General features: G+C 53.9%; 48 protein-coding genes (1 of these 48 only partly in view). 28 read left to right on the top strand and 20 right to left on the bottom strand.

The window, feature by feature from the left end; all coding sequences use genetic code 11:
- Positions 1 to 323 precede the first annotated feature (323 nt).
- The 13 genes from QMG16_RS19165 to QMG16_RS19105 all read left to right on the top strand — a co-directional run bounded on the left by QMG16_RS19165 (position 324) and on the right by QMG16_RS19105 (position 12,198).
- Positions 324 to 635, top strand: coding sequence for a hypothetical protein (locus tag QMG16_RS19165; RefSeq protein ID WP_281796892.1), 312 nt, complete (start codon positions 324 to 326; stop codon positions 633 to 635).
- Positions 610 to 891, top strand: a complete 282-nt coding sequence (locus QMG16_RS19160) for a DUF4351 domain-containing protein (RefSeq protein ID WP_281796890.1) — start codon at positions 610 to 612, stop codon at positions 889 to 891. Before QMG16_RS19165 ends, QMG16_RS19160 begins: the two co-directional genes overlap by 26 nt.
- A 444-nt stretch (positions 892 to 1,335) precedes the next feature.
- Positions 1,336 to 1,554, top strand: a complete 219-nt coding sequence (locus QMG16_RS19155; RefSeq protein WP_281796887.1) for a hypothetical protein — start codon at positions 1,336 to 1,338, stop codon at positions 1,552 to 1,554.
- Entirely contained in the window at positions 1,551 to 1,943 is a 393-nt protein-coding gene (locus QMG16_RS19150) for a type II toxin-antitoxin system VapC family toxin (protein ID WP_281796884.1), read from the top strand. Before QMG16_RS19155 ends, QMG16_RS19150 begins: the two co-directional genes overlap by 4 nt.
- Before the next feature lie 108 nt (positions 1,944 to 2,051).
- Positions 2,052 to 2,339, top strand: a complete 288-nt coding sequence (locus QMG16_RS19145; RefSeq protein ID WP_281796883.1) for a type II toxin-antitoxin system TacA family antitoxin — start codon at positions 2,052 to 2,054, stop codon at positions 2,337 to 2,339.
- Positions 2,340 to 2,451: 112 nt separating this feature from the next.
- Positions 2,452 to 2,751: a GNAT family N-acetyltransferase gene (locus tag QMG16_RS19140; RefSeq protein WP_281796881.1), complete on the top strand. Its 300-nt coding sequence runs from the start codon at positions 2,452 to 2,454 to the stop codon at positions 2,749 to 2,751.
- Between the two features lie 212 nt (positions 2,752 to 2,963).
- Positions 2,964 to 5,135 carry a bi-domain-containing oxidoreductase gene (locus QMG16_RS19135; protein ID WP_281796878.1) on the top strand — a complete coding sequence of 724 codons (2,172 nt, stop codon included), beginning with the start codon at positions 2,964 to 2,966 and terminating at the stop codon, positions 5,133 to 5,135.
- 270 nt (positions 5,136 to 5,405) lie between these two features.
- Positions 5,406 to 5,654, top strand: a complete 249-nt coding sequence (locus QMG16_RS19130) for a hypothetical protein (protein ID WP_281796875.1) — start codon at positions 5,406 to 5,408, stop codon at positions 5,652 to 5,654.
- Positions 5,654 to 5,914 (top strand): type II toxin-antitoxin system RelE family toxin, encoded by a 261-nt coding sequence (locus tag QMG16_RS19125; RefSeq protein WP_281796872.1) that lies wholly within the window; start codon positions 5,654 to 5,656, stop codon positions 5,912 to 5,914. Before QMG16_RS19130 ends, QMG16_RS19125 begins: the two co-directional genes overlap by 1 nt.
- The gene (locus tag QMG16_RS19120; protein WP_281796870.1) at positions 5,915 to 7,558 is read left to right on the top strand and encodes a heparinase II/III family protein; all 1,644 of its coding nucleotides are present in this window, start codon (positions 5,915 to 5,917) and stop codon (positions 7,556 to 7,558) included.
- Positions 7,559 to 7,914: 356 nt separating this feature from the next.
- Positions 7,915 to 9,156, top strand: a complete 1,242-nt coding sequence (locus QMG16_RS19115) for a glycosyltransferase family 4 protein (protein ID WP_281796869.1) — start codon at positions 7,915 to 7,917, stop codon at positions 9,154 to 9,156.
- 190 nt (positions 9,157 to 9,346) lie between these two features.
- On the top strand, positions 9,347 to 10,495 hold the full coding sequence (gene wecB, locus QMG16_RS19110) for a non-hydrolyzing UDP-N-acetylglucosamine 2-epimerase (protein WP_281796867.1): 1,149 nt from the start codon (positions 9,347 to 9,349) through the stop codon (positions 10,493 to 10,495).
- 401 nt (positions 10,496 to 10,896) lie between these two features.
- On the top strand, positions 10,897 to 12,198 hold the full coding sequence (locus tag QMG16_RS19105; RefSeq protein ID WP_281796865.1) for an IS4 family transposase: 1,302 nt from the start codon (positions 10,897 to 10,899) through the stop codon (positions 12,196 to 12,198).
- An 89-nt stretch (positions 12,199 to 12,287) separates the two neighbouring features.
- Here the strand turns inward: QMG16_RS19105 and QMG16_RS19100 are convergent, their stop codons facing one another.
- Positions 12,288 to 12,644 carry a type II toxin-antitoxin system PemK/MazF family toxin gene (locus tag QMG16_RS19100; protein WP_281796863.1) on the bottom strand — a complete coding sequence of 119 codons (357 nt, stop codon included), beginning with the start codon at positions 12,642 to 12,644 and terminating at the stop codon, positions 12,288 to 12,290.
- On the bottom strand, positions 12,631 to 12,873 hold the full coding sequence (locus QMG16_RS19095) for a hypothetical protein (protein WP_281796861.1): 243 nt from the start codon (positions 12,871 to 12,873) through the stop codon (positions 12,631 to 12,633). Before QMG16_RS19095 ends, QMG16_RS19100 begins: the two co-directional genes overlap by 14 nt.
- A 474-nt stretch (positions 12,874 to 13,347) precedes the next feature.
- Between QMG16_RS19095 and QMG16_RS19090 the strand changes: the two genes are divergently transcribed.
- Both QMG16_RS19090 and QMG16_RS19085 read left to right on the top strand, forming a co-directional pair.
- Entirely contained in the window at positions 13,348 to 14,940 is a 1,593-nt protein-coding gene (locus QMG16_RS19090) for a glycosyltransferase family 4 protein (RefSeq protein WP_281796859.1), read from the top strand.
- Positions 14,941 to 14,948: 8 nt separating this feature from the next.
- Positions 14,949 to 16,613 carry an O-antigen ligase family protein gene (locus QMG16_RS19085; RefSeq protein ID WP_281796856.1) on the top strand — a complete coding sequence of 555 codons (1,665 nt, stop codon included), beginning with the start codon at positions 14,949 to 14,951 and terminating at the stop codon, positions 16,611 to 16,613.
- On the opposite strand, the gene QMG16_RS19080 is transcribed toward QMG16_RS19085, so the two are convergent.
- The 4 genes from QMG16_RS19080 to QMG16_RS19065 form a co-directional block, all read right to left on the bottom strand.
- A complete protein-coding gene (locus QMG16_RS19080; RefSeq protein WP_281796854.1) occupies positions 16,588 to 16,986 on the bottom strand; it encodes a hypothetical protein in 399 nt (132 codons plus the stop codon). The two genes, QMG16_RS19085 and QMG16_RS19080, sit on opposite strands and share 26 nt — an antisense overlap.
- 95 nt (positions 16,987 to 17,081) lie before the next feature.
- Positions 17,082 to 18,935, bottom strand: coding sequence for a DnaJ domain-containing protein (locus QMG16_RS19075; protein WP_281796852.1), 1,854 nt, complete (start codon positions 18,933 to 18,935; stop codon positions 17,082 to 17,084).
- A 64-nt stretch (positions 18,936 to 18,999) separates the two neighbouring features.
- Complete coding sequence (locus QMG16_RS19070) at positions 19,000 to 20,193, bottom strand: tetratricopeptide repeat protein (protein WP_281796849.1); 1,194 nt, start codon at positions 20,191 to 20,193, stop codon at positions 19,000 to 19,002.
- A gap of 242 nt (positions 20,194 to 20,435) precedes the next feature.
- Positions 20,436 to 22,808 (bottom strand): GumC family protein, encoded by a 2,373-nt coding sequence (locus QMG16_RS19065; RefSeq protein ID WP_281796846.1) that lies wholly within the window; start codon positions 22,806 to 22,808, stop codon positions 20,436 to 20,438.
- Positions 22,809 to 23,416: 608 nt separating this feature from the next.
- On the opposite strand from QMG16_RS19065, the gene QMG16_RS19060 reads away from it, so the two are divergent.
- Positions 23,417 to 24,151, top strand: a complete 735-nt coding sequence (locus QMG16_RS19060; RefSeq protein ID WP_281796843.1) for a hypothetical protein — start codon at positions 23,417 to 23,419, stop codon at positions 24,149 to 24,151.
- Positions 24,152 to 24,422: 271 nt separating this feature from the next.
- Positions 24,423 to 25,472, top strand: a complete 1,050-nt coding sequence (locus QMG16_RS19055) for a polysaccharide biosynthesis/export family protein (protein WP_281796842.1) — start codon at positions 24,423 to 24,425, stop codon at positions 25,470 to 25,472.
- A 133-nt stretch (positions 25,473 to 25,605) separates the two neighbouring features.
- On the opposite strand, the gene QMG16_RS19050 is transcribed toward QMG16_RS19055, so the two are convergent.
- The 5 genes from QMG16_RS19050 to QMG16_RS19030 form a co-directional block, all read right to left on the bottom strand.
- Positions 25,606 to 26,847, bottom strand: coding sequence for a M24 family metallopeptidase (locus tag QMG16_RS19050; RefSeq protein WP_281796841.1), 1,242 nt, complete (start codon positions 26,845 to 26,847; stop codon positions 25,606 to 25,608).
- A 209-nt stretch (positions 26,848 to 27,056) separates the two neighbouring features.
- A complete protein-coding gene (locus QMG16_RS19045; protein WP_281796839.1) occupies positions 27,057 to 28,613 on the bottom strand; it encodes a DHA2 family efflux MFS transporter permease subunit in 1,557 nt (518 codons plus the stop codon).
- Positions 28,614 to 28,718: 105 nt separating this feature from the next.
- On the bottom strand, positions 28,719 to 30,011 hold the full coding sequence (locus QMG16_RS19040) for an HlyD family secretion protein (protein WP_281796838.1): 1,293 nt from the start codon (positions 30,009 to 30,011) through the stop codon (positions 28,719 to 28,721).
- 90 nt (positions 30,012 to 30,101) lie between these two features.
- Entirely contained in the window at positions 30,102 to 31,589 is a 1,488-nt protein-coding gene (locus QMG16_RS19035; protein WP_281796836.1) for a TolC family protein, read from the bottom strand.
- Positions 31,590 to 31,797: 208 nt separating this feature from the next.
- Positions 31,798 to 32,472 (bottom strand): HAD family hydrolase, encoded by a 675-nt coding sequence (locus tag QMG16_RS19030; protein WP_281797120.1) that lies wholly within the window; start codon positions 32,470 to 32,472, stop codon positions 31,798 to 31,800.
- Between the two features lie 332 nt (positions 32,473 to 32,804).
- Between QMG16_RS19030 and QMG16_RS19025 the strand changes: the two genes are divergently transcribed.
- Both QMG16_RS19025 and QMG16_RS19020 read left to right on the top strand, forming a co-directional pair.
- Positions 32,805 to 34,793, top strand: a complete 1,989-nt coding sequence (locus tag QMG16_RS19025) for an ABC-F family ATP-binding cassette domain-containing protein (protein WP_281796834.1) — start codon at positions 32,805 to 32,807, stop codon at positions 34,791 to 34,793.
- Between the two features lie 17 nt (positions 34,794 to 34,810).
- Positions 34,811 to 35,704 (top strand): selenium metabolism-associated LysR family transcriptional regulator, encoded by an 894-nt coding sequence (locus QMG16_RS19020; protein ID WP_281796831.1) that lies wholly within the window; start codon positions 34,811 to 34,813, stop codon positions 35,702 to 35,704.
- A gap of 74 nt (positions 35,705 to 35,778) precedes the next feature.
- On the opposite strand, the gene rsmA is transcribed toward QMG16_RS19020, so the two are convergent.
- Positions 35,779 to 36,648 (bottom strand): 16S rRNA (adenine(1518)-N(6)/adenine(1519)-N(6))-dimethyltransferase RsmA, encoded by an 870-nt coding sequence (rsmA, locus tag QMG16_RS19015; protein WP_281796829.1) that lies wholly within the window; start codon positions 36,646 to 36,648, stop codon positions 35,779 to 35,781.
- 684 nt (positions 36,649 to 37,332) lie between these two features.
- A complete protein-coding gene (gene tsaD / locus QMG16_RS19010; protein ID WP_281796827.1) occupies positions 37,333 to 38,355 on the bottom strand; it encodes a tRNA (adenosine(37)-N6)-threonylcarbamoyltransferase complex transferase subunit TsaD in 1,023 nt (340 codons plus the stop codon).
- A gap of 471 nt (positions 38,356 to 38,826) precedes the next feature.
- Here tsaD and QMG16_RS19005 point away from each other — a divergent pair, with 471 nt between their 5' ends.
- Complete coding sequence (locus QMG16_RS19005) at positions 38,827 to 39,009, top strand: hypothetical protein (RefSeq protein ID WP_281796824.1); 183 nt, start codon at positions 38,827 to 38,829, stop codon at positions 39,007 to 39,009.
- Positions 39,010 to 39,020: 11 nt separating this feature from the next.
- The gene (locus tag QMG16_RS19000; protein ID WP_281796821.1) at positions 39,021 to 39,224 is read left to right on the top strand and encodes a DUF6485 family protein; all 204 of its coding nucleotides are present in this window, start codon (positions 39,021 to 39,023) and stop codon (positions 39,222 to 39,224) included.
- Positions 39,225 to 39,408: 184 nt separating this feature from the next.
- Here the strand turns inward: QMG16_RS19000 and QMG16_RS18995 are convergent, their stop codons facing one another.
- The 4 genes from QMG16_RS18995 to QMG16_RS18980 all read right to left on the bottom strand — a co-directional run bounded on the left by QMG16_RS18995 (position 39,409) and on the right by QMG16_RS18980 (position 43,605).
- Positions 39,409 to 39,966, bottom strand: a complete 558-nt coding sequence (locus QMG16_RS18995) for a nucleotidyl transferase family protein (RefSeq protein ID WP_281796819.1) — start codon at positions 39,964 to 39,966, stop codon at positions 39,409 to 39,411.
- A gap of 34 nt (positions 39,967 to 40,000) precedes the next feature.
- A complete protein-coding gene (locus tag QMG16_RS18990) occupies positions 40,001 to 40,657 on the bottom strand; it encodes a CDP-alcohol phosphatidyltransferase family protein (RefSeq protein WP_281796817.1) in 657 nt (218 codons plus the stop codon).
- Between the two features lie 528 nt (positions 40,658 to 41,185).
- Positions 41,186 to 42,505, bottom strand: a complete 1,320-nt coding sequence (locus tag QMG16_RS18985; protein ID WP_281796815.1) for a (Fe-S)-binding protein — start codon at positions 42,503 to 42,505, stop codon at positions 41,186 to 41,188.
- 290 nt (positions 42,506 to 42,795) lie between these two features.
- The gene (locus QMG16_RS18980; RefSeq protein WP_281796814.1) at positions 42,796 to 43,605 is read right to left on the bottom strand and encodes a sugar phosphate isomerase/epimerase family protein; all 810 of its coding nucleotides are present in this window, start codon (positions 43,603 to 43,605) and stop codon (positions 42,796 to 42,798) included.
- A 317-nt stretch (positions 43,606 to 43,922) separates the two neighbouring features.
- Between QMG16_RS18980 and hisS the strand changes: the two genes are divergently transcribed.
- The 5 genes from hisS (at position 43,923) to hisD (ending at position 51,327) form a co-directional block, all read left to right on the top strand.
- Positions 43,923 to 45,188 carry a histidine--tRNA ligase gene (gene hisS / locus QMG16_RS18975; RefSeq protein WP_281796813.1) on the top strand — a complete coding sequence of 422 codons (1,266 nt, stop codon included), beginning with the start codon at positions 43,923 to 43,925 and terminating at the stop codon, positions 45,186 to 45,188.
- 112 nt (positions 45,189 to 45,300) lie between these two features.
- Entirely contained in the window at positions 45,301 to 47,091 is a 1,791-nt protein-coding gene (aspS, locus tag QMG16_RS18970; RefSeq protein WP_373878759.1) for an aspartate--tRNA ligase, read from the top strand.
- Between the two features lie 3 nt (positions 47,092 to 47,094).
- Positions 47,095 to 48,924, top strand: coding sequence for a triose-phosphate isomerase (locus QMG16_RS18965; protein WP_281796809.1), 1,830 nt, complete (start codon positions 47,095 to 47,097; stop codon positions 48,922 to 48,924).
- Between the two features lie 323 nt (positions 48,925 to 49,247).
- On the top strand, positions 49,248 to 50,021 hold the full coding sequence (locus tag QMG16_RS18960) for a septal ring lytic transglycosylase RlpA family protein (RefSeq protein WP_281796807.1): 774 nt from the start codon (positions 49,248 to 49,250) through the stop codon (positions 50,019 to 50,021).
- A 4-nt stretch (positions 50,022 to 50,025) separates the two neighbouring features.
- Positions 50,026 to 51,327, top strand: a complete 1,302-nt coding sequence (gene hisD, locus QMG16_RS18955) for a histidinol dehydrogenase (RefSeq protein WP_373878758.1) — start codon at positions 50,026 to 50,028, stop codon at positions 51,325 to 51,327.
- A 98-nt stretch (positions 51,328 to 51,425) separates the two neighbouring features.
- Here hisD and cutA read toward each other — a convergent pair whose 3' ends face one another.
- On the bottom strand, positions 51,426 to 51,746 hold the full coding sequence (gene cutA / locus QMG16_RS18950) for a divalent-cation tolerance protein CutA (protein ID WP_281796800.1): 321 nt from the start codon (positions 51,744 to 51,746) through the stop codon (positions 51,426 to 51,428).
- 123 nt (positions 51,747 to 51,869) lie between these two features.
- Here cutA and QMG16_RS18945 point away from each other — a divergent pair, with 123 nt between their 5' ends.
- Entirely contained in the window at positions 51,870 to 52,499 is a 630-nt protein-coding gene (locus tag QMG16_RS18945; protein ID WP_281796798.1) for a hypothetical protein, read from the top strand.
- Between the two features lie 72 nt (positions 52,500 to 52,571).
- Complete coding sequence (locus QMG16_RS18940; RefSeq protein ID WP_281796796.1) at positions 52,572 to 54,224, top strand: acyl-CoA dehydrogenase family protein; 1,653 nt, start codon at positions 52,572 to 52,574, stop codon at positions 54,222 to 54,224.
- 185 nt (positions 54,225 to 54,409) lie between these two features.
- Here the strand turns inward: QMG16_RS18940 and QMG16_RS18935 are convergent, their stop codons facing one another.
- The gene (locus QMG16_RS18935; protein WP_281796795.1) at positions 54,410 to 55,573 is read right to left on the bottom strand and encodes a protein-tyrosine phosphatase family protein; all 1,164 of its coding nucleotides are present in this window, start codon (positions 55,571 to 55,573) and stop codon (positions 54,410 to 54,412) included.
- A 76-nt stretch (positions 55,574 to 55,649) separates the two neighbouring features.
- On the bottom strand, positions 55,650 to 57,671 hold the 3' portion of the coding sequence (locus QMG16_RS18930) for a PEP/pyruvate-binding domain-containing protein (protein ID WP_281796793.1). Its footprint extends 540 nt past the window's final position; the window shows 2,022 of its 2,562 coding nt (coding positions 541–2,562); its start codon lies off the right edge, out of view — the gene reads right to left on this strand; it ends in the stop codon at positions 55,650 to 55,652.

Raw genomic sequence — 57,671 nt, 5'->3', positions numbered from 1 at the left:
GGCCACACCGCTGCTCCAGCATCAGATTTTGAAGTACGGCCGACTGATCCATGAAGTGGACACTCGCGAACACATTCGGCAGGAAGTTTTGGCACACAGTCACTATTTGGATGGCGCTTTTCTTTACAAGAAACTTGGAAAAGGTAAGAAAAATGCGGCGGACATAGTTTTTCATTTGCCGGACCATTCGCCGGAACCGAAGGACGCAATGCAAAAAGCGTCCGCACGCAGAAAGCAAGAGCCGTCGTGCCCGAAATAATCCCGTTGGGCACGATGCGGATTACGATCATCACAATCCCATCGTGAAGATTCTGCTGCCGAAGATGGATTATAAACCGGAGGAGCGGGCGGAAGTGATTCAGCAGGCGTACCTGGGACTTTTCAGGTTGGCGGCGCCGATGCTGTTTGACAAGTATGTGGACTTCATCGATGTCTACGCGAAAATCCGGGACGAGGAGCGTGAAGCCATCTACTGCTCCGTCAAAGTTGTTATGCCGGGCAAGACAACACCCCCCTGCCCCCCTCAAGGGGGGAATCAACGGGGGGGAACCCTGCGGAACAAAGTTGACAGAGTACGACCGCCTGATGACGGAGAGAGAGGAGACCGCCATGTTGGCTCAATACATAAAGGATAAGGGGTTTCAGGAAGGAAAATTGGAAGGGAGGCGAGAAGGAAAACTGGAAGGAAGACTGGAAGGAAGGCACGAGGGAAAACTGGAAGGGAAGCTGGAGGGAAAATGTGGCCTCCTGGAGAAGATACTGACCCGTCGTTTTGGTCCTCTGCCGGACTGGGCGAAAGATCGCCTGGCGTCTGCGTCGTCGGAACAGTTGGACCAGTGGGCCGAACGGGTGCTCGAAGCAAAGTCACTTCAAGAGGTGTGGGTAGAATAAAGGAGGTCCGGCCGTATGCCGCGTAGTGCCCGGGAGGCTCTCGGGCAAAAGAATATTCCACGATCCTGTCGATCCGCAGATTGGCGCAGATTAAAAACCCTGGGATATTGGGATATTGTCAAAATGACGCCCGGATGCTACCTCTTTAAAGAAAAGAAGTAGACGACGGCACGGATCAGATTAGCGGGCAAGAATATCTGACCGCATGCCCTCCGCAGTCCACGAAAAGATCGTCGAGGTCGCCTGAACTAAGAGCCTATCCGCCCCCCCTGTGGACTTTACAACACCCCCCTTGGTCCCCCCCCTCGAGGGGGGAATTGAAGGGGGGTGTCCGCTGCCGAGGAAGGTTTTCGGATAGGCTCTAAGCGGACCCTTATCGTTTCCTCGGTGTATCTCATTGTTTTATCAATGAGATAATGGTCAGCAGGAAGAAACGAGGCAAAAATGCAGCAAGCCTATAGAACAGAAGCAGAAGTCGCAAAGGATGGCACTCTCACAGTCAAGGGACTCCCCTTTCAGGCTGGAGATAAAGTGGAGGTCATCGTTCGCAGGCACAAACACAAAGAACCAGGGAATATGCGCCGTCCGCTGACTGGAAAGCCGATTCAATATATAGATCCATTTGGCAGTGTTGCGGAAGAAGACTGGGAAGCCTTGAAATGATTGTCCTCGACACCCATATCTGGGTTTGGTGGGTGCATGGAGATTCCCAGCTCACTCGTCGGCAGGTCAAGGTAATCGATGCCGCAGAGGCGGACCTTATCGGTGTGAGTGCCATCTCAGTTTGGGAAGTCGCCAAACTTGTCGAGTACAATCGCTTAAAGCTTCCTTGCCCATTGGGGGACTGGTTTGACGAGGCTTTGAACTATCCCGGTATCCGCCTGGTGGAGCTCTCACCGGAAATCGCCATCGAATCCACTCGACTCCCAGGCGAATTCCATCGCGATCCTGCAGATCAACTCATCGTGGCGACGGCAAGAATATACGATTGCCGGCTCGTAACTTCCGACAGCAAGATTTTGAAATATCCCTACGTCAAAGCAATAGGCTGACGGGCAAAAAAATTCCATCCGCAGATTACGCAGATTTTCGCAGATTGGGAGACGTTGAAGCATCGCAAAAATGACGCCAAGGATGCTATCCTTTTAAAAAGGAGGTAGATGATGGCGCAGATCAAATCAGAGGAAAGGATACCGGCCCGGATGCCCTCCGAGATTTATGAAAAGATTGTGGAGGCGGCCCGGTTGACCGGTGCCACACTGAATCAATTCCTGGTTCAGGCGGCGCTGGAAAAAGCCGATAACGTGCTGGAGCGGGAGAGGGTCATTCATCTGTCCCGAAAGGCGGCTGATATGGTTTTTCATTTGCTGGACCATCCGCCGGAACCTAATGAGGTAATGAAAAAAGCTGCCGCACGCAGAAAGCAAGAGCTGCCGTGCCCGAAATAGTCCCTTTAGGACCTGGCCATGATCGCGTCGCATTTGACTGCGGGAGTGCCGAATTGAATGCGTTTTTCAAAGCGACAGCCAGGCAGCACGCAGCCAAGGGCATATCCCGTACATGGGTCCTTGCAGATCCGAACGCCCCGGAATCGTTATCGGTTTTTTCACCTTGGCGTTATGCGAAATACATGCACAGCATCTTCCCACCAAATATGCCAGGAAATACCCGAAACATCCTCTTGCCGCTGTTCGGCTCGCCCGACTCGCTGTGTCGACAAAGCATCGAAGGCAAGGATACGGCGAAATGCTTCTCATGGAAGCGATCCATCGCACCGTTCTGATTTCTGAGCAGGGAGGTGGCATCGGTCTTTTTGTCGATGCAAAAGATAGTTCGGCTAGATCTTTTTATGAGCACTAGGGGTTTCTTGCGCTACCCGGAAATCCCTTGCGTTTATTCCTGCCGATACAAACCCTTCGCGTCATCACCGCTGATACCGCCGAATTCCCTTTGAACTGCTGACCCGGTACTTCGAAAAGGTCTATCGTTCGGTTTGCCGATGTTCGATTTTGCCTGTCACTAAAACATCCCTCATCCTATCTTTAAAGAAAGAACGAGATTTATCCAATCCCATGAAACAGGTCCTCCAGAATCTCAAAGACGGAAAAACCGAGTTGGCCGAAGTGCCCTGCCCCGGACCCAGGGCGGGGCATTTGTTCATTCGGACCCATGCATCCCTGGTTTCCGCGGGCACGGAGCGCATGCTCCTGGAATTCGGGAAGGCCGGATGGATCGACAAGGCGCGGCAGCAGCCGGACAAGGTCAAACAAGTCCTGGAGAAGGTCCGGACCGATGGGCTCGCCCCGACGCTCGAAGCCGTGCGAAGCAAGCTGGATCAACCCATTGCCCTGGGCTATTGCAATGTGGGTGAAGTCATCGGGTCGGGAAGGGAGAATCCGGGGGGGCTGTTCGAGCCGGGAGCGAGGGTCGTCAGCAACGGCGCGCATGCGGAAATGGTGTGCGTTCCCGGAAACCTCTGCGCAAGGGTGCCCGATGGGGTGAGCGACGAGGAGGCGGCGTTCACTGTGGTGGGAGCCATCGCGCTCCAGGGGGTGAGACTGGCCCGGCCCACGCTGGGGGAATGCTTCGTGGTCACGGGGCTCGGGTTGATCGGGCTCATGGCCGTGCAGCTCTTGAAGGCCCATGGGTGCCGGGTGCTCGGAATCGATCTCGATCCGCGGAAGCTCGAACTGGCGAGGAGCTTCGGGGCGGAGACGGTGGACCTCTCCGGGGGGGAAGACCCGGTGCTGAGCAGCAAAGGGTTTTCACGCGGGCGGGGCGTGGATGGGGTACTCATCACGGCAAGTACAAAAAGCAGCGAGCCCGTGCACCAGGCAGCGCTCATGTGCCGGAAGCGGGGGCGGATCGTCCTGGTGGGGGTGACGGGGCTCGAGCTGTCGCGGGATGATTTTTACAAGAAGGAGCTTTCCTTCCAGGTATCGTGCTCGTATGGGCCGGGGCGGTATGATCCCCAGTACGAGGAGAAGGGGTGCGATTACCCGGTGGGGTATGTGAGATGGACGGAACAGCGGAACTTCGAGGCTGTGCTCGACATGATGGCGGAGGGGAGGCTCGGTGTCCGTCCGCTGATTACGCATCGATTTCCCATAGAAGAGGCGGTACGGGCTTATGAGCTTCTGGGAGGGAAAGAGCCTTACCTGGGGATCATTTTAGAATACCATCCGCAGATGACGCAGATTGGCGCAGATGAAACCTATAGAACCGGAAGAGTTGTAGCTCTTGAAGCTGAAAAGCAAAAAGAAATAGATCGAGACAGCAGAGCGGTTGTTGGTTTTATCGGGGCGGGAAATTACGCGGGGCGGGTGCTCATTCCCGCGTTCAAAGCGGCGGGAGCGGCGCTCCATTCCGTGGCCAGCAGCGGCGGGGTGAGCGCCGTCCATTTTGGGAAGAAGTTTGGGTTTCAGCAGGCTACCACCGAGGCGGAGACGATACTCTCTCATGAGGAGATCGACACGGTTGTGATCGCTACGCGGCACAACACCCATGCCCGGTTCGTGTGCGAGGCGCTGAGGGCGGGGAAGCATGTTTTCGTCGAAAAGCCCCTGTGCCTCACCCTCGATGAACTGGCCGAAATTCAGGATACGGTTGCGTCTCTCCCCGCTTCTCCCGCACCGCCCAAAGTAATGGTCGGGTTCAACCGGCGGTTTGCTCCCCAGGTTCGGAAGATGAAGGAGCTGCTGAGCGGCGTGCAGGGGCCGAAGTCGTTCATTATGACGGTGAATGCCGGGCAGATTCCCGGCGACCACTGGACCCAGGACCCTGCGGTGGGGGGCGGGCGGATCATCGGGGAGGCGTGCCACTTCATCGATCTGCTCAGGTTCCTGGCGGGATCGGCCATCACCCGCTATGATGCCGCCTACGTCGGCGAAGACCGCCTGAGAGACAAGGCGACCCTCACCCTGGGCTTTGCGGACGGCTCCCTGGGCACGGTCCACTATTTCGCCGACGGGCACAAGTCGTTTCCCAAGGAGCGGCTGGAAGTCTTTTGCGGGGGGCGGGTGCTGCAGCTCGACAATTTCAGGAAGCTGCGCGGGTTCGGCTGGAAGGGATTCCGGAAGATGAACCTCTGGCGGCAGGACAAGGGGCAGGCGGCCTGCGCGGCGGCCTTTGTGGAGGCGGTCAAGGAAGGCAAACCCGGCCCCATACCGCTTGAAGAACTGGTGGAAGTGAGCCGGGTGACGATCCACCTGGCATCCGCAGATGACGCAGATTATTTTATATGAAAAAAGGCTCATGGTTCATAGCTCATGGCTCATAATAATATCGCTTTTCAAGAGCGTTTCCCGCTTTCCTTATTGCCTTGCATATCTTTGCCTTTTTTCATTTTTCGTTGTGATCGTTCCAGTCATGGAAGTTAATTTGCACTGTCTCCAAATTAGAATTTTCTGATCAATCTGCGCTACGGGCTGAAGAAGTCCCTCTTGCCAACAGGATTTGTGTGCGCAATACTTTTATGTGTGCATAAATCAAAAAAAGTTTCCGGAGGGAAGTTCATGGCAAAGAAGAAAGTTAAGTTGTTGGTTCCTTTTGAATCTCTGGTGCAGTCTATTGCAGAGCTGAGTATCGAAGATAAACGTCGCCTCTGGGCGTTCTTGGAAGACGAGCTGGCTCGCATGGAAGAAGAAACATGGGAACAGGATCCGGCTGTTAGAGCTGAGATAGAGGAAGCCCGTGCTGCTTATGCAGCGGGAGATTACATGACCATTAATGAATATATAGCCGGCAAATGTGAAAAGGGTTGATGGAATATCAGGTCCTTATTCCCAAACCGGTGCAAAAGCAACTGGATAAACTACCCGAAGATGCCCGGGACCGCGTCTTAAAGCGTATCATGGGGTTGAAGAAGGACTCTCGCCCTCACGGCTGCGTGAAACTGAAGGGACATGAAAATGAGTATCGTATTCGAGTGGGTGACTATCGCATCAGGTATGAAGTAAACGACCAGAAGTGTATCGTTTTGTTACTGCATCTCAAGCACAGGAAAGATGCATACAAGGGCTGAATGAAGATCCTGCAGTATTGGCACACCATTCGCTACCTCAAGCCGGTTCAGATCTATGGGCGCGTTGGGTACCGCATGCGCCGCCCGGCCATCGAAGAGGGAAACCTGCCTCGGTGCCGGGAAAGAACCGGTCCCTGGATCGAAGGGGCGCAAAAAACGCCGGGCATGCCGGGGCCTGGGCGTTTTTGTTTTTTGAACGAGGAAAAAACGCTCAGGGGGCCCGGGGATTGGAACCACCCCGGGTGGGACAAGCTCTGGCTCTATAACCTCCATTACTTCGACGATTTGAACGGACGGGACGCGGAGGAGCGCAAGGCGTGGCACGAGGAGTATATCCGCCGATGGATCGGGGAAAACCCGCCGGGTAAGGGAAACGGCTGGGAGCCCTATCCCACGTCGCTTCGCATCGTGAACTGGATCAAGTGGATATTGAAAGGCAACGCCCCTGTGCCCGGGATGCTCCAGAGCCTGGGGCTCCAGGCGCGCCGGCTCCGCAGGCGGTTGGAATACCACCTCCTGGGAAATCATCTGCTGGCGAACTTGAAGGCGCTGGTCTTCGCCGGGTGTTTCTTCGAAGGGGCCGAGGCGGACGAATGGCTGGCCAAAGGGCTCGGGGAGATGCAGCGGGAGCTGCGGGAACAGGTGCTTCCCGACGGCGGGCATTTCGAGCGCTCGCCCATGTACCACGCCATCATCCTGGAAGACCTGCTCGATTGCATCGGTGTCTGCGGTACATACCCGGAGGCTGTAATCCACGGATTTTCCACGGTCGTCGAGGCGCTGCGCAAAGCATGCGTGCGCATGCTGCGGTGGCTGGCCCTCATGACTCACCCCGACGGCGGGATCGTCCTTTTCAATGACGCCGCCTTCGGTATCGCTCCCGTAACAGAGGAGCTTGTGAGCTACGCGTCGCGACTGGGCATCCGGCCGGACGCCTCCCCTGCCCTCCCCCTGGTTCATCTCGGCGAAACGGGGTATATCCGGGTGGAGCGGGGTCCTTTCACGGGCTTCCTCGACGTGGCGCCCATCGGGCCGGACTACCTCCCCGGGCACGCCCATGCGGATACGCTGAACTTCGAATTGTCGGTCCGGGGACAGCGGGTCATCGTCGATTCGGGAACCTCCTGCTACGGCACTGGGATTGAAAGGCAGAGGCAGCGCTCCACGGCAGCCCACAACACGGTGGAAATCGATGGGGAAAATTCCTCGGAGGTGTGGGGGGGATTTCGTGTGGCACGGCGGGCTTATCCGCGGGATTTGGAGATGCGGGAAGACGGCGAAGCGATCGTGGTCGCCTGCAGCCAGGACGGATACCGGCGCCTGCCGGGCAAGCCGGTGCATCGGCGGGAATGGCGAATGGATGGAAATCGGCTCGTCATCACCGATGGTGTGGAGGGGCGCTTTTCGGAGGCGGTTTCAAGGTTTCACTTTCACCCGGACGTCCGTGTGGAATCCATGGATTCCGCGGAGGGGCGGCTGCGGCTTGCCGGGGGGCAGGCGCTCCGCTGGAGTGTGCAGGGTGGGGAAGTGGCCGTTGTACCCTCGAGCTATCATCCGCAGTTTGGAATCAGCCTTCCGTGTCAGTGTCTGGAGATCCGTTTCAAAAACGATGATCCGCAGATTACGCAGATTAGCGCAGATTGAAACCGTGAAGGCTTTTTTATATCTGCGTCAATCTGCGTAATCTGCGGATTAAGAGCCTATCCGAAAACATTCCTCGGCAGCGGACACCCCCCTTCAATTCCCCCCTCGAGGGGGGACTAAGGGGGGTGTCGCAAAGTCCACAGGGGGTTTCCGGATAGGTTCTTAGTACTCAAGATCGTAATTACGCACCCGTTTACCCGTGCGTTTTTGTAGGAGCGGCATCCTGCCGCGACAAAGTGTGCAGTTGCCAGTTCCTGTCACGGCTGGAAGCCGTTCCTACAAAGAAATGGCCGCATATTTACGATCTTCGGTGCTTAGTTTTAAACTTTTGCGTAATCTGCGGATGGATTGAAGAAATGCACATACTTTTTCTCTCCGATAATTTTCCTCCGGAAGTCAACGCTCCCGCAAGCCGCACGTTCGAACACTGCCGGGAATGGGTGAAGGCCGGGCACGACGTGACGGTGATCACCTGCGCGCCCAATTTTCCCAAGGGGGAGGTGTATCCCGGCTACAGGAATTCTTTGATCTCCCGGGAGATCATGGACGGTATCCGGGTGCTGCGGGTGTGGACCTACATCACGGCCAACGAGGGATTTCTGAAACGCATCCTGGATTACTGCAGCTTCATGGTTTCGGCGGTGCTCGCTTCTCCGTGCGTGAAACAGCCGGACGTGGTGGTCGCGACATCGCCTCAGTTTTTCACGGCCTGCGCCGGATACATGGTCGGCCGTATGAAACACATTCCCTTTGTTTTCGAACTGAGGGACATGTGGCCGGAATCCATCAAGGCCGTGGGGGCCATGGAAGATTCCAGGATCATCCAGCTGCTGGAGCGGGTTGAAATGTTTCTCTACCGCAGGGCTTCCCGGATCGTCTCCGTGACGGAATCCTTCAAGAAAATCCTGGTGAAAAGAGGGATCGAGGCGGAAAAAATATCGGTTGTCACCAATGGCGTCGACATTTCCCGGTTTCATCCCATGCCGAAGGACGGGGCGCTGATGGCGAAATACCGGCTGGAGGGCAAGTTCGTGGCAGGGTACGTGGGGACTCATGGCATGGCGCACGGGCTGGAGACGATCCTCAGGGCGGCAAAAAGGTTGGGAGAGGCAGGAGACGGCGATCTCTTCCGGTTCATTCTGCTGGGAGATGGAGCCAGGAAAGAGTCTCTCAAGGAAGCAGCGATGCAGATGGGTCTTGAGAATGTCATTTTCATCGACTCGGTGCCGAAAGAGCAGGTGGCCAAATACTGGTCTCTCCTGGATGCTTCCATCATTCATTTGAGGAAGACGGAGCTTTTCACCACCGTCATTCCATCCAAGCTCTTCGAATGCATGGGGATGGGAATTCCCGTGCTGCACGGGGTGGCCGGGGAATCCGCCGATATTGTGGAGCGGGAGGGTGTGGGGCTCGTTTTCGAACCGGAAAATGACGGGGAGCTGTGTGAGAAGCTGGTGAGGCTCAAGGAGGACAGGGAGTTGTACGAGGGGTTGCAAGAGAGGTGCCTCACGGCGGCGCGGAACTATGACCGCGGAGAGCTGGCGCGGAAGATGCTCGACCTCGTTCATCCGCAGATTACGCAGATTGGCACAGATTAAGAGCCTATCCGAAAACCTACCTCGGCAGCGGACACCCCCCTTTAATTCCCCCCTCGAGGGGGGACCAAGGGGGGTGTCGCAAAGTCCACAGGTGGTTTCTGGATAGGTTCTAAGAAATCACGGATTAGAGACCGAAGCACATGAGAGATGAGAGGACATACATGGAATACAAGAGGCTGGTGTACAACCTATGAAAAATTCTTCTTCAATCTGCGAAAATCTGCGTCATCTGCGGATCGTCAATGTCGTCGGCGCCCGCCCCAACTTCATGAAGATGGCTCCCATCATCGAAGCCATGAACCGCTACCCGGAGCGTATCCGGCACATCCTGGTGCACACCGGGCAGCACTATGATGAAAAGATGAGCCGGGCCTTCTTCAATGACCTGGGAATGCCCAGGCCCGATATCGACCTGGAAGTCGGGTCGGGGTCGCATGCCGAACAGACCGCTCGGATCATGGTGGAATTCGAAAAGGTCTGCCTCAGGGAAAAGCCGGACCTGGTGATCGTGGTGGGGGATGTCAATTCCACCATGGCCTGCACCATCACGGCCAAGAAGCTCGGGATCCGGGTGGCCCATGTGGAAGCGGGTCTCAGGAGCCGGGACATGAACATGCCCGAAGAGATCAACCGGCTCTGCACGGACGTGCTCTGCGATTATCTCTTCACCACGGACCGCTTCGCCAACGAGAATCTGCGCAACGAAGGGGTTCCGGAAAAGAAGATTTTCTTTGTGGGCAACGTGATGATCGACACGCTGCTCAAGCACAGGGAAATGGCAAGCCGATTGAACCTCATGGATCAGTGGGGGCTCGAACCGGGGAAATACGCGACACTGACCCTGCACCGCCCCTCCAACGTGGACGACCGGGCCACTCTCGAGGGAATCTTGGAAGCGCTCTCGGAAATCGCCCGCGACCTCCCCATCGTTTTTCCCATCCATCCCCGCACGCGCAAAATGGTCGAGCAGTTCGGGCTCTCTCACCGCCTCAGCAATGGCAACCAGGTGCGGGGCATCTGGGTTACCGAGCCCTTGGGCTACCTCGAATTTTTGCATTTGAACATGAATGCCCGGATGGTGCTCACCGACAGCGGAGGGCTGCAGGAAGAGACGACGGTGCTGGGGGTGCCCTGCATCACGCTGAGGGAAAACACCGAAAGGCCCATCACCTGCGAAGAAGGCACCAATGTCATCGTGGGCAACCGGAAAGAGAACATCCTGGCGGCGGCCCGGAAGGTGCTTCAAGGGGGCATTTCACAGGGAAAGGTCCCGGAAAAGTGGGACGGGAAAGCGGCCGAGAGGATCGTGAAAGCCCTATTGGCCGTAGAGGATTTATAGAAAGAATATTCCATGACCCTTTCCATCCGCAGATGACGCAGAGTGAATTTGTGTCCTCTCGGGATTTCGCCTTAGAACCGAAGATCGTAAATATGCGGCCATTTCTTTGTAGGAACGGCTTCCAGCCGTGACAGGAACTGGCAACTGCACACTTTGTCGCGGCAGGATGCCGCTCCTACAAAAACGCACGGGTAAACGGGTGCGTAATTACGATCTTGAGTACTTAGAACCTATCCGGAAACCACCTGTGGACTTTGCGACACCCCCCTTTAATTCCCCCCTCGAGGGGATTGGCGTCAGGTTAAGAATGTTTTCCTTCCATTCTGAAGACTTACATTTAAATGTGTCCATCAGTTAAATGAGGTCTTCAGAAGGAGGAAAAACAAATGAAGGACAGCCAATTGATTCCTGTTGAAAACATGGACATTAAACTCGATGACGCAACTCTTTTGCTCAAAGCCAAAGAAACTGGCTTCATGAAGCGCATCAGAAAGTTTAATCCATTCGATTTCATAAAGGCTCTCTGCCTTATGACTCTCTACAGCACAGTCAGTCTTGAAGTATTTGCCACAATTCTGGGGTTTGTTGCAGGCTCTTGCATCTCAAAGCAATCCCTCTGGGAGAGGATAACCCCCAAATGTGTTGCTTTTGTGCGCTCAGTGCTCATGTCACTCATGTTTAGAGCATCCAGCCTGGAACCTCTCACAGCCAAAGGGGCATTCAGTCGTTTCAAGAGGGTTCTCCTCCAGGACAGCACTACCATTAACCTGCCCGAGAGTCTGGTTCGTTTCTTCCCCGGCTCAGGTAATCAGACGGGAAAGGTGCAAGCAATCATGAAAATTCAAGTCATCCATGATTTGCTCTCGCAGACTTGCCTTCATTTTGGGTTAAGTGGTTTTAGAAGAAACGATCAGAAAGCCTCTGCCGATATTCTTAACTTTGCCAGGCCAGGGGATCTCGTCATCCGAGATCTTGGCTATTTCGTTCTCAACATATTTAGATTATTTACCCGTCAAGGAATCTACTTCCTTACTCCCTATCAGCATAATGTTAATTATTATACAGAAGATGGAGAAAGACTCGATCTCCTTAAACTTCTCAAAAAACATCCTATTGTGGATACCATGATTGTAGCAGGAGCTACGGAGAGACTGCCGGTTAGACTCGTAGCCTCCCCTGTGCCTGCAAACATTGCCCAGATAAGGCGAAGAAAGCTCCTCAAGAAGGACAGAAGGTCCAATCCTACGAAAGAGCAACTCGAACTCCTTGGATGGGATATATTCCTCAGCAATGTTGGGGAGGATATCTGGGATAGCCTGACTGCATGCAGAATCTATGGCATCCGTTGGAGAATAGAGATTCTCTTTAAAGCATGGAAGAGTCACTTCCACTTCAACTCTTTGCCCCAGAAGGGGAGCAAGAGCTATATCGAGCTTCTTGTCTACTCAAGGCTTGTCTTCATCACTCTCTTTCAGTCTTTCTTTGCAGAATTCAGCGCATATGCTTATGCCACTGAGGGCAAACATCTCAGTCTTTTGAAATTTGCTCAGTTTATCCAAGAACATATCTGGGCTCTTATCCTTTTATTCCACTCATCTCAGATGCCAAATCTTTTCCTTGAACAGCTACTCAGGCATTGTGCCTATGAATCACGTCATGAAAGGAAAAACTACCATGAAAAACTCTCTAATTTCTTAACCTGACGCCAATCCCCTCGAGGGGGGAATTGAAGGGGGGTGTCCGCTGCCGAGGAAGGTTTTCAGATAGGCTATTAAAAGGACGTAGCGCTCGTTCAACCACAGTGTTCGGGATCGATATCCAGAATCAGCGCAATCGCAGTCTTTACCTGGTACATTGCCGTATCCGAAATGGCACCGATCCTTTCAACGAATCGGGTGTGGCTGAGAGCTCTAACCTGGAAGCAGTCTATGGCGGATTTCTTCTGAAGCCCATTGTTCGGGTCCGGTTCCAAGGAAACGAAAAACGGATTTGCCTCCCAGTTCGGATTCCAGCCGGTGACCGGCACAACGATAGCCAGCTTGAGGTGCTTTTCGTGTCCACCATTTAAGACCACAACCGGCCTTTTTTTCCTGATCTCATCGCCAACCGCCGGGTCAAGGTTCACCCAATAGATATCACCGGGCCTCAAAATCTTCCCCTTCTATCGACTCGAAGTGGTTCTCGTACGCTCCCTTTGCGATCATGGCCATCGCATCCAATCTCTTCTTTTCCCGAAGCATCTTGCGATCCTCCCTCACCTTGACGGCAACGGCGTCTCGCACGTACTCACTCAAGCTTCTATAATGCAAGCTCTTGTAAACCTTCTTGATAAATTCATAGTTTTCTTTGTCCATTTGGACCTTCGTCTGAACAAGCATTGAATCCTCCTTGTTTTTAAAATATTGTACCCAAAAACTGGGATCACTTTCAAGCCCATAATAAGGTAACCTTTGGACATCGTTAGAGACTGATCTGCTGCGCAGAATTCTGATTACCCCCCCATGACCGGAACGGTCACAACAAAAAATGAAAAAGGCAAAGAGATGCAAACCAATAGGGAAAGCGGGAAACGCTCTTGAAAAGCGATGTTATCATGACCCACGACCCACGAGCTATGAGCCATGAGCTATGACCCACGAGCTATGAGCCATGAGCATTAAAGGGGGGTGTCCGCTGCCGAGGAAGGTTTTCGGATAGGCTCCAATTATGGAAAATTCTTCTCCAATCTGCGAAAATCCGCGTCATCTGCGGATGCTGAAAATCAGTAACGGCACTATATTTGCTTTCCCCCAGGTCAAACGATTTGTGTTTTTCCCTTGAAACTCAAACCTTGAAGAACTGCCGGTAAGAACATGACGACAATACTGACGATCTTTCTGTTGAGCCTGGGGGTAGCTCTGGCCTTGACGCCTGTGGCGGCCCGGTTGGGAACCCGTTGGGGATTGGTGGACAAGCCGTCGCGCAGGAAAGTGCATCAAAAGCCCATTCCGCGCGTGGGAGGGATCGCCATTTTTTTGGCGTTTTATATTCCCCTCCTGAGCATCTTCTTTTACCGGACGGAAGTTTTGGCGATGGTCGTTTCGAAACCCTCCCTGCTCTGGCTGGCAGGCGGGTCGGTCCTGGTTTTTCTCATGGGTTTGACCGATGACGTCAAAGGTTTGCCGCCCCGTTTGAAGTTTGCCGTACAGGGCGTCGCCGCCGTCATGGCCTATTGCGGCGGGCTCCAGTTTTCGATCATCTCCCTTCCCTGGGGATCGACCGTTTCAATGGGAATATTCGCTCTCCCCGTAACCATTTTCTGGTTTCTCCTGGTGGTCAACGCCATCAACCTCATTGACGGGCTGGACGGCTTGGCGGCGGGAGTGACCTTCTTTGCCGCCATAACGCTTCTCGTCCTGAGCTTGCTCGGTAAAAACTACCTGGTGGCCGTGGGATTGGCCGGGCTCGCAGGCGCCTGCCTCGGCTTTCTTCGCTACAATTTCAACCCGGCTTCCATCTTCATGGGAGATGGGGGCAGCTATTTCCTGGGCTACATGCTGGCGTCCCTGAGCCTCCTGGGAAGCATGAAAAGCCAGGCCACCGTGGCCATCCTGATCCCTCTCATCGCGCTCGGCCTTCCCCTCATGGACACCATGATGGCTCCCATCCGCAGGTTCATTCTCGGCCGGCGGCTTTTCCAACCCGACAAGAGCCATATCCACCACAAGCTCCTGCAGATGGGCTTTTCCCAGAGGAAGGCCGTCCTGGTGATGTATTCGGTCACCGTGTTTCTGGGACTGGCATCGCTCCTCGTCGTCAACATGAGAAACGAACGGGCCGGTTTCATCCTGGCGACCCTGGGGGTCTGTCTCATTGTCGGTATCCGCAAGCTCGGTTACCTCGAATACCTCGCGGTGGACAAGATGATCGGCTACTTCCAGGATGTCTCGGACGAAATGGGCTTCAACCGGGACCGCAGGACGTTTCTGAGCCTCCAGATCGCCATCGGCGAGGCCCGCGACACCCATGAACTCTGGGCGCGCATCGTGGATGCCCTCACCCCCCTCCGCATGGACTGGGCGGAATTGCGCCTGAACGGTTCCCGTTCCGGGGCTCCACCTCTCGACACGGATACAGCCTACACCTGGAACTCCGGGAACTTCGATGGGGGCAAGGCGGCGTGCCGCCAGGGCATAATGGCCATGGAACTGCCCCTCGTCAATCAACAGAAATGCTTCGGAACCCTCTATCTGAAGAAGGACCTGATCTCCGACCCCATCAGCCATTACACGTTGAGGCGTATCGAACACCTCAGGCGCAGTATCGTCCGAAAGCTGACGGCGCTCGAAAGTGAACCGTGTGTCAAAGAGGTTGCGGTCAGGAGCCGGCAAATAGCCCATGGTTCGAAGCCGAAAGCCAGGCACCCGGAACCTCTTATTCCTGTTGCCAATGCCAAGGCCCATTGATGCAGCGAATGGATACAGGAATAACTCTGAAAGTGAAAGCGCAAGATCCCTCCACGCGGGAGCCGGGCGCAGCTTTTTCTCTTTACTGGAACCGCTGGATGGCGGGGCTGCCCATGGTGATGCTGCCTTTTCTCCTGGGGGGAGCGCGTCCCTGGTTCTGGAGCGCGGTGGCTGCCCTTTTCATGGTGGGGCTGACGATTTCCATCTGGACGGAAGAATCCTTCCCCCTGGGAAAGATCCTTTCCAGCGGGTGGGGACTGTTGCTCGCCCTCTTTCTCTTCTACCCCCTCCTTCAATGCCTGCCGTTGCCGGCTCCATTTGGGGATTTTCTGGATCCCGCCAGGATGCGCTGGGTACAGCGATCCGAGGGAGTGACTCACCTGGCCGAAGGTCTGGTGACCATTTCCTACATGCCTTTGCCGTCCCTCTTTGCCTGGTTTTGGTGGATTTTCCTGGCGGCTTATGCAATCCTGTTCAAAAAAGCCCTGGAGGAATCAAGGGACCTCGACTGGCTGTTCCGTATTCTCTACTGCATCGCGGCCTTCGAAGCTTTCTACGGACTGCTGCAGGTGCTGATTCCGTCGCTGGGAGTTCTATGGGAATCGGCGGGCACGGGAAATGCGCGGGGCACCTTTGTCAACCGCAATCATTACGCCAATTTCCTTGGAATGATCTGGCCTTTCCTTCTCGCGCATATGCTCAAAATACGCCGGGAAAACGACCCGACCATAAAGCGGACTCATGCAGAAACAGAGGCGATCCGGCAAGGGCGACAGAAACAATGGTTCCTCGCGCTTCTCATCGGGTTGATCCTGTTGGCCCAGTTTTTTTCCGCGTCCCGTGGAGGGATCCTCAGTTCCCTGGTGGCCCTCACCGTCTTCATGCTCTTTTCAGGCGTCAAAAGAGGAGGTACCGTCTTTTTCATTACCGCCTGCTGGCTCGTCATGCTCGTTTATGGAAGCATCATCGGCTTCGAGGAGATCCTGGCCCGCTTCGACATGGTGGAGGAATCTGCGCCCGGCCGTTTCAAAATCTGGGAAGACACGTGGCGAATGATCCAGGACCACCTGTGGACCGGAACCGGCCTGGGCACCTACGAAACGGTCATTCGCCTGTATCAGTCCCATCTCACCGATCAATTCCAGATCGGACACGCTCACAACGATTACCTGGAGCTTGCCGCCGAATTGGGAGTGCCCGTGGCCGCCGGTATGGTGCTCCTGGTTTGGGGATACTGGTGGAAAACAGCCATTGGAATCAAGCGGCGCGAACGCTCACAAGCCATGAGCCATCAACCATCAGCCATCAGCCATCAACCACGAGCCATGAACCATCAACCATCAGCCATGAGCCATCAACCATCAGCCATGAGCCATCAACCATCAGCCATGAACCATCAACCATCAGCCACGAGCCATCAACCATCAGCCATGAGCTATCAGCTATCAGCCACGATCCATCAGCGCCGGCTGATCCAGGCGGGGGCCCTTGCCGGAAGCGCGGCTTTCCTTTGCCATGGATGGGTGGAATTCAACTGGCAGATGCCTGCCAATCAATTGTATTTTATAATTTTGTTGTTGCTGATGCACCACAGGGGAGAGACCACGGTGGGAACCGGGGAAGTCGGGCCCGGCAGGGATTCTTTGCTCACAGGACAGCGTATTTCTTTATAAAGTTTTTCAGCTGAGACAGCTGCCGGGCGGAAAGTTCTCCAAATTCCGCGCCGCATCGCCGCATGGACGGAAGGGAGAGAAAATACTTTTTTTTCACTTCAATGTCGTAAATGATTCTGACGGGCATTTTCTCCAATGAAGCGTCACTGTCGCCGTATCCAAAGAGTTTCAGCTCCTTCAGCCCTTCCGTCCGCACATCTTGAGCGATATAGCGAAACGAAAGGCCTCTTTCATTGATATCGATCACCTGGCCCAGAGTGACGACATCGGGAGCATGAGGAATCGCGAAGGAAACAAGGGCCTTGTCCTTTCCCCAAAACCGCTTACTCCTCCTTTTGGATAGATTTTGCAAGTGCTTGAAAAGCCATTTCACACCATACTCCCATTTTTGGAAATACCCGAACTCATGACCGGCAGATGGTATACAATATATTCCATTTCATCCGCCGATACAAAATTTTTCAAGGGTCAATGAAAAGAATAGTCCAGTCTCTTGACTCTGAATTCTTCTCCGCGCCGGGCCAGGGTCATCGTCATCTCCCCCATGGATTCGGATGGGGACTCTCCGGAAAGTTTGACCGCTAGGCGAAATCTGGCGCTCAGATTGACGCTCTCATGAGCGGCGCTCCACCGGACCAGCTTGATACTATATTGGATTTGCTCGGCTTTCTTGAAATTTTCACAATAGACGGGTTGCAGGGTTTCGATGGGTTCACCGTTTTCCACTGCATGGGGATCAAAAAGACTGAAAAAAGCCTTTGTATTTTTCCTCTCGTAGGCATCGGCGTAGCGGTTCAGAAATTCCTGCAGACCGCGGCTCATCTCGTCAATGGATACCATTCGTGGAAGCTCTTGTGGTTCGGTGCGGGAAGATTCTTTGGCCGGCTTTATCTCCTCCTGCACCCTCTTTGGCCCGCCTCCGGCATCCGCGAAGCGTCCCGCCTTTCCCCGAGGGAGATCTTCTTTCGACTCGTTTTTGCCGGGTTTCCCCTTTTCTGAATCCCCTTCAGGCAAAGCGCGTGCTGATGCCTTTGGTCTTTCCACCTTAGGTGTTTCCACCTTGGGTACTTCCGCGACGATCACCGAGGATTCCTTCTTGCCGGATTGAGCGCTTTTCGCCGCGGCGGCGACGTTTCGTACACCCTTCTCCGGACCGGAAGGTCCGGGTTCCACGGCAGTTGGCTTGTCTTTCGGTACAGGCGCCTTCTCCACCGCCGGCTTACCGGCTGGAACATCGGCCATGGCCAAGGACTCGGAGCTCTTCGGTTTTAGATTTTGCGGATGCAGTTCCTTCAGGGGATCGATATCCTTCTTCATCCCCTCTTCATCCTTTGGTTTTGCAGAGGAATGGGCCACCCGCATTTCCGGGGGAGGCGGCGCATTTTCCCTGGCCAGGCCCCCGGTTTCCGGTTCCTTTCGATGCGGCTTTCGGATCCTTGGGCCTTTATCTATCGCCAGGTCCTGTACAACTTGTTGTAGATAGGCAAACAGGAAAACGGGCGTCGGCGAGGTGACCAAATTACTGTGCGCTGAAAACTTTCCCATTTTTGAGGCACATTCGTGCAGGGTTTCGTTCCACTCCCCCATTTCAGGGTGAGAAAAAGCAAACTCATCAAGCAGCGGAGGGTTTTCCTTCCTTGTTTCATAGTAGCGCGCCGTTTGCCAGTTCTGAAAATCGACGAAAAAACACATCACCAGGAGCACAAGCACAAAGAGGCCGATCGGCCAGGTACGCCGGAGCTTTTTCCAATCCCATGGGGAAACCGGCGGTTCTTCGTCTTCTACGATGGGCGTTTCAATCCAGGCGGGAACCGTCAAATTTTGGTCATAATTCTGCTTCGACTCTACCCTGGAAAGGACCTGGTAGGCGCGGTGCAGCTTTCGAAAACGTTCCGCCGCCTGGGGATCGTCGGGATTTCTGTCAGGATGGCAGGCAAAAATTTGACGTCTGAACGCCGCCTTGATTTCTTCAATGGAGGCTCCCCGATCTACCCCGAGGGTCTCGTAGTAATCCTCTTCCTGCTCTATCAGGTTCAAGGTGTTGGCGACCACGTGAAGTCGCTGCCGGAAAACCTCCGGCAGGATGTCGTAGGACTTGCAGAGCTGCCCCAGTGAGTCGGCAGATGAACCGCTTCCTCCACCCTCATTCAGATAAAATCGACGCACAGTGTTGAGCAGTGAGACGTCTGCCGCCACTTGAGAGATGAGTTGATGCAAATTTTTTTCCGTGGCAACGAGCTTTACGAGAATACGCAGGGAATTACGCCCCATAACGGCCTCGAAGAAATACAAATCCAGGTTTGAAGCCCATCCCTCTTCCACCCCTCCATTTCTTAAGGTTTCCCGATCTGCAAAAATCTGCGCAATCTGCGGATAAAAAAGTCTTCTATTTCATCTCGATGGCATCTATCCAGTAATCTCCGGATATTTTGCTGTCGAACTTGAGGCTTTCCTTCCTGCGAATCTGAATGAGGGCCGCTTCACACCCCTCCGGAACAGCCACATCCAGGTCAACCCGCGTCCAGGGCGTACTCCCCAGAAGGGGTTCACTCATCACATTCAACCCCTTGCATCCATAACCGCTCAGGTGCAGGAAGATTCCCTGGTCGGTCGTCAGGTTTCGACTCTTTTGAGCGAAACTCAAATGGTAGGTTTTTCCGGCCTCAACCGGAACGACCTGTGACACATGGCTGAAGCCCACATTGGCGGTCCCTCGAAAATGCAGGTGCATGGAATAGCTTCCCGAGTAGGGAGCTTCCAGCGTCCGTTCGACGACCACTTCAGGATGCCGCCCCTGGCGCCAGCCAAAAGCCATGTTCATGGGTTCGGTTTCAAAACCGCCGTCATAAACCACCGTCCCCTTATCCCCCGCAAAACGCCTCCACACTTTCTTGGCCTCCCCCAGTCGCTTATTGTTCAGGAGAAACTGGCAAAAACGCAACCGAAGGTCCTGATCTTCAGCCTCAGCCCCTTCTTCCATTTTTGACCAAAGAAAAAGAGCCACATCCGCTTCATTGGTTCTCATGAGCTGCCGGAGAAAGACGGGGTGATTCTGCTGTTCCAGGTGGGGCACAACGGCCGCCCATTCGCCCCAAAATTGTTGGGCCAGGTAACAGGCCTCCTGGGTCCGATACGGCAGCCGGTTCAGGATGAAATTGAAACAGGCGGCAAAGCGCTCCCCGTCGCGCATATCGTTGGCAAGGAGAAATTCCTGCCATTTCCATGTACTTATCTGAGCCAGAAGGGGTGAGAGGGTATCGACAACTTTGCGTGCTTCCGCTTCATTTCCCTGAACCGCCTCGGCCTTGGCCAGCTCGAACCAGGCATCCATTCGCAGGGGTTGAATGGCGATGGCTCTTCGGAAAGACTGCACCGCCAGGGCCGCGTTCAGATCTTCGTAATAGGCGAGTTTTCCCTTCAGAACCCAGCTTTCCGGAAATAGACCGACGGAGGCATGCTTCTTCAAAAAGTCCACATCCTTTTCCGAAATCCTGTTGGTGCACACCGAATACCACACCAGGCTTGCCGCCATTCCCAAAAGGATAAGACTCAACAATACCTTGACAGGCAACCGATACATTCCCCATATCCCACGCCTTCCACAACAGGAGGGCATAAAACGCGTTGAAATTCAAGCAGCCGGAGGCAAGTGACAGATAACAAAGATGACGAGTGCGGATTGAATCTCCCGATGCTCGTCATCCGTTGCCTTCCTCGATTTTTTCATCCAGACCGCGGAGAGACGACGGAGAAAGACAATCCAAAGGAATCTTCATGTTCTCCGTGTCTCTGTGGTCGATGGGACAAGGTCGCAATGATTCATCAAACCTGAGTCGTCTGTTCAGGCAGGCTTTCCGGCCGGTTTCCGTAGCTCGTATTGTAATAATTGTAATATTTGTAATACTTCGAATAGTATCCCCCGTAACGGCCGCCGCTCACATTGAGCTTATTGACGATACATCCCAGGAGGTTCCCGCGGACGTTCAGGAGGCTGCGACGGAAGATCCTCAGAGCGTCGCGGTGCGTTTCTCCCAGTGTGCTCACGAGGATCACTCCATTCACATAGTTTCCAAGCACCAAGACATCGGCGAATCCCGCCGCGGGCGGAGCGTCGACAATGATACGGTCGAAGTGTTTGCTCAGCATCTCCATGACCATCTTCATCCGGTTGGAAGCGAGCAACTCGGCGGGATTGGGGGGAATCGGGCCGGCGGCAATGAAGAACAGATTGGGGATATCCGTTTTCTGAACCACATCTTCGAGCTTGCACATTCCACTCAGGAGCTGGCTCAGCCCCTTGCGCCTGCCCATCGCGTACCCGGTCCCCTCTCCTTTTCCGTTCCCATTTCCATTTCCATTTCCGTTACCATTGCCGTTTTGACGGAAGACCTTATGGAGGCGTGGCTTTCTCAGGTCCGCATCGATGATGACCACTTTTTCATCCGAGGTGGCGAATACCTGGGACAAATTGCACGAAATGGTGCTTTTGCCCTGCCCCGCATTGGTGCTCGTTATCAGAATGCTCTTGGGCGGTTCGTCCATGGACGCGGAAAGCTGAATGGAAACCTTTGCCGTTCGTATCGATTCCGAAAAGCTCGCCCGGGGCTTGAGCCGGACCAGGAAGTCCAGGTCCTTTATTTCATCGGCTTCTGCAGCAGGGAGGACCCCGATGAGGGGGACTCTGAAGCGATCTGAAATCTCATCCACACGTTTGACCGTATTGTCGAGATATTCCAGGAAGAAAGAGAGCCCGATACCACCCATGAGCCCCACGACGATGGCCAGAAGGAGGTTGAGACGAATATTGGGTTTGTAGGGTTTCAGAGGCAGGGTGGCGTAATCGACCACGTGGATGTTTCCCAGTTCGATGCCGACATTGGCATCGATTTCCTTGGCGCGCTCCATCAAGCTCTGATGGATGAACTTGCTGGTTTCGACTTCGCGCTCCAGCACTTTGTACTGCGTGGCGCGATTGTTGAGCTCCAAAGCCAGGTTTTTCTTCTTTTCAGCCTCTTTCTTCAGGGACTCTTCCTTCTTGACCGCCGTTGCATAATCGTTTTTCACAGAATCCAGAATATGCTGTTCTTCTTTTGCAATGCGGCCTTCGATATCGTTCATCTTGGCTTTGAGGTTCTTCAGCCTGGGATAATCATCCTTGAAAACAGTGGAGAGCTCCTGGTATTCCCCGACCAGCTTGACGTGTTCCTGCCTCAGGTTTTGAATCAGCACGTTTCCGAGAACCATGGGCAGTGAACTGATGTCGTCTTTTATCGCCTGGTTATAGAGGGCTTCCTTGTTGATCCTTTCGCTTTCGGCAACCGCATAGGCCTTATTCGTTTCTTCCAGTTGCCGGTAAATCAGGTTCAGGTTGGAGTCGAGGGATACGATGCCCGCTTTCTGAGCGAAGCTGTTGAGATTGTTCTCGGCCTTTTCCAGATTGATTCGCGCCACTTCCAGCTGTTTTTCAAGCTGCTGCTTGGCAGAGCTGGCGGCATCGATTCTTTTGTCCATCTGCCACGAGATGAATTCCTGTATATGAGCGTTGACGATATCGCGGGCAAGAGCGGCATCCGTGCAACTGAAATCCAGGGAAACGATCGTGGTGTCCCGTTCCGGCGTTACCTTCAGATTTGCCGCAAACTGCTGTTCCACCATATTTTCCGTCTGCAGGCGGGCGAGTTCCGGGTCCAGTTCTTTTTCGCTCTTGAAGGGAAGCCAGGATTTGACGGTTTTCTTCCACTTCCTGACGATGCTTTCTTCCTGGCCGTTTTTTCCGGCCGCGGGATTGAAAGCGGGGTTTTCATCCAGTTTGAGCTTCTCCACCACCCGGCGCGCAAGGGATTCGCTTTGCAGGAGCTTCACCTGCGTCTGCATGAATTCTCTCGTCTGCATCTGGTTGGCTACAACATCCTCGAATTTTGTCACTCTCGGCCCCTGCAAGCTCAGTTCAAGACGGCCGCCGGCTTTGAAAACCGGCTTCATGCTGAGGCTGACCACCAGGGTGGTCACGAAAACCGCCAAAAGTACCGTCAATATGAGCCACTTGTGACGCAGCATGACTTCCAGGTAATCGCGCAAATCGGCAGAATCGTCGTAGTCGGGCGCTACTTCGCGCAGTTCGGTGGAGGGAAGCTGAGATCCCGACACCGGAACAGGGAACTCATTGACAGGGGGGGGCTCAATTTGAGGCTGCATCTGCTACTCCATCTCTACTCTTTAAATTTTCTCAAAGCCTTTTAGAAGGCATTCATACATTTAGAGGTAAAAAAAATCAACGGACCTGCTATACTCCGCGCGGATGAGATCCTGACTTCTTGATGATCTTGTAAGAGCGGCTTCCAGCCGCGACAAGAATAGCCTGCTCTCCAAAAAATCGCACATGGAAGGCGCTCCTACAAAGCTTACAGAAGTCAAGGTTTCAATCGTTCACAGTATAATTCGGAAACGTTGTTTGCAAATTCCAATCCAGAGAGAGTATCATCTGAATGAGAAATTTGTAAACGCTTTCCAGCAGGGTGCAGGTTTTTCAAAATGAGAATGGCTGTCATGCCCCCCCCGGCGCAGCCTGCGGGCATATTTTTTGTATATACATTTTCTCAATGGATTCATAAGATACTCAGAAGCAAACACATGGATTCCCGGTCACACCCTGTTCAGTGTCGCTCACAAAGCCTTGGTGATTTGACATGCCGAAGGTTTTTTTATGGTGAGGCCTGGCAGATTGCCGAAAGGGGCATCCTGTCAGGTATCGTGAAGCTTCAAGTGGATTTAAATCCCAAAAAGAAAGGAGGTGTTTTCGAAGAATGAAGAGGATCTGCAAAATGTGCGTAGTGGGTTTGGCAGCTTTGTTTGTAGCACAACCCATGCTGGCTCTGGCCGCAAGTCCTGCCCGGCTTATTCCTGCGGGTACGGTGAGCGTCCTGGAAAACGGCAAGGAGGTCAATCGCTTCAAATCTGAAATGCCCATGCCTCAAGGCCTTACCATGGCCGTGAACGGCAAGTGCATCATCCAATCCCAAAGCCTTCAACTGGTAGCTCAGGACGAAGCGGTTTTTGCCCTCACAGAAGCTGAAAGCCGCTACGATCTGACGGTGAAAAGCGGCCGTGTGGATTTTGCGATGCGTTCTGAAGCAAAACCCGTTTCCTTCCATACCCCTCATGACCTCATTCGAGCTGAACGGGCGATCGTTCCCGCCGGCGGCAATGGTTTGGTGAGAGGTTTCATTACAGTAACGAAGGACGGAACCGAACTTTCCGTTCAGGAAGGCGCTCTCCAGGTGGTCAGCAGTGATGGGACGCAGCTGATCGAGCCCGGACATTCCATTGTTCTGGCTCAAGCGCGGATGGGCGGCACTACAACCACGAAGGGAACAGAGACGGCAGGCAAGCCGGCCTTGACTTCGGGAACCGGTATGGGTACTCTCTCCTCCTCGGCTATGGTTGCAGGCGGCGTTGGCCTTGCATTAGTCGGCACCGGTGCCGGCTTTGCAGCGACATCCGGTAGCGATGACGACAAAACGCCTGTCAGTCCCAACTAGCACAGGTCGGCAAAAGTTTTCGCCCCTTTGAACGATTCGATTCCCTCTCGAGGGGGACAAGGGGATACATGCAAATACACATCCCCCTTGAATTCCCCTCCAAAGGGGAACTCCAAGAAGTTCGAAGCAGGGTGATGACTTCTGCCGCGCTCTATCAGTTTCAAAAGAAATGTGTTAAAGTCCGGTTTTTATCGGACGCAACACAGGCGGAGTCCTTGCCCCTTCCGGAAGGGCACCGCCTTCCCATTTTTCAAGAGGTAAAACACACCCCATGGACATCCGGATCAAACACTCCAAGACTGCCCGAAGCCTTTTTCTTCAATGCATCTGGGCCGGCATCGCCCTACTGATTGCCGGGTGCGCCAGTGGCGGCAGCGGCCCGAAACCGACCGCAACGCTCGATGAGGTCATCGCAAAAGAAAGTGGAAGTCAGCAGGAAATCAGGGAAATCAATACGAAGCTCTTCGCGTCGGTGAGTGCCGCACCGCAGCCTAAGGACTATCTCCTCGGGGAAGGCGACCTGATTCAGATCGATGTTTTCGAAGCCCAGGAACTGAAGACGGAAACGCGTGTCGGCGCTCGAGGATTCGTGACGCTGCCACTCATCGGCCCCGTAGAATTGAAAGGGCTCACAAGCCGGGAAGCGGAGCAGAAAATAGAGGATCTCTACCGGCGGAAATACCTTCAAAACCCTCATGTGAGCGTTTTTGTCAAGGAACAGGTCTCGGGAAAGATCACTCTCCTGGGGGCGCTCAACAAACCGGGTACGTACAGTTATTTGACACGTCAACACCTTCTTGACGTACTCGCCATGGGTGAGGGACTTTCCGACAAAGCCGGGCGTACCGTGCAGGTGCGACGGACCGAGGAGAATTCACCTCAGCCGATAACCTACATGGTTGATCTGGATGCGCTCATCAAAAACGGCCAGTCGGAAATGAATCTTGAAATAAAAGGCGGGGATGTGGTCTATGTTCCCGAAGCGGGAATGGTTTACGTCGACGGCGCGGTGAGAAAGCCGGGCAACTATCCCATCAAGACGGCAATGTCCCTTCCCGAAGCCATAGCCGCGGCGGGCGGCTTCTCCACCACAGCGGATGAGGGCAATATCAAACTGGTCCGTTCGAATGAAAACGGCAACCGCGAAGTGGTGCAATTGAGCATCAAGGATCTGCGCCAGGACACGAAGGAAAACCTGGAAGTGAAGGACCGCGATGTCATTTTTGTGGAAACCAGCAAGGTTGACGCCTTGCTTTACGGGCTGCGCCTGAATATCGGTGGAGGAATCTTCGGGGTGGGATATCAGCCTCCGCCGCAATGATTCCGGTTTCCTGAACGCTTTTCTCAATTCACCGCGGAAGCACGGAGAACACAGAGGAATCCGGTAAACAGATTTACTCCGTGCTCTCCGTGCTTCCGCGGTGAAGGGAAAGAGAGAAAGGCTTTTACATCGCTCAGAGAATCATCAGCTCTTCACCCGCAGTATTCAATGATTCCAATCCCATGGCCGTAACAAGGTACGTGTTTTCAAGCCCGGTGATCCCTACCCCCGGAATGATGAACTTGGGTTCAAAGGCCAGGGTCATCCCCTCCTGCAGAACCACTTTGTGTCCCTGCGCGATGAAGGGGAACTCGTCGACTTCCAACCCCAGGCCGTGGCCGATGAAAGAAACCCGTGTATCTCCAGATCCCATAAAGAAATCCGCCCACCTGGTTTCTTTGACCCATTGCCAAACCTCTTCGTAAAGCTCCCCGGTGACGGTCCCGGGGCGGGCCAGTTTCTTGAAACGGCCATGAATTTCCCGCACAAATCCATACGCATCCCGAAGTTCCGGGGGAGGCGGGCCGATGCAATAATTGCGCGTCTGGTCGTTGAGGTACCCGTGATAATTTACCATGATATCCACACTCACGATCTCTCCCGCCCGGATTTTCTTTTCGGAAGATCCCTGTCCAAAAGCAGGGCTCGGACCTTCCCCCCCCGTCGGGGCATCGATATAGGAGGAAACGGCAGCTTCGGCACCCGAAAGGATATGCCCGAAATACATCTCCATGTTGAATGCCCTGAAACGGAGCATTCCAAGGTGCCCCGCCCTGCGCGCCACGCTTTCCAGTTCTATGCTCAACTCGAGCTCGGTCATTCCCTCCCGCAGAAGACCCGGCACCGCATCGGCAACCTGGCGGGAGATAGCCTCCGCCTTTCGCATCATTTCGATCTCCCAGGGGGATTTGATCATACGCACCTGCCGGATCCATCCGCTGACATCCACCACCTGCTGCCTGGGAAAAATCTTTTCATCGTAATAGAAAAATATGTTGGCGGGCAGAACGTCAAGTTCCAGGCCGATTTTTCCGGGGGATGCACCGCCGCAGGCGTCAAAAACTGCGGGGGCGAGATCTTTCAGGCTCTTGAGCGGCACAACCGGACGGAGCGGCGACTGTTCTTCGGCCCGTACAACGTCCCGTTTCACCAGAAAAACCGGCTGCCCGGAAGCGGGGACCACCAGATGCCCATCCTGCACCGTACCCGTAAAGTAATAAAGGTCAGCATTTTGACGAATGATGGCTGCATCCACTCCATTTTTGACAAGCAAAAACTGAAGCGCCACAATACGGGATGCGATTTCATTCATGGGAATTTTCAGCATGGCGGAAGCTCCTGTGGAATGGTTCATGGCGAGTGGCTCATAGCTCATGGTTCATGGCTCATGGTTCATGGTTCATGGCTCATGGTTCATGGCTCATGGTTCATGGCTCATGGTTCATGGCTCATGGTTCATGGCTCATGGTTCATGGCTCATGGCGAGTGGCGAGTGGCGAGTGGCGAGTGTGATCCGCCAGGGCATGAGGGGGGAATCCTGCAACGAGGGTTCGAGAACAAGAGGGGCAGGGTCTCGATAACATATCAATGCACTCCCTCCATGGGCAAGGCGGCTCTTTTGGGCCTCTTGAAGATGGGCGTAAAAAAGACAAGAACCGCCGTGATGATGGCCAGGAGCCAAAAAGTATCGTTGAAGGCGAGCATGCTGGCCTGCCTCAAAACTTCTCGATAAACGACCGAGAGCACCCCCGTCTGGTTGGCCGCGGCAGGATAGCTGCTCTCGAGCCACTGTTGAATCTTTTCCGAGTGCATTTGAAAAACCGGGTTGTAAGGGGTCACATGCTCCGCCAGGAAGGTCTGATGGACCTGCGCCCTTTGGGCGAGAACCGTGCTGCTGAATGCCACTCCGAAGCTTCCCCCCAGGTTCCGGAGCAGGTTGAAAACTCCGGAGGCATTCCCTGTTTCCTCCCGCGGAATATTCACGTAAGTCGCTGCCGAAAGGGGCACGAAAAAGAGTCCCATACCGATTCCCTGGATCAGCCGGGGATAGGATACCGCATAAAAGCCGGTTTCCAAGTTAAAATGGGACATGAGCCACAGGGAGTAGGCCATGATCGCCAGCCCGATCGCCAAAAGGTTTCTGGGATTGAACCCCTTCTTCATGAGAACTCCAGCCACCGCCATCATGAAGAAACTTCCCAGCCCTCCGGGGCCAAGGACCAACCCGGCCCAGTACGCCGTGTAGCCCATAAGATTTTGCAGATAGAGGGGAATGAGAACGATGCTCCCGAAAAGGCAGAAAAAACCTGCAAACATGATGAGTGTGCCCGTGGCAAAGCTCCGGTTTCGAAAGACCCTCAGATTGACCACGGGATGTTTCACACGCAATTCCACCAAAACGAAAAGCACCAGCGAAATAACGGCGATGCATGTGAGAATCACTATAAAATTGGAATGGAACCAGTCTTCCCGTTCCCCCTTGTCCAGGACGATCTGGAGGGCTCCGAGCCCCACGGTCAGGAGGAACAGCCCCCATGTGTCGATTTTGAGATGGCGCCGACGGATATACTCGGGATCATGGATAAAAAACAGTGCCAGGACCGCAGCGAGTATTCCTATGGGAAGATTGATATAAAACACCCACCGCCAGCTCCAGCTGTCCGTGATCCAGCCGCCGACGACAGGACCCAGAATGGGGGCCAGCACAACACCCATGCCGAATACCGCCATGGCAATTCCATGCTCCGCGGGGGGGAAGGATTCAAGAAGAATCGCCTGGGATAGGGGCTGCAACCCCCCTCCCCCCAGCCCCTGCAGGATTCTAAAGATGATGAGCACTTCAAGGGATGGCGCGGCCCCGCACATGATGGAACTGATGGTAAAGAGGGTCAAGGAAAAAAGCAGGTAGCGTTTCCTTCCGAAAACACTGGAAAGCCAGCCGGTGATGGGAATGATGACGGCATTGGAAACGAGATAGGACGTCAAAACCCAGGTCACTTCGTCCAGACCGGCATTGAGGCTTCCCTGAATGTGAGGCAGGGAAACGTTGACGACACTCGTGTCCATGACCTCGATAAAAGTGGGAAGCATGACCGTCAGGGCGATGACCCACTTGCTTATGCTGGGTATTTTTTGGCTCATGGCGAGTGGCTTATGGTTGATAGCTCATGGTTGATGGCTCATGGCGAGTGGTCGATGGCGAGCGACTCGTGGCGGGATGCTGCGCAGTTCCCCCCCCGGGACCCGTCACTTTGTACTCTCGTCGGATTTTGTCTGCAAACGGTCCGAGGCCGCCATCCTCAGGCTCTGTCCGCTCCGGTCGGTGGTATCGATGGCGACTTCCAGGGACAATCCCAATCTGAGAGGGCGATCCGGGGGAGGAGGATTATCGAGAAAAATCTTGACGGGGACACGCTGAACGACCTTGATCCAATTGCCGGTGGCATTTTCCGCGGGAAGCAACGAAAAGGCTGCCCCCGTACCCGCTCGAATGCCAGCCACTTTGCCGTGATAGGTATAGCCGGGATAGATGTCGGCGTGAAGGGTCACCGGCTGCCCGATCCGCACATGCGTCAGTTCCGTTTCCTTGAAATTGGCTTCCACATAGAGTTCCTGCAGGGGCACTACGGCCATGAGCGGCTGCCCCGGCTGCACACGGTTGCCCACCTGGATATTCTTTTGAGCCACATACCCCTGAATGGGGGCCTTTATGGTGCAGTAAGAAAGGTCGAGCCTGGCCGCCTCCAGTTCCGCTTTACACCTGTCACGCTGCGCCCTCAGTGATTCCAGTTTATACCGCTTGATATCGACGTCCTTTCGCTGGCTCCTCACAGACTGCAGTTGCGCTTCAGACCGGAGGATTTCCTGGGCTATGGCAGCCAGAGAGGCCTTGACGGCTGCAATCTGGGCATCTATGGCGTTCACCTCAGCCTGCGCTTTTTTGAGAGTCGTGGATGCCTGCTCCCTTTGGCGCTCCGTCCCGGCTCCCTGCCGGTAGAGCTCATGAAAACGGTTGAAGTCTCTTTCCGCCTGGGCTAGGTCTGCAGCGGAAGCCGACCGTTTGCTTTCCAGTTCGCCCAGACGATGGCGCGCCTCTCTCTCGTTGTCCCGCGCCGCCTGAAGGGAAGCCTTGCCGGCATCAACTCCCGACTGTGTCTGAGTATCGGTCAGGGGGACGGACAGCTCGGCGGCCCGAACATCGGCTTCGGCCTGAGCGAGTGTGGCTTCGGCCTTTTCCAGGGCAAGCTGATAGTCTCTTGGGTCCAGTTCCACAAGAACCATCCCTTTTTCCACAAAATCATCGTTTTCTACATGGATATTGATGATCGTTCCCGGCACACGCGCGCTGATCTGTGCGCTATCCGCCTTGACATAAGCATTGTCCGTCGTCACGCGATTGCGCAGGAAAAACCACCAATAGACCGCCCCGAGGAGCACGATCCCTGCGGTGACGAGAAGAAACCACCGCAAATGATGGGTCTGGATCCGACTGTTCTTCTGATTGGGTAGTTCCAAAGCCGCCTTACCCTGCTCTTCCATGACATTTAACCTTCTTTATGTTCGCAAATGGCCGCCCAATGACGATCTTGAGTACCAAACCACTTACCATGAGCCACGAGCCGCCCAACACTACTCCTTCGGTATCACAGAATTTCCAACGGCTCGTTCCAGGTCCGCCCAGGCCAGTTGATACCCATAGAGCGCCTGGAAGTAGTCCGCACGCGATTGGGCCACGAAAACCTGTGCGTTGAGTACTTCCAGGAAAATGACGAGCTGTTCCTTGTACTGCAGGGTTGTCATGCGCTCATTTTCCTGTGCCTGCGAAAGGGCCGTCCTGGCGGTTTCAATATTGGCTCCGGCCACACGAAGCTGTTCGTATGCATCTTCCACCTGGATTCGAATCTGCTGCAAAAGGTCCCGCCTCTTCTCTTCCAGGGATTTTCGACGGTAGCCCAGTTCCTGAATGGCCGCGCGGGTTTTGCCCCCTTCAAACCAATTCCAGTCCACCTTCAGCCCCACCATGGCGTTCTCGCTGTTGGTGAAGTCATTCGTTTCCGCAAGAAAATCTTTCCCTTCACGGTAGTACTGGGCAAAAGCGGAAACCTGGGGATAATAGCGGCTTCTGACCACCTTCACGTTTTCGTCTGTCTGCTCAATGGCCTTCTCCAGGGCGAGATATTCCGGACGCTGTTTTTCCGCGGAAACAAAGAGCTCTGAAAGCTCCGGAGCCGGTCTCGGGCGGATATCCCCCTCTTCGACAACCAGCGGGGTTTCCAAATCGAGATCCAGCAGTTGATTCAAGCGGGATCGAACGATCACCAGTTGCTTCAGGGTCGCTCTTTCCTGCTGTTGCGCCTGGGCCAGAGCCACGTCGGCCTTGAGCACATCGTTTTCCGCCGTGAGCCCCTGTTGAAATTGGGCCTCTGCATTCTTTCTGTGGACTTCCAGGCTCTTGACGTTATCCTTCGCCACCTGAACGAGTTTTTCTCCCAGCAGCACCTGAAAAAATGCCCGCTGGATATCCCGGATCACATTGAGGCGCGTTTCTTCCAGCCGGTACCCCGCCACTTCCTGATCGAGCTTGGAAATATTGAGCTGCGAGGTCAGTGCAAAACCGGTAAAGAGCGGCTGACTGAGATCGATTTCCCAGCGATTGAGGGTGGTATTACTGGTGGGAATCTCATTGTTTTGAATGATAACAAAAGGTTGTTCATTCATATGCGTAACACTGTAGCTGCTGTCCAATTTGGGATAAAAATCCGCCTTGGCCTGCCGGACCTGTGAACCCGCTGCTGAAACATCCTGTCGGGCCGACATGAGGATGCGGTTGTGAGCCAGGCCATAATCGATGGTTTCTCTCAGCGTCAGGGGATGATTCGGCAGCTCTTTGGGAAGCCGGCCGGTCCGCTCCCGTGGGAGATAAGACTGCTCCTGAACACCCGAATCCTCATGGCCGGGGAGGGACGAAACATCCCGCCCATCCATGGGAACATCCCGCATGTCTGAAAAGGCTTCCATAGGCAAATCAGTGGAAGCCTGCCCCCCTTCCACGTAAGCGGCACAGAGCAGGACGAGCGAGAAGGCAACAAAAAGCCACAATTTTTCTTTTCGCATCATTTTGTCGGCAATCCAGAAGATTTACGGCAGTCCTTTAATATTCCAGACACGCATCCACCAAATAAGAGGTTATCCGAAAACCTCCCATGGACTTTGGAACACCCCCCCTTAGTCCCCCCTCGAGGGGGGACTAAGGGGGGGTCGCCGCCAAGGATAGTTTTGGGGATAGGCTCTAAAGTGGCCTAAAATCCAGGTCGAGCTGAAGCGGCTATTTTTCGAGCCATTGAATCATTTTCCCGTAACTGACCTGGTCCAGGCTCTCCACCACTTGGTCGGCATCCTTCAGCTGATCCGCGGGAAAGGAATTGGTCACTCCTACCACATACATGCCGGCAGCCTTGGCCGATTGTATCCCGGCGGGTGTGTCTTCTATGGCTATACAGGCAGAGGGATCGAGGGAGTCGGTCCCCAGCTTCTCCCTGACCCGCTCCAGGGCCACAAGATAGGTCTCTGGGTCCGGTTTGCTTCGACTCACATCGTCGGCTGCGACAATCAAAGGAAAGGCCTCCCTGAGCCCCAACGCTTCCATGAAGGTGAGGACTTCATGGCGAAGTGCCCCGGAAGCCACAGCCAGGGGGACGCCATGTTTCACCAGTTCTTCGACCAAGGCGGAGACGCCGGGAAAACTCGCAACGCCCTTTGAAACAATTTCGAGAAGCGCTTCGGCCTTGGCCCGCATGAGACGTGTCAGCGTGGCCTCATCGAGGCAGCGTCCGGCTTCGCGGAAGGCTTCCCGAAAAGCATCCCGGTCATCGAAGCCGATATAGTATTCCATGTAGTGGTCGTAATCATGGCCCAGGCCGAGAGGAGCCAGGACCACCTGAAATGCCTGATAATGAAGGGGTTCCGTATCCACCAGAATTCCATCACAATCGAATATCACAGCTTTTAAACGGCTATCCGCATCCAATGTTGATGACCTCTTTTCATTCCTGAGTTCGACCTGTAGAATGTTTTCACACAAAATGAACTACCGTTCAGTAAACCCCAGTCTGTTTAGCATTTTTCGGCCCATTCGGAAACGTTTTTGTTGACAATCCCTCCAGTGACGGAGATTTTGGTCGGGGTTTTCAGGTTCCCATGAAAAACAGCCTGCCTTGACGAAAATATACATTTATAATGAATCGACATCTCAGGGTATCCTGAAGCAATCCGGCATGCAGCCACACCGTAGAATCCGGCGCGGCAAAGCGATATAAAAGGAGATTCATTTTTGTGATTACGGTACAAAAAGTAAGTAAGTTTTTGGGAAAGAAGGAACTTTTCGAGGAAGTCTCTTTTCATATTCATCCGGGTGAAAAAATCGGTCTCATCGGTCACAACGGGGCTGGAAAATCCACTCTTTTCAATATCATCCTGGGAGAAACGGAACCGGACAGCGGGACCGTCATAAAATCCAAGAACCTTCGCCTGGGCCATCTGCCTCAGCAATGGGCCCCGCTCGAAGGCAAAACCGTTCTCGCCCATGCCATGGACATCCATGGGGAGCTCCATACCCTTCGAGCGGAACTTCACTCCATTCAACACTCGCTGGAAGCAGAGAGGGATTCCGAAAAAATGAAATCCCTGGCGCTGCAGCAGACCCGTATCCTGGAACAAATGGAACACCTGGGAGGTTACGACCTCGAAGCCCGGGCCCAGAAGATCCTTGCCGGGCTTGGATTCAAGAAAGACCAGCTACAGCTTTCCGTTTCCGCACTCAGCGGCGGATGGGTGATGCGCCTGGAACTGGCGCGCCTCCTCCTGGCCGAGCCCGACCTCCTTCTTCTCGATGAACCGACCAACCACCTGGATCTCAGTTCCCTGCTGTGGCTGGAACAATACCTCCAAAACACCTCCTCGGCCATGATGATCATATCCCACGACCGCACCTTCCTCAATTCCATCGTGAAGCGAATCCTTGAGCTGGAGGGAGGGCAACTCAACGAGTACACGGGAAACTACGACGACTATTTGAAAGAAAAATCCCAGAGGCAGGAGATCCTTCAGGCATCCTACAGAAACCAGCAGGAGCGCATCCGGCAGATCGAACGCTTCGTCGAACGCAACCGGGTCCGGGCATCCGGGGCACGTCAGGCCCAAAGCCGCCTGAAAATGTTGGACAAGATAGAACGTATCGATCTGCCTGCGGAACAAGAGTCGGCCATTCATTTCACTTTTCCCGCCCCATCCCGATCGGGCAAACGCGTTCTGGAGCTTTCCAACGTCCACAAATCCTATGGCGAGCATACTGTTTACGAAGGAATCGACCTGGTCATCGAGCGTGGGGATCGCGTCGCTTTCATTGGGGAAAACGGCGCCGGGAAAAGCACACTCCTGAAAATGCTCGCGGGCGTGGAAGAACCCACGGCGGGGCGGCGCATCGTGGGACACCAGGCTCTCTTGGGCTACTACGCCCAGTACCAGTGGGAGCAACTCCAGCCGGACTGGACGGTCCTGGAGGAAGCATCCTCCGTCTCGGGAGACATGCCCCAGTCTCAATTGCGCAGCCTCCTGGGGGCATTTCTTTTTCGAGGAGAAGATGTGCTGAAAAGAGTCTCGGTCTTGAGCGGCGGGGAAAAGGCCCGGTTGATACTCTGCAAACTTCTTCTTCAGCGGCCCAATGTGCTCCTCCTGGACGAACCCACCAACCATCTGGACATTCCTTCGCGGGATGTTCTGGAGAGGGCTCTTGCGGAATTTCCCGGAACCATCTGTTTTATCAGCCACGACCGGCATTTCATCAATGCCCTCACCAATAAGGTTCTGGCGGTCGATTCCGGCAAGATCCATCTTTTTCCCGGCAACTATAACGACTTTCACAATATCTGGAAAAAGCGGCTTGAAGAGAACGAAACGGCTTCATCCGGTACTTCGGATTCGGCCGAAACGATTTCCCCGGCCACCTCATCCGTGAAAAGTACGCAGGAGAGAAAAAGGCAGGAAGCAGAATGGAGAAATGAACTCCATCGTCGTAAAAAGCCCCTTCAGGAGCAGCTCGAAAAGGTGGAAAACACCCTGGAGAAAGCCCAAAAACAACTGGACCATCTCAATGCCCTTTTGGCCGACCCCTCCACCTACCAGGACGGGAACCGTATTCAAGAAGTACAAAAAGAATACCAGGAATCCCGGCGGCAGGTGCAGCGGCTGACCGAACAGTGGGAAGAACACGCTCTGGCGTTGGAAGAACTGGAAAAAAACTTTCAAAGAGAAAAGTCAAATTAGACCGGGAGCCCCATCTTATGGACATTCACCGCCTGGAAGTATTTTGCAAGGTATTGGAATTACAAAGTTTCACTAAAGCGGCAGATGCCGTTTGCCTGACTCAGCCAACCGTGAGTGAACACATACGCGCTCTGGAGGAATCCATTGGGGAAAAACTGGTGGACCGCCTGGGTAGAGAGGTCCTTCCTACTCCGGCAGGAAAGATCCTCTACAGGTATGCGCGCGACATTATCCTGCTTCGGGACGAAGCCATCCAGGCCCTGGAAAAATACAAGGGAAAGCTCTCCGGGCATTTACTCATCGGAGCGAGCACGATTCCTGGGACCTACATTCTTCCCCAGCTCATCGGATCTTTCAAAGACGTGCACCCGACGATTCAAATCACCCTGAAAATTTCGAGCAGCGCCGAGGTCGTGCAGAGGATCCTGGACGGGAAGCTGGAGATGGGCTTGATCGGGGCCCGTTGGGATGACCGAAAGATCGTTCTTGAAGAAATTTTTTCCGATGAGCTGGTCCTCGCGGTCTATCCCGAACATCCCTTTGCCCGGAAAGAAGCCGTGGAACTGGAAGAAATTGCCAAAGAGCCTTTCATTCTCAGGGAAAGAGGCTCCGGAACGCGAATGGTGATGAACCGCGCCCTGGAAGAAAACGGTTTTGCGCCGTCCAGGCTCTCCGTGGTGGCCGAGATGGGAAGCACCGAGGCGGTCCGCCAGGGCATCAAGGCCCGCATCGGCATCTCCATCCTCTCCGCGAAGGCCGTCTCGGAAGATCTCGAACGGAATTCCCTCGTGGCCGTGCCTTTGAAAGGGGTCCGCCTCCCGCGTTCCTTCTACCTGATCCAGAGAAGAAACCGTCAGCCCTCCCCTCTTTGCACGGCATTTCTGAACCACGTTCGGGCTCATTCTTCCTGAGCGTCGGCGCCACGATGCCGCTCTTTTTTCCCGCCGGTGCGGAAGGGATATCGATCCGATTCCGTTGAGCAAGCTCAACCGGCCCTTCCCCCTTTTTTCTGCAGCCCCGCTTGCATGATTCTAGCCAGGTGCAGAAATTCTTCCGGACTGAGGGTCTCCGGGCGCCTCCTGGGGTCGATTCCCATTTCCTCAAAAGCCCGCTCCAGGAGTTCCCTATCCCCCCCGAAAAGGCTTTTGAGACTGTTTTGAAGCGTCTTTCGCCTCTGCTGGAATGCTGCGTTGACCATGTTTCGCAGGAACTTGAAAGAAGGAGGCTCTTCAAAGGAATCCCGGAAAAAGTCTATGCGCAAAACCAGGGAATCCACTTGAGGCGGCGGGTAAAACTGTCCCGGCCCGACGGTAAAAAGGGGGGTCACCCGGGCGCAGACCCCGAGGAGCACAGAAAGGACGCCGTAATCCTTGGTTCCCGGTTTCGCAGCCAGGCGCTCTCCCACTTCTTTTTGTACCATGAAGACCGCCCGTTTGATGACTGAAAGGGAGTCCAGCAGATGAAAGACAAGGGGAGAACTGATATTGTAGGGCAGGTTGCCCAGGATCACGAGCCCTTGTCCTTCGGTTTGCGCCAGAGACTGAAAATCGAAGGTCAAGACATCCTGCTGATGCACTTCAAAGATGCAGGGTGAAGGCGGAGTCGCCTTCACCAAGTATTGGGCCAGGTCCCGGTCCAATTCAACCAGGTGAAGGCAGCGAACTTTGGGGAGAATGAACTGGGTGAGAGCGCCGAGCCCGGGGCCCACTTCCACGACCACGTCCGAAGATTCGAGATCGGCATTCCGTACAATGAGTTCGGCCGTCTTCAGTTGCGACAGAAAATGCTGCCCGAAGCGCTTTCGCGGCCGCGTGCCCTGGAGTCGAAAATACTGTTGAGGAGTAAGATAATTCATAGAAGTAGCTGATGGCTCATGGTTGATGGTTGATGGCTCATGGTTCATGGCTCATGGTTGATGGCTCATGGTTCATGGTTGATGGTTCATGGTTCATGGTTGATGGAAAATAGTCTAAGTACCTATCCAGAAACCACCTGTGGACTTTGCGACACCCCCCTTGGTCCCCCCTCGAGGGGGGAATTAAAGGGGGGTGTCGCTGCCGGGGTAGGTTTTCGGATAGGCTCTAAGTACCGAAAATTGTAAATACGCGGCCATTTCTTTGTATGAACGGTTTCCATCCGTGACAGGAACCGGCAACCGCACACCTTGTCGCGGCAGGATGCCGCTCTTACGAAAACGTATGGGTAAACGGCTGAGTAATTACGAAGACCAGTACCAAAGATGAAGGTATTCGTGCATGGGGCTTGGGGAAAAAAACAAGCCCACCGCAGTATCCTGATTTATCTAAACGTCTGATCAAATGATGTCATATCCCCCCGTGCCATTCGCCATTCGCCATTCGCCATTCGCCATTCGCCATTCGCCATGAGCCATCAACCATCAGCCATGAGCCATCAACCATCAGCCATGAGCCATCAACCATCAGCCATCAGCCATCAGCCATCAACCATCAGCCATCAGCCATCAGCCATCAGCCATCAGCCATCAGCCATCAGCCATCAGCCATTCGCCGCGAAGCGGCTATACATGCCATCGTGAAACCGCGTCTAGTTCCAGTGGATCGAGGCAGAAGCCGGAGCGTTTCCAAACGGTGAAACCTGCGGCAGCGATCATTACGGCATTGTCTGTGCACAAACGCAAGGGCGGCAGGTGTAAATTCAACTGATGCTCGAAAGCCGCTCCCGTCAGTCGCTGCCTCAGACGGCTATTGGCGGCGACCCCCCCTACCACGGCGACATCTTTTGTTCCCGTGAGGTTCGCAGCCCGCACCGTCTTGGTCACCAGGACGTCCACGACCGTCTCCTGGAAGCTCGCCACGAGATCTTCAATGCGATAGGAAGGCGATTCGTTTTCACCGGCGGGAAGACCGTGGTGGCGGACAAAATTGGCAACAGCCGTCTTGAGTCCGCTGAAACTGAATTCCAGGGAATCTTTTTCCATAAAAGCCTTGGGAAACGCAATGGCATGGGGATTCCCCTTTACGGCGAGCCGATCTATTTCGATACCCCCCGGATATCCCAACCCCAGGAGCTTGGCGACTTTGTCGAAAGCTTCCCCCGCAGCATCGTCGCGTGTGGCCCCCAGGAAATGATTTTTTCCATCGGGGTCCACCCGGTAGAGAGCGGTGTGCCCTCCCGAAACTACCAGGCAGACAAAAGATTCCCGGGGAGAAGTCTGCCCCAGGAATGCCGCGTGCATGTGTCCTTCCAGATGGCTCACAGGAATCAGGGGCTTGCCTAGCGCGTAAGCCATTGCTTTGGCGGCGCCAATCCCCACCAGCAAAGCTCCCACCAGGCCGGGCCCCTGCGTCACCGCGATGGCATCCAGATCCTCCGCCCCAACCCGGGCTTCTTCCAATGCCTGAGCAATGACCGGCAGGATGGCTTCCACATGTTTTCTGGATGCAAGCTCGGGGACAACGCCCCCATACGGGCTGTGGACGGCAACCTGGCTTGCAATCACATCGGAAAGAATTTTTTTCCCATCTTCCACAACAGCAGCGGCTGTTTCATCACAGGAACTCTCCACCCCCAGTATCAACATAATAAAACGACAATCCTCTCAAGTTTCAAAGATTTCCATTTACACGCCGCACAAGCCGTTCGCAGTATATATTTCATTTGCTTTTTGTGCGCCACTGCGTTTTTCTCCCGGGAAATGACCTTCCGGAAGCAAAAGAAGCATACCTCTGCGGTACGGATCAAAAAAGATGTCGGCAAAAGCGAAACCCAAACGACATTTCAGAAGAACAGGGTTCCGGAAATCATCCTATCACCAGCGGTTCTCCCAGGGCAAGAACTCAAGGCCGCTCAGGAGCAGCCACGCTCTAATTCATTGATCGGGACAATTCCTTATGCTAAAAAGATGCACCGTGAAATCGGTATGTTTTCATGGTCCGGCAGCCCACGACGAAGCATCCATCCATATGGAATACGGATGTATTTTTCCGTTTGGGCAAACGAAAAGAAAACGGTTCGGTATGATTGAAATCAATTTCATACAAGGGGATATATCATGAACTGGCCATGGAGATTGGGAATGTTCATTCTGACGGGAGTTCCCGGAATCGTGGGAGGAGGTCTCGTTTGGTCCCTCCTGGGAAACTGGCCGGCAATACTGGTCTATGAACTGATACTTCTCTGCGCGATGAGTGTGGTCATCATCAAGGGAGGAAAGGCCTCGGGCCGTGCTCATTAGGAGTGGTTTTCATGGAATGTAAAAAGGAGCAAAACCTCAAGAACTGCCCCTGCAGTTACGACCCATGTTCCCGAAAGGGGGTGTGCTGCGACTGCATCCGATACCATTTGAAAAACCGGGAGTTGCCGGGGTGCTGTTTTTCAAAAGATGCCGAGAAAACTTACGACCGGTCCTTTGAACATTTTGCCAGGCTCGTAATGGAAAAAAAGATTTGAGGGGAAATACGATTTCGGAAATATCGGCGCTAGGCTCTGTACGCAAACTTAGTAGCTCCTTGGAATGATAGGCGTTACGTCATTCCGGCGAAAGCCGGAATCCAGATTCTATCAGGCTTTCTGGACCCCGGCTTTCGCCGGGGTGACGGCCATCATAGGAGTAAGGCGAGTTTGCGTACACGCCCTAGAATGATTGAAGAGTTCTCAGCCTTTCCGGTATATTCCATAGATGCATGAGGGCCGCAGTCGCCGGGGGCACGAGATGTTCCCAGGGCTCGCCCAAAGCCATGCTCCTGCGGATATCGCTGGCGCTCAAGCCTTTGTCTTCCCGTTTTTTCTCCCACAGCACTTCTGTTCTGAGCCCCATGCTCCGGAACCGATCCAGCTTTCTGCGTCCCCATTCGTCGTAAATGGTCAGAAAGAAAAGGGCGTCCATGGGCACGTAGTATCGATACAGTTCAGGCAGATTTATGGGGAAAGGGACTATGGAAAAATCGAGATGGTGGACGCCGGCCTCGATCAAAACATTCCGGGTCATGGAATAACGTTCGAAATAAGTCAGCGGATTCGCCTGGGGGCTGCTCCGGTGAGGATCAGCGGCATCGTCCCGTGTCAGGAGGGGATCGGGATTGGTGATCCCCACAACGAGATGCCGGCACCGGGCTTTTCCGGCAAGAAGATACTTGAGATGATCGTTATGAAGAACATGAAACCGGCCGTGAATCACTCCCAGTTCGACCATTTTCCCCTCGTATAGGCTGAAAACCGTGAAGGCATCAAAGCGGTTGGGTGCTGCGAAGGGTGCGCATGAGGCGTTTGATGACCACTGCGTTGGGATGCACAACCAGGTAGAAAAGCGCTACGATGGGCAATCCCGCCCAGAAGAGGCTCCCCCAGGCACAAAGGATCGTCACGCTGGCGCGTGTCCCCTTGCTGGCGAGAGTCGGAGGCCCGAGATCCAGGCCGAGCGCATCGCCACGGGCGGTGGAGTAACTGATGAGATTACTGCCGATAAGGGCCAGCGCTGCAAGAATAACGAGAAGCCAGGACGGCATGGGAAAAGGCAGGCGGTAAAGATAGATGCCAAGGCCGATCACCATGGCCCCATCGGCGTACCGGTCCAGAACGGAATCCCAGAACGCCCCTCCTTTGCTCTGTCGATCCGTAAGGCGTGCCAACTGGCCATCGACCCCATCCAGGACCTGCGCACATGCCGCAACGCATCCGGCGAGCCATCCCCAGCCCACGGCAAAAATCACTCCAGCCAGCATCCCCAAGCATGCCGAGGCGAGGGTGATCATCCAGGGATGGAGCCACTGTACATGTATGAGCCTCGGAGTGATTTTTGCCGACAAATGACACTTGATCCACTTGAGAACAAACCTGTCCGTCGGCTTGGTTTGCCAGAAATCGGGTACGTCCCTCATGATCATCAAAACAATTCCCCCTTTCCATCACACCTGGCAGCGCTTCATGCAAACCCGGTCTGAAAGATCGAAAACGGTGGCTGGATGCTCGACGTGTCCATCTTTTTTGATGGCACGATCTTTCCGCCCTCTCTCAAGACGATGGATTCTGAGGGAAACATTTCGCGGGGGGTATGAAAAGGGTGGAAATTCAGAATCGGCGAAGGATCGAAAGTCGGAAAAGAGGCAGACGATGAGCGTAAGACTTCCCGTTGAAATACGTCTCATGGAAAAAGCCGTGCATTTCCCCAGCAGGGGAGAGAATTTGCGACGGAGCCAGCGCCACATCCAGAGCTAAAAAGGGAGATGCACGCAACTTTTTCCATTTGCTCAAACTGCCCTCTTGCGAGGGCAGAACAAAGCCGTACAAAAAACACCACCAACATATCCGGCGGCGCTAAAAAATGCCGCCCCATACGATCGATCCAGCCATTCGTATTTCAGCATACCCGATCGCACCCGGAGTGAAACCTCAGAAAGCAGATCGAAAGATCCCTACTCTTCTTCCTCCTCGATTTCCACTCCCAGCCTGTCCCATTGAGCCTTGGCTTCCGCTTTGGCTTTGGCGATCTCTTCATCCGTCCACGGGTCGATGACCAGGCAGTCCGCCACCAGTTCCCAGATGTATTTCACTTCATAGTTACAATCCTTATAGAACTTGGGCAGGCGCTTCTTCATCATGTCATGACAATTGGAACATCCCATGACGACAACATCGGCACCGCTGTTCTTGATCTGCTGATACTTGAAGCGACCGTGATAGGCGGACTCTGCTTCATAGGGTCCCGGCCACATTCCACCGCCCGCTCCGCAGCAGTAGTTGAGGCTACGGGTCGGTTCCATTTCAACAAAGTTATCCACGCACTGCTGGATGATCCAACGCGGTTCGTCATAATAGCCGTAGCCGAAAGCACGTTCCAGTTCGCGGCCGTGTTTACAGCTGTCATGCCAGGTGAAAGTCTTGCCGGCATACACGCTCTTATCGAGCTTGATCCGCCCGTTGGCTATGATTTCCTTAAGATAATCATAGAGGTAAATGTGATTGATCTTGTTGTTGGGGTCTTCCTCCACACATGCCTTCATGCCCTTGCGGCAGCCATAGGAACCACCACCGCAATCCGGCATGATCATGCGAGCGATATTGTGCTGCTTTACGAAATCGATTTTTCGCTTGGCCAGTATCTTGGTCGCTTCAAAATTGCCTGTGAAAAGCCCCCAGTCCACAGCTTCCCAATTTGTAGAGGGAATGGTCCAGTTTTCTCTGGCTGCGTAGAAGATCTTCCACCACCAGATCATGTCATCGTTGTCTGCAAAGACTTCCTTGGAATTGGGGAAAAAGAGGATGTCCGCGTTGTCCTTATCGATGGGGACATAGAAACCCGGCAATTCCTCGGAGAGTTCCGTACCCATGTCGGCCATGAGGAAGAAATAATCCTCCTGGGGAATGGCCATATTGTTTCCGGTCTCGAGAACATTTGCAACACCCTTATGCAGGATTCCCGGCACCTTGTCGCGAGGCCTCAGGTTTTTCATCTTCGCCATGATACCCACGATATCGATGTTCATGGGACAGGCATGCACGCAGCGGCCGCATCCCGTGCAGAGCCAGGGAAATTTGGCATCCACCACCTCATCTATCATGCCGAAGGCCAGCATACGCAGCACTTTTCGAGTATCCAAACCTTCTGCGCCCGGATCTCCTGTAATGGGACAACCGTTTGTGCAGGTACCACAGGTCAGGCACAGATTCAGGTCATAATTCGATAGGTATTGCTGAATGGAGTCCGGGAGATGCTTACGTTCTATCGCTTCCATGGCTATTCCTTTCTAAAGGTCCTCACTTCTTTCGGGGCATCAAATTTCATCTCTCGTCGCCGCCGTTCAGTGAAAATAAAACATCAAAAAACAGGCAACGGTTCATAGTTACTCTGAATGATTGGCCTCAGCCTTTATAAACTAAAATTCACAAATCATTATACTCTCAGCTCTCGACCAATACAAACTAATTTTTCCGATATGCTTCAGGATAGCCAACATACCTAAATTCAAAAGCATTATTTCATCGGACAACCACTCGTACAGGTAGAACAGACATATTTTTCATGTCAGCCCGAATTTTCGAGGGAGGGGACTCGGCGCTCACTGAGAAAAAACTCTTCCACCACTTTCCGGGTCGAGCAAAGGGCCTCCTCTTCACGCAACTCCAGGACCCACCAGTCACATGGCAAGGCATTCAGAAGTTCAAGGCGATCGACGATATCTTCGAGATTCTCAGGAGGAACATGCCCATCTTTGCGCTCCTCATGATAGACATGAGCATTATGAATGCATTCCGCATGAGGCAGGATAAAATCCTCAAAGGCATAATGCTGACTCTCCACAGAACGGCATACCCTCGCATGACCGATATCGAGGGTTACACCGGCCCCGGACTTTCGTACCAGTTTTTCGAAGAGTTCCGGACGGCTCGACCATCCGCTCGCGAGGTTTTCCAGGCAAAGACGAATTCCAAGAAACCTGGCGTAACGGACCAGTTCGGCCAGTTCTCTCACCGTCTCATCCCAAAGCAGGTCCTCCATGGAAGTCCGCCCCAACCCGAGATGCACGGTCATGTATTTTCCATTCATTTTGGAAACGACACGGCACGCCTTCCTGAAAGCTTCCCGAGCGGTACGGGCCCTTTGCGGGTCGGCATCTCCCGGGTCCAGGCCGTCGAAAGCACAATGGTAGCGCACATCCAGCGGTTGCAGACGCGAAACGGTTTTCAACAACCGGGTTTCCTCCATGGGAGTTTCAGGCAGATCTTCGATTTTGAAAGTCCAATCCACGCCATCGAATCCGTGAGCCAATGCAAATCTTCTCAGCTCGTTCACGTCAGAGATAAAATTACACAAAGCCAGTTTTGGTCGCTTCATATCTCCCGCCCGGAAGAGATTGTTTTTCTTAAGGAAAAAAGAGATTATGGTCTTGTCCCGCATTCCCGGGAATCCAAAGCTTTTTATATATAAGCAGAAACATTGCCTTATTCAAATTGGTAGTTTGGATAAAATGAAGGATATCCATTGGAAACATTGATTGAAGAAGGTTTTTTTCATCTGCGGAAATCTGCCCAATCTGCGGATAAGAAAGGGACACCTGCGAGTCCGATGTTTTTCTTGACTTTTCATGGACCCTTTTCTAAAAAGTTTCGTTTACGATAAAACAATTCAAATAGATTTGATCAAGGACTATCATGGAAAGCATCCAAGCCGTTAAAGGCATGAACGATATTTTGCCGGGCCAGATCGAATGGTGGCAGAAAGTGGAACGGATTGCACGCCAGGTGCTCGAGGACTTCGGATACCGGGAAATCCGTACCCCAGCCCTCGAAAAGTTGGAGCTTTTTTCCAGAGGAATCGGCGAAAGCACCGACATCGTGGAAAAGGAGATGTATGTTCTGGAGGACAGCAAGGGGGAAAAACTGGCCCTCCGTCCCGAAGCGACCGCTTCCGTGGTGCGCTCTTTCATCCAACACAAACTGCACGCCGATCCCTTGATGCAGAAGTTCTACGCCATTGGCCCCATGTTCCGCCATGAAAGGCCTCAGAAGGGCCGCTACCGCCAGTTCCATCAAATCGACGTGGAGGCCTTCGGAATCGACGACCCCATGCTGGACGCAGAGGTGATGTACATGCTCCGCATCTTTTTGGAGCGGGTGGGGCTCACCGGCGTGGTGTTGCACATCAATTCACTGGGTTGCCCGGAGTGCCGAAAGGCCTACCGCAAAGTGCTGCAGGACTATCTGGAAAGATATGCCGATGCACTCTGTCCCGACTGTCAGCGGCGGCGGCACACGAACCCTCTCAGGACCTTCGACTGCAAGGTGGAACGCTGCAAGGAGCTGCTTGAGGGCGCTCCCATGCTCCTGGAATCCATTTGCAGCGAGTGCGCAGAGCATTTCGAACGCGTCAAGTCTTATCTGAAAGACCTCGATACGCCCTTTGTGATCAACCCGCGAATGGTGCGGGGGTTGGATTATTACATGCGGACCACGTTCGAAGTGATCACAGACCGCCTGGGAGCCCAGAATGCCGTAGGAGGCGGAGGAAGGTACAACGGCCTGGTGAAGGACCTGGGCGGACCCGACCTTCCGGGGATCGGCTTCGCCATTGGAATGGAGCGTCTCATACTGCTCCTTCAGCAGGAAAGCGAAGAGCAAAGGCGCAGCCCCCAGGTTTTCGTGGCCGCTTTGGGCGAAGCAGCCAGGCAGAGAGCCTTCCTCCTCACCCAGCAGCTCAGGAACGCCGGCCTTGAAACGGAAATGGATTATGAAGGCCGCAGCCTCAAAAGCCAGATGCGTCGAGCGGACAAGTTGTCCGCCCGTCATGTTTTGATCCTGGGTGAAGAAGAACTGGCACGGGGAGAAATACAGCTGCGGGACATGATGGAAAAAAGTCAGAGGAATCTTCCTCTTGAAACAGCGGCTGAAGTTTTGAAGGGAATTTGCGGCGGGAAATGAGACCGGCATTGAGTCTCCAGCCTGTCGGAACATATATTTTGAGCAGAGGGGAGTGAGTCAGTTGGAAGAACAGCAGATCGGCATGCAGGACAATTACGAGACAAGCAAAAAGATGTTGGACTCTCTGGGGGACTGGGAAAAGACGCACCACTGCAACAGCCTTGGTACGGAACATGTGGACCGGACCGTTATTCTCATGGGCTGGGTGCAGCGTCGCCGGGACCATGGCGGGCTTATTTTTGTGGACCTTCGGGACAAGGAAGGGATCACTCAGGTCGTATTCGATCCGCAGTACGACGCCATGGCGCACGAGCATGCGCATGTCCTCAGGAGTGAATACGTCATCGCCGTCAAGGGCAAAGTACGGAGACGTCCGGAAGGGATGACCAACCCCAAGCTTTTCACCGGTGAAATCGAAGTCATTACTTCGGAATTGAAAATACTCAACGCTTCCAAGACTCCACCCTTTCAAATCGAAGACGATCTCGACGCCAGTGAAAACATCCGGCTGCGCTACCGCTACCTCGATCTGCGCCGCCCCAAGATGTACCGCAATCTCTTCATGAGGCACAAGGCGGCGCAGGTGACGCGCAATTATTTCAGTGAAAAGGGGTTCATCGAGGTCGAGACCCCCGTGCTCACGAAAAGCACTCCCGAAGGGGCCCGCGATTATCTCGTTCCGAGCCGCGTCAATAGCGGAAAGTTCTACGCTCTCCCCCAATCGCCCCAAATCTTCAAGCAGCTCCTCATGGTTGCAGGGTTCGAGCGGTACTTCCAGATCGTCAAATGTTTCCGGGACGAAGATCTTCGGGCCGACCGCCAGCCCGAGTTCACTCAGCTCGATTTGGAAATGTCTTTCATTCGGGAAGAGAAAATCTATGAGCTCATGGAAGGCTGGATGGCCCTTCTCTTTCGGGAACTCCTGGGAGTGGAGCTGACCCTCCCCTTTCCACGCATGCCCTATTCCGAGGCCATGGATTTCTATGGAACGGATAGACCCGACACCCGATTTGGGTTACATTTGATCAATGTCACGGACATCATGGCGGCATCCGATGCGCGTGTTTTCAAGCAGGCCGTGGAACGGGGAGGAATGGTCAAGGCCATTCGCCTGCCGCAGGGGAGCACACTTTCCCGTAAAGATCTGGACGACCTGATTGAATTCGTAAAAATCTTCGGCGCTCAGGGAATGGCCTGGATCAAGATTCTGCCGGACGGATGGCAGTCCCCCATCGCCAAGTTCCTGCAGGAAGACGTCAGAGCGCAGCTGGTGGAACGGGCAAAACTTGAAACGGGCGACATCATTTTCTTTGTGGCGGATCAGAGCAAAATCGTTCACGACGCCTTGGGAAATCTTCGCGTGCGTTTGGCAAACCAGCTGGCCCTGGTCGATCCCGGGACATTTCATTTTGTCTGGGTCACGCATTTTCCCCTCATGGAATGGGATCATGAAGAAAAGCGGTACACCTCCGTTCACCACCCCTTCACCTCCCCCATGGAGGAGGACCTGGATCTCCTGGAGGAAGCGCCCGACAAAGTGCGGAGTCGCGCCTACGACCTGGTTCTCAACGGAACGGAAATCGGCGGCGGAAGTATTCGAATCCATCAGCAGGACATCCAGGAACGGATATTCAATGTTCTGGGAATTTCCAAAGAGGAGGCCGAGGAAAAATTCGGTTTTCTCCTGGAGGCCCTGCAGTATGGTGCTCCCCCGCACGGTGGAATCGCTTTCGGGATCGACCGCCTCATCATGCTCCTCAGCGGAAGCAGTTCCATTCGGGATGTGATCGCGTTCCCGAAAACACAGAAAGCCACATGCCTCATGAGTGGGGCGCCTTCAGAAGCGGATATCAGACAGCTTCTGGAACTTTGCATCAAGGTGGAAAGCCAACAAAGGAGCTGAACCATGGCTCGGTGGAACAGTAAAAAGCGGGTTTTAGAGCATGAACATTCCAAGTTCTGGCAGTACAGGCTGGTGGATGTTCAGGAACCGAACCTCATGCGGGAAATCTTCCCCTATGAAGAGGTTCCGCACATCGATTTCGACCACATGCTGCTCTCCATTGATCCGGCGGAAGACATCTTCATCACGGATACGACTTTCCGTGACGGTCAGCAGGCGCGTCCGCCCTATACGGTCAAACAGATCGAAGCGATTTTTGACCTGCTCCACCGCCTCTCGGGGCCCAACGGAGTCATCCGCCAGTCGGAATTTTTTCTCTACACCGAAAAGGACCGCGAAGCCCTGGAACTCTGCCTTTCCAAGGGCTACCAGTACCCGGGCATTACAGGGTGGATTCGGGCCGTCGAAGAAGATCTCCAACTCGTAGCCGACTGTGGTCTCAAGGAAACGGGAATCCTCACATCCGTTTCCGACTATCACATCTTCCTGAAGCTGAACCTCGACCGCAAGACGGCCATGAAAAAGTATCTCAACATTGCACGGGCGGCGTTGGACAAGGGGATCGCTCCCCGGTGCCATTTTGAGGACATCACACGGGCCGATATCTACGGTTTCTGCGTCCCCTTCGCCATAGAACTCATGCGGTTGGCGGAAGAAAGCGGAATTCCCATCAAGATCCGGCTCTGCGATACACTTGGATTCGGCATCACCTATCCCGGCGCAGCCCTTCCCCGAAGTGTGCCCAGGCTCATCAGGACCTTCATCGACGATGCCGGTGTTCCCGGAAGCCTGCTGGAATGGCATGGGCACAACGATTTCCATAAGGTGCTCATCAACGCCGCCACCGCATGGCTCTATGGATGCGCCGGCGCCAACGGAACCCTGCTCGGCTTCGGTGAACGCACGGGCAACGCTCCCATCGAAGGCCTCCTCATAGAATACATCGGCCTCAGAGGATCCGCCAACGGCGTCGACACCACAGCCATCTCGGACATGGCTCAATACTTCCAGTCGGAACTCGGCTACCGCATTCCACCCAACTATCCTTTTGCGGGCGAGGAGTTCAACGCCACGCGGGCAGGGATTCACGCCGACGGTCTTGTGAAGCACGAAGAAATCTACAATATTTTTGACACTCAAAAACTTCTCAAGAGGCCCATCAGCATCATCATCACGGACAAATCGGGGGTTGCCAGCGTCGCTTACTGGGTCAACACCCGGCTTCACCTGGAAGGCGAGCGGCGCCTGGACAAACGGCATCCAGGAATCGTGAAGATCTACAAACGGGTCATGCGCGAATACGACCAGGGCCGGAATACCTCCATCTCCACGGAGGAGCTCGAACGCTGGGCCCGCAGGTATCTGCCCGAATTCTTCGTGAGCGAATTCGACCGGCTGAAGCAGAAGGCCTACACCCTGGCCGCCCACCTGGTGGAGGAAGTGGTGGAAAACGAGTCCATAAAGAGCATGGATCCGGCTCGCCAGGAACCTATCCTGCAGACGCTTCTGGACCTCAATCCGTTCATTCAGTACATATACATAACGGACCGGGAGGGTCTCAAAACCACGCGCAATATCACACACATCGTGGACAAGTCCAAATATGAGAGCGCCAAAGTCGGCGAAGACCTCTCCGACCGCCCCTGGTTCATAGAACCCATGAAGGACGGCAAAGTCCATGTGACGGATTTTTATACATCCCGTTATACGGGAGCTCTTTGCATCACGGTGTCCGCCCCCATTACCAGTGAAACCGAGGAAATCGTGGGAATCCTCGGAATCGATATCCGTTTTGAAGATCTGGCAAAGATGGAGGAAGACGAATCTGCGTAGAGCCTATCCGAAAACCTACCTCGGCAGCGGACACCCCCCTTTAATTCCCCCCTCGAGGGGGGACCACGCGGGGTGTCGCAAAGTCCACAGGTGGTTTCTGGATAGGTTCTTACACGGTCAGAAGGCGGATGGCACCCCCTTCAGTGGTCGGCATGTTTACATGCGGCACATAAATTGACATTGCCAGGTTTCATCTGAACCACGGAGAGACGGAGAACACGGAGATTTCATTTAAGGGTCTTTCTTTGTATCTCCGTGGTCGATGTGACAGTGTCACAATACATAAGGAGCAGGAAAAGAACTCTCAGGAGCGAGGTATCTCTGTGGAAACTCCCTGCAAGAGACACGGCTGGATCTGGTTGTTTTTAATGCTTTTCATGGCGAGTTGCGCCGAACGCCCCCCCGCCCCTCCCGCCCCTTACCCCGGTTCAACCATTCGCACTCAGAGGCCGTATCAAATCAAAGGCATCTGGTACTATCCCATCCCCTCCGCCGAAGGATATGTTGAGGATGGAATCGCCAGCTGGTATGGAAGCGACTTTCACGGAAAGCCGACCTCCTGCGGCGAAACATATGACATGAACGCCATGACCGCCGCCCACAAGACACTTCCTCTAGGAACCTATGTGAAAGTGACTCATCTTGACACGAATCGTTCCATCATCGTCCGCGTCAACGATCGCGGTCCTTTTGTGGCGGGGCGGATCATCGATCTATCCTGCAGGGCGGCGCAGGAATTGGGCACGGCTCAAAAAGGCCTCGCCAGGGTTCGAGTGGAAGCCGTTCAGGTCGCGGCGGAAGAACATATGGGGCAGAACACCTATTGGAAGGTGAACCCGATGCCTTCCCTGAGGTACGGGAATTTCATGATCCAGATCGGCGCCTTTCGTGAACAGGCCAATGCTTACCGCCTGAGAGAAAAAATGGTCAAGGGGGGCCAGGAAATTCAAGTCTATCCCTACAACGATGGAGGCGACCAGTACTACCGCGTACAGGTCGGCGTTTATAAAGATCTCGTCCTGGCCCGGCGAGAAATGGAACGTTTACGTCAATCCGGCTTTAATGATGCCTTCGTAGTGGCAATGGAGGACAAATAGCGTGTTGAAGGCGATCCCGTATCCCTCACAGGAAGCAGAGGAAAAACTGGCGCACATTGCAACCCGTAAAATGGGCGCGGATCCTTCCCTGGAAAAAAGGGTTTTCGAAATTCTGGAAACGGTAAAGCGTGAGGGCGATGCCGCCGTTATCCGCTTCACCCGCCAGTTTGATGCTCCCAGTCTGGGAGAGGACCGGCTTACGGTGCGTGAAGAAGAAATCCGTGCCGCTTATGACGAAGTGGACACAAACTTCCTGGATATTCTTCGAACGGCCATCGCCAATATCGAAGCATTTCACCGGCAGCAGCTGCATCCCTCACACTTCATGACAAAGCCCGACGGAACATTCATGGGGCAGATGGTGCGCCCCGTTTCGGCCGCCGGATTGTATATTCCCGGAGGCAAAGGCGGCGAAACTCCCCTCATTTCCTCTGTTCTCATGAACGGTATTCCCGCCCGCCTTGCGGGCGTCAAGGACCTCGCTCTCGCCACACCTCCCAGAAAGGATGGAACCATCAACCCTTACCTGCTCGTCGCAGCGAAGGAAGTAGGGGTAACGCGCATCCACAAAATGGGCAGTGCCTGGGGCATTGCGGCCCTGGCCTACGGAACGGCGTCGGTGCAGCGGGTGGATGTCGTGGTGGGACCGGGAAACATTTATGTGGCTCTTGCAAAGAAACTGGTTTCAGGAGAGGTCGGAATCGACCTGCTGGCAGGTCCGAGCGAGATCCTGGTGATCGCCGACGCACATGCCCGACCCGACTATATCGCCGCAGACCTCCTGAGCCAGGCGGAGCACGATCCGCTCGCCAGCGCTGTGCTGATTTCAACAGACAGGGCACTGGCGGAAAAGGTGACGGATTCAGTGAGGGATCAGTTGAAGCGGTTGCCGCGATGCGATATTGCGACGGAAGCGCTGGAACGCTACGGAGCCCTTTTTCTCGTAAAAGACGTGGAGGACGCCATTCGACTTTCAAACCGCATTGCGCCGGAACATCTGGAACTCCAACTTCGAGATCCTTGGTCTCACCTCGGCAAAATCGAGCATGCGGGCGCAGTCTTTCTGGGAGACGCTACGCCGGAGGCTGTGGGAGATTATTTTGCCGGACCGAACCACGTTTTGCCAACCGCAGGAACGGCCCGCTTCGCTTCAGCTCTTGGAGTGGAAAACTTCCTGAAGCGTACGAGTGTCATTTCCTATTCCAAAACGGCCCTCGAACGGGATGGACGGGCCATTATCAGAATGGCTGAACTGGAAGGACTGGGAGCTCATGCCGCTTCCGTGCGCATTCGATTGGAAGGCTAAAAGAGTTTCATCACCCTGCATGGCATGTTTTGAATTCCTCCTTAGAAGGGGAATGTTTTGAGAATCACGCCCTTTGGGCACCGGACTTCGTTTACCCCTCATGACCTCGTGTTTTCCTCAACCCAATGGAGATAGTCGGGAAGTCCTTGCGTCAGGGGAACGGCAATGATTTCGGGGACTTCATAGCTGTGGAGTTCCAGGATGCGGTTCTGGAGGGCAGTGAAGAGTGAGGAACGGGTTTTCATAACCAGAAGGAATTCCTCGTCGCTGCAGACCTCCCCTTTCCACCGGTACACAGAACGAATGCGGGGAACGATATTGACACAGGCAACCCATCTTTCTTCCACCAGAACTTGTGCAATCTTAGAGGCCTCGTTCTCATTGCCCACAGTTACGAAGATTACTGAAAAGTCTGTCATAGCGTCTTCATCCTCCGAGGTTCAAAGGGTACACACAGCCCATGGAGCCGGGGACAGTTCTCTATGCTCGCCATTTCATTTTATCCGCGGTTATTTTGAAATCAAGGAGATGGATCGTTTGCCATGAATCTGCAGCAAGTGAGTGCATACAACCGGGATCAGTGGAATAGTTTTTTGGCCATTTTGAAGGGCTGTGAAACGCTCCCCTCCGACAGGATTGAAGAACTGAGAGGAACCTTTCAATCCTATTTGCAGTTTCGCAGGGAACTGGATGCATTTCAGACGCAGTATTTTGAGCCCATCTGCCGGCCAGACTGCTTTGAAACGAAACTCAGCGCCTGCTGCGGATTTGAAAGCATCTTTACTTTCTTTGCAGACCAGGTCATCACCTTCCTCCTCTCCACTCCAGAGGAAATGCGCTCTATTTTCGAAATCCTGCAGCAGCCCAATAAAACGGGCAGATGCGTCTATCTCGGGGAAGAGGGCTGCCGCTGGAGAGTCCGCCCCATCTCGTGCGCCATGTTTTTATGCGATCAAGCCAAAAAGAGAGTATTTGAAACCTTTCCGGAATCAGAGGTACAGTGGAAAGAGTTTCAGCGTAGAGAAAAAGAATACACCTGGCCCACGCAACCCGTGCTCTTCGACGATGTGGAAAAATACTTCTTGAAGTTAAAAGTCGATTCGCCTCATATGTATTTTCATAAGAGCCCCGGTTTGCTCCGTTTGAAGACAAAATCGGGGCTGTGCGATTGATCTGCAGCGGCCGGAACTATCTGTCTCTGGAATCACAAAAAACGTCCGGAGAGAGGGTCGGAAAGGATGCGGATGCAGGCAGCAACCTTCATGGACAGAATCTACCAGGGAACCCTGGATAAAGAGATCTTCAATTCCTTTCGAGCTCCCCGAAACCTCGAGAAAATCCAGGGAGTCGTCCATGCATACCTGGAAATGCTCAAGGAGTTCGATCCCCGGAGTATAGAGGAAGCGGGAAGAATCCCGGCCAAAATGCTGGAAATGATGAAGGAGAGCGGTTTCTTCGGTCTCTCCATTCCCGAAATGTATGGGGGGCTCGGATTCAACGGCTGGGAATATCTGAAAACCATCGAGGAACTGGTTCGCCGCGACATCTCAGTAGTGCTGGCATCCATCGCCCATCTCTCCATAGGGGTGAAAGGAATTCTGCTTTTTGGAAACGAATCCCAGAAGCAAAAATATCTTGTCCCTGCAGCTTCCGGAGACATGATCTTCTCTTACGCACTCACTGAACCACGAGTCGGATCGGATGCACAGCACATCGAAACGAGGGCCGAGCTTTCGGAAGATGGGAGCCATTACATTCTCAACGGACAGAAGACCTACATCACCAATGCCAACTATGCCGGGGGGCTCACCGTATTCGCTCAAATGGATCCTCGAAAACCGGGATTCATGGGGGCCTTCATCGTGGAAACCGCGTGGGAAGGGGTAAAAATCGGCAGGGATATGCCCAAGATGGGACTCAAAGCCAGCTCCACTGCGGCCATTCAATTCAAGAACGTGCACGTGCCCGTTGAAAATCTGCTGGGAAAACCCGGCGACGGTTTCAAGATCGCCATGACCATCCTCAATTATGGGAGGCTCGGCCTGGGAGCGGCTTCTCTCGGCATGATACGGCAATCTCTCGAGGATATGACGAAACGCGCTTCCAGCCGCATTCAATTCGGCGTTCCCATCCGGAGTTTTCCCCTGGTGCAGGAAAAGCTGGTGAAAGCCAAAGTCTACAGCCTGGTCATCTCGTCCATGAACGACTTTATTACGGGAATTCTGGAAAAAGACCCCTTAGCCAACGTGGCCGTTGAAACCTCTCACTGCAAGCTCTTTGGAACCACACGGGCCTGGGACGTCCTCTACGATGCCCTTCAAGTGGCCGGCGGGTCCGGCTACATCACTTCCAATCCCTATGAAAAGCGCATGCGGGACTTTCGTGTCGCCACCGTTTTTGAGGGAACCACGGAAATCCATTCCATTTATCCCCCCCTTTTCATGATCCGCAAGCTGGAGGGCCGAATGGGAACACTGAAAGGCAACAAGGTTAGGAAACTCCTGTTCCTCATGGACAGACTCCTCAGGAAGATGGAATGGCCCCTCGAGTTCGAGGAAGGAGTCATGCGGAAGGCCGCCGGATTTGCGAGAAAAAACGCCGCGTCCCTCAGACGGATGCTTTTCGCGGCAATGCTCATCCATGGGAAGAAGATCCCTCAAAAAGAGTTCCTCCTGCGAAGAATCACCGCACTCAGCCTCTATCTCTTTGGAATCCTGGCGGTACTCTCCAAATTTTCCACGGCGCAAAAAGCGGGAGCACTCAAAAAGGAAGACCTCCACCTGCTTGACTATTTCCTGGAAGAAGCCAGAGAGGTGCGCAGAGAAAACAGGAGGATCTTCTCTTCCCCGAAAGAAAAAGCCCATGAACGGGTATTTCTTGATATTTTCAATACATAAAAGAAACAACCGTTGGCTCGCCAAAGGCTGCCGTCAGGACTCAGGGAGTGAGTCGCTCTTGAAATCCCCATTTACCAGGGAGGTACAGAGATCACGGAAGAATCCCATAAAAATTCCAAAATCTTCTCCGTGTCCTCCGTGTCTCCGTGGTGAATAAAGGGGGATATTAGAATCCGCCAAATCCCTCAGGAACTGCCCTTGCCCCCCATTCCGGCCAGAAGGGAGAAATAATCCCCCACAAATTTTCCCGAAACCACTTGAGTGATCGGAAAAAGGAAGCTCTTACCCTCCAGAAAGGTATCATTCAAGGCATGAAAAAGCTGCCCGGAAATTTCATAAAGCAATCTGTTGGCATGATCCAGGTCAAAAGGGACAGGCTGACGGTTTTCGGGCAAGTCTTTCCAAATGCCGTTTTGATGCTTTCCCTGGTAGATGAGCGGGATTCCATAGGCCCGGCAGGCAATGGGGCGGTAAGAAAAGGCGATGCATTTGCCATCCACACTGAGGGGACACCGGTAAGCTGTTTCTCCACACCATTTCTTGCTCATTTCGCACAATGTTTCGGGGGAATCGTAGGAAGGAATCAAGATCCCGACTTCCAGGGGGGGTTTTTTCAAAAGGACCCGGCTGGCGGTCACCGCCCGATCGATGGCCGCCATGCGGTTTTCATGAGTCAGATTCTTGTCGAGGTAGTACTTCAAGTACGTGGCCTCGATGAATTGAAGGTGGAGGTATCTCCCGCAGCATGCATCCGTTTCCCGGCCACAGCGGGGGATTGGGCCGCAAGTGGACGATATACCGTGAACAGCGCCTTCCAAGGCAGTCACAATGTCTTCATACGCTTTAAAGAACGGAGAGAGATCCACCAGGTGGGTTGCTTCCAGCGAGGGTTCACGGATGGTGAGCTTGCCTGAACGCTTTCCGTATTTGCGAAGGAGCCACCACTGTGTGAAGCTGCTGGGAGCTGAACGAAAATTTTTGAGCCTCTTTCCCGCAAGTTTCAGCCCGAATCCCCGGCGGAGCAGGTAGGAAGTCACGAAGGTGCCTGTCCTGCCGATCCCAAACCTGCAATGAACCAACACTTTCTTGCCGAGGTAGATGGCCTCGTCCAACCAGGCCAGCGCCTTTTCCATTTCTTCCAGGGGAGGAGCATTTTCATCGGCTATAGGAAGATAATAGACCTCGAAGCCGTAGCTTGATTCGATTTCGTGCAGATCGCAAAATTCCCCGCACAAGTTGACGATAGCGCTGATCCCTTGCTCCTTTATGGATTCCAGTTCCTCGTAGGACATGGGCGCATGCGACACGGCCAGTTGATCCGTAATCCAGTTGATTTTATGTACAGTCATATATGCTCTATGCGGATAAAATTAAGACTCGTGCAAAAGTGCAATCATCAACCATTGCGTAATAACCGGATCTCTATTATGGATGGCTTTCAACAGGTCGAACACCATTTGAAAGGAACTCATCCACAAGCTCTTCCACTTCCTCCCGCCCCTTCAAACGAATGTCCAGAAGACGCGTGAAACCAAACATTCTGCCTGCCATCTCCAGGAAGACTTCAGATTCTTCAGAAGACAGCTTCTTCACTTGAGCGGTTATCATATCTCCTTCGGGGTGCACTTCAAAGCCATAATGTTCCAAAACGCGCGAAAGAAAAAGCACCCTGAGCGTCCGTCCCTCATAGTCCCCTCCCCCCCCTTCGAAATGGAGGGAAACGTAGTTTTCTCTTGGATTGAGACCGCATAGAGTATCGAGCACCACAAAATGGTAGCCGAAGCGAATATTCATATTGAGATAATCCCGGGCGATCAGAGCGAAACTCGAGAGAAACTGGGATTCCATGCTGAAAATTCCACCGCTCACCCGGTCGAATTCCTGCCAATCCAGATGGCGCAATCCAGAGGCCCACTCTATGCTGGGATGGGAAAGTCCTCTCCAGAGCGCCTTCAAAGGCCGGTTGGCTATATCCTGCAGAGCGACCTTTTTCTTAAAGTGGGCGCTGGGGTGCAGCCCTTCTCCCAGATCGAGAACGTAGACCGCGATGGGAATGTCCGTCAAAAGCTTCTTGGCCCCCCTCACACTCCTCTGATGCCTGTCCGCCCCAATGGAAAACATTTCCTCCACCGCCTTTTCATGAATGAAGCGCAGAGCATCGTGGACTGTCTTGCAGTGTTCGGGAGAAAAATTTTCATTCTGCGGGTCCGTCAAGTTCAAGGGGGATATCCAATCGAGCACTCTGCGCAAGCGTCTTCTGAAGGGGGTTTCCTGCGGAGACCCTCGAAGATCGCAGGTCAAAGGGAGCAGATCTTGAGCAACCCCGGCATAAACACGTCCTCCGTCGGCATCTACCGTTACGGTTTCCCCATCCTTCAGGACCTGCGTAGCTATTTCCGTATTCACAAGGAGAGGAATCCCCCACTCCCTTGCGACAGAAGCGAAATGCCCTGCAATGGACCCCACGTCGGTCACCACAGCACTCAATCGTTCTATGATTTGTGTAAATTTCGGCGAAGTGACCGGAGCCACCAGCACGGCACCTCTTGGAATGTCTTTTAAATCCATTTTCGATGTAGTTTTTACCACCTTGCCCGCCCCCACCCCCGCAGAGGCCTTTTCTCCGGCGGCGAGAAGAACGGCATTGGGAACAGCCGTCTCTTTTTTCTTGCGGGACTCCTGAAGCGATTGCTCCATTCCAAGAGGGCGGGACTGCAGTATGTAAAGGTTTCCTTTTCGGTCCTTGCACCATTCAACATCCTGGGGGGATCCAAAGTGAGCTTCCAGTTGCACTCCCCACCGTGCGAGCTGCCTTGCACTTTCCTCGTCCAGGGAAAGCCGGCCGCGTTCCCCTTCATCCAGGGAAACCGTTTCGATCCCTTTTTCAACGTGCAAAACAGCCTTGAATTCCTTGGACGCCTGCCTTGAATTCAAGAGCGGGAAATCGCCTTCACGGGAAACTTCCAGCAGATCCGGAGCGACAATTCCTTTGACAAGCAATTCCCCCAGGCCCCAAATGGAATAGATGCGCACCGTTTCGGAAACTGAAGAGAGAGGATCCGCGGAATATAAAATCCCGCCGGCTTCGACATCCACCATTTCCAAAACAAGCACGGCCATCGGGGTTTCCTGGTCCAGAAGGCCGTTCCGGATGCGGTAGTAAAGAGCCATGGGTGAGTACTTGCTGGCAATCACTTTCTTATAGGCCGAACACAACTGTTCCCGGGTTACATTGAGGACCGTCCGGTACTGGCCGGCAAAAGAGAGGGCGGCATCCTCTCCGACGGCGCTGCTTCTCATGGAAACGGTGGGAGCGTGGTCTTCGGTTTGGAAAAGATCGTCGTACCCTTTCAAAAGTATCTCTTCGATTTCCGGAGGCACCGACGCATTCATGAAACGGGAGACAAGTTCCCTGGAGGTTGCCTCCAGGGACGAGGGGGAATGGAT

Source organism: Desulforhabdus amnigena, assembly GCF_027925305.1.
Classification (GTDB): domain Bacteria; phylum Desulfobacterota; class Syntrophobacteria; order Syntrophobacterales; family Syntrophobacteraceae; genus Desulforhabdus; species Desulforhabdus amnigena.
Note: the sequence above shows the minus strand (reverse complement) of the source record. Positions and strands in the feature narration are given on the sequence as shown.

Bases quoted from the DNA above. Each gene is read 5' to 3' on its own strand.
- QMG16_RS19165 (WP_281796892.1), top strand. From the start codon at position 324: ATGGATTATAAACCGGAGGAGCGGGCGGAAGTGATTCAGCAGGCGTAC.
- QMG16_RS19160 (WP_281796890.1), top strand. From the start codon at position 610: ATGTTGGCTCAATACATAAAGGATAAGGGGTTTCAGGAAGGAAAATTG.
- QMG16_RS19155 (WP_281796887.1), top strand. From the start codon at position 1,336: ATGCAGCAAGCCTATAGAACAGAAGCAGAAGTCGCAAAGGATGGCACT.
- QMG16_RS19150 (WP_281796884.1), top strand. From the start codon at position 1,551: ATGATTGTCCTCGACACCCATATCTGGGTTTGGTGGGTGCATGGAGAT.
- QMG16_RS19145 (WP_281796883.1), top strand. From the start codon at position 2,052: ATGATGGCGCAGATCAAATCAGAGGAAAGGATACCGGCCCGGATGCCC.
- QMG16_RS19140 (WP_281796881.1), top strand. From the start codon at position 2,452: ATGGGTCCTTGCAGATCCGAACGCCCCGGAATCGTTATCGGTTTTTTC.
- QMG16_RS19135 (WP_281796878.1), top strand. From the start codon at position 2,964: ATGAAACAGGTCCTCCAGAATCTCAAAGACGGAAAAACCGAGTTGGCC.
- QMG16_RS19130 (WP_281796875.1), top strand. From the start codon at position 5,406: ATGGCAAAGAAGAAAGTTAAGTTGTTGGTTCCTTTTGAATCTCTGGTG.
- QMG16_RS19125 (WP_281796872.1), top strand. From the start codon at position 5,654: ATGGAATATCAGGTCCTTATTCCCAAACCGGTGCAAAAGCAACTGGAT.
- QMG16_RS19120 (WP_281796870.1), top strand. From the start codon at position 5,915: ATGAAGATCCTGCAGTATTGGCACACCATTCGCTACCTCAAGCCGGTT.
- QMG16_RS19115 (WP_281796869.1), top strand. From the start codon at position 7,915: ATGCACATACTTTTTCTCTCCGATAATTTTCCTCCGGAAGTCAACGCT.
- wecB (WP_281796867.1), top strand. From the start codon at position 9,347: ATGAAAAATTCTTCTTCAATCTGCGAAAATCTGCGTCATCTGCGGATC.
- QMG16_RS19095 (WP_281796861.1), bottom strand. From the start codon at position 12,873: ATGCTTGTTCAGACGAAGGTCCAAATGGACAAAGAAAACTATGAATTT.
- QMG16_RS19090 (WP_281796859.1), top strand. From the start codon at position 13,348: ATGACGACAATACTGACGATCTTTCTGTTGAGCCTGGGGGTAGCTCTG.
- QMG16_RS19085 (WP_281796856.1), top strand. From the start codon at position 14,949: ATGGATACAGGAATAACTCTGAAAGTGAAAGCGCAAGATCCCTCCACG.
- QMG16_RS19070 (WP_281796849.1), bottom strand. From the start codon at position 20,193: ATGTATCGGTTGCCTGTCAAGGTATTGTTGAGTCTTATCCTTTTGGGA.
- QMG16_RS19065 (WP_281796846.1), bottom strand. From the start codon at position 22,808: ATGCAGCCTCAAATTGAGCCCCCCCCTGTCAATGAGTTCCCTGTTCCG.
- QMG16_RS19060 (WP_281796843.1), top strand. From the start codon at position 23,417: ATGAAGAGGATCTGCAAAATGTGCGTAGTGGGTTTGGCAGCTTTGTTT.
- QMG16_RS19055 (WP_281796842.1), top strand. From the start codon at position 24,423: ATGGACATCCGGATCAAACACTCCAAGACTGCCCGAAGCCTTTTTCTT.
- QMG16_RS19050 (WP_281796841.1), bottom strand. From the start codon at position 26,847: ATGAGCTATGAGCCACTCGCCATGAACCATTCCACAGGAGCTTCCGCC.
- QMG16_RS19045 (WP_281796839.1), bottom strand. From the start codon at position 28,613: ATGAGCCAAAAAATACCCAGCATAAGCAAGTGGGTCATCGCCCTGACG.
- QMG16_RS19040 (WP_281796838.1), bottom strand. From the start codon at position 30,011: ATGGAAGAGCAGGGTAAGGCGGCTTTGGAACTACCCAATCAGAAGAAC.
- QMG16_RS19035 (WP_281796836.1), bottom strand. From the start codon at position 31,589: ATGATGCGAAAAGAAAAATTGTGGCTTTTTGTTGCCTTCTCGCTCGTC.
- QMG16_RS19020 (WP_281796831.1), top strand. From the start codon at position 34,811: ATGGACATTCACCGCCTGGAAGTATTTTGCAAGGTATTGGAATTACAA.
- rsmA (WP_281796829.1), bottom strand. From the start codon at position 36,648: ATGAATTATCTTACTCCTCAACAGTATTTTCGACTCCAGGGCACGCGG.
- tsaD (WP_281796827.1), bottom strand. From the start codon at position 38,355: ATGTTGATACTGGGGGTGGAGAGTTCCTGTGATGAAACAGCCGCTGCT.
- QMG16_RS19005 (WP_281796824.1), top strand. From the start codon at position 38,827: ATGAACTGGCCATGGAGATTGGGAATGTTCATTCTGACGGGAGTTCCC.
- QMG16_RS19000 (WP_281796821.1), top strand. From the start codon at position 39,021: ATGGAATGTAAAAAGGAGCAAAACCTCAAGAACTGCCCCTGCAGTTAC.
- QMG16_RS18995 (WP_281796819.1), bottom strand. From the start codon at position 39,966: ATGGTCGAACTGGGAGTGATTCACGGCCGGTTTCATGTTCTTCATAAC.
- QMG16_RS18990 (WP_281796817.1), bottom strand. From the start codon at position 40,657: ATGATCATGAGGGACGTACCCGATTTCTGGCAAACCAAGCCGACGGAC.
- QMG16_RS18985 (WP_281796815.1), bottom strand. From the start codon at position 42,505: ATGGAAGCGATAGAACGTAAGCATCTCCCGGACTCCATTCAGCAATAC.
- QMG16_RS18980 (WP_281796814.1), bottom strand. From the start codon at position 43,605: ATGAAGCGACCAAAACTGGCTTTGTGTAATTTTATCTCTGACGTGAAC.
- hisS (WP_281796813.1), top strand. From the start codon at position 43,923: ATGGAAAGCATCCAAGCCGTTAAAGGCATGAACGATATTTTGCCGGGC.
- aspS (WP_373878759.1), top strand. From the start codon at position 45,301: ATGTTGGACTCTCTGGGGGACTGGGAAAAGACGCACCACTGCAACAGC.
- QMG16_RS18965 (WP_281796809.1), top strand. From the start codon at position 47,095: ATGGCTCGGTGGAACAGTAAAAAGCGGGTTTTAGAGCATGAACATTCC.
- cutA (WP_281796800.1), bottom strand. From the start codon at position 51,746: ATGACAGACTTTTCAGTAATCTTCGTAACTGTGGGCAATGAGAACGAG.
- QMG16_RS18945 (WP_281796798.1), top strand. From the start codon at position 51,870: ATGAATCTGCAGCAAGTGAGTGCATACAACCGGGATCAGTGGAATAGT.
- QMG16_RS18940 (WP_281796796.1), top strand. From the start codon at position 52,572: ATGCAGGCAGCAACCTTCATGGACAGAATCTACCAGGGAACCCTGGAT.
- QMG16_RS18935 (WP_281796795.1), bottom strand. From the start codon at position 55,573: ATGACTGTACATAAAATCAACTGGATTACGGATCAACTGGCCGTGTCG.